Source organism: Natrinema sp. DC36 (genome assembly GCF_020405225.1).
GTDB lineage: Archaea > Halobacteriota > Halobacteria > Halobacteriales > Natrialbaceae > Natrinema.
Map to the genome: position 1 here is coordinate 111526 of NZ_CP084473.1, position 56937 is coordinate 168462.

The window sequence follows — 56937 nt, forward strand, 5'->3', positions numbered from 1 at the left end:
ATCGACCTCGTCGAATACGATAATGACGGTGCCGCCGATCGCGTCGAGTTCCTCCCAAAGCCATTCGTTGACTTGTCGTCGGGGATATCCGGTCGGCTTCAAATGATCCTCTGGATCGCGGAGATCGTTGATTAGTTGAATCGCGACTTGATAGCTCGTACTCAGGTCCTCGCAGTTCGTACGGATAGTTGTGAGATCAACATCGAATTCAGCCGCGTCGTCTTTGAGTTCCCGAAGAAGATAGCGCGTACAGGCGGTTTTCCCGACGCCGGCTTTGCCATAGAGAAAGATATTCGCAGGCTGATCTCCGTTGATGACGGGCTGCAGGGCCGAAATATACTGCTGTAGCTCTTCATCGCGACCGACAATCTCCTCTGGTTGATAATCTTCACGGAGGACATCTCGCTCCTGAAAGATATCTGTGTCAGGCTGGAACAAGCCCATAGTGTTCTTGCCTTAGCGTATTTGGAAATCAACATAAAACCATCGCGTCGAGTGTGTCCAGTGTGTCTAGTGTCGCGTTTTTCATCCCCTCACCCCCACCCCATCGTGTCCAGTGTCTTCCCGAAATAACAAGGGAACTCCGTTGACGAAGAACTCTAAATATAGGAAAAGTTTAAGAGGTCTATCTACAAAATAGTCCGAACGATAGCTAGTACAGCAGTGAGTGAATGAATCTCTTGGGTTGAAGTGACTATAACAGCTTTCCGATCAAACTGGCGCACAAAGACACTGGACACGATGGGGTGGGTGTGTCCACAACTACCGACTTTCGAAAATCGGAATCGTCGGTGTGACGAGTGCTACTTAACCTCTTTGTGTCCGTCCTTCCGACGAACGAGGTTGTTTGAGTTCAAGTTCTTTGAACTTGCCACCGGATTTGCCACGGTTAGTCTCGGTCGACGAAATAATCCCTAGTGTTTCGAGCTCCGCGAGGGACTCCTGGACGGCCCGGGTTGAGACTGGATCATACCGGTTGCACAACACTTTGTAGGGTTCGCGAATCTCTCGTGTCCGCACAGGCGTCTCGTCACGCTCCTTGAGCAACATTAAGGCCCACAACACAAGTCACCTGATCAGTCTGGAGTCGATGTCTCGAGAGGCCGTGCTGGACGTGACGCTTGAAGGACTACCTCGAATCGTCTGGATAGCTGGTACGATGTCGGTATACCCCATCAGACCCCAGGTGTCGAGTGTAAACTATTGAATTCATGCGTTAAATCCGACATATAGCCCACTCAGAAACCCAGTAGATAGAGTTCAATGACTCGAAGACCACTCGTGAGGCCTTTTCCAAAGCGGATGGAGAACCGACATTACTGCATTAACCAACAAAACTATGGGTTGGCGTTCCGTGTTGGTTAACACGAGAACAGCTGATGTCCTACGAGCCACCGACCCCACCGGCGAACCTCCCAACGGAAATAGTCACCACGCTCAACGAGTCCACTCCGGAGCACCTCCAGGACGTTGCTACGTACGCTGAGGAGCTAGCCGAACACAAGGAACGCGAAGCTCGTCTCGAGGAGGAGGCAGACAAGGATGGGGTAGAGGAACGACCAGACGACCTACCGGACGACGTCCCCGCAAAGGCGACGATCACGATCTAGGAAATCAACGACAATCGTTACTACTACTGGCAGTGGAAGGAAGGCGAAAAAGTGACCTCCAAATACAAAGGTCCGGTCAATCCAGACCTTCGAGGCCAGCACCGAGATCGCCACCGAAACCACGTGAGTATTTCCTCAGTACTGGTTGCTGGCTGTGAGTAAGCGTACTGCTGGGGGTTCGATGTCTCGAGAAACGCCGGCCAGAGACCGGCGTTAGAGCCCCCTATCACTCAAGTGATGTGTCCATTGGGGGAAGCTGCCTGAAATTTGGCACCGATACCACGGATCCTTCTACTGGACTCTGGAATCAACTAGTGGTGTTTATCGCCCCAGAAGGGGTGAAGGGGGCTGATCAGTTGTCCTCTTCGGAGTTATCGATGGTAACGAGAGACATCTACACGACTGCGTTTGACGAAGGCGTTCAGACGACTACAACTACCTGCCCAGACTGTGGCGGCAGCGTTCGAACGATTGACCGCGAGACGATCTGTGAAGACTGTGGACGTATCCTTGAGGACACTAAACTAGATCGAGGACCAGACTGGGGTCGACATGACGAGCAGGGATCCAAGAGACGGACCGGTGCCCCGCTGACACCGACACGCCACGATCGAGGCCTTTCCACCGAGATCGGGTACAAGCAAGACGGACATGGAAACGCCCTCTCGAACACGAAGCGCCGACAATTGAACCGGCTGCGTCGCGAACAGTCCCGTGCCCAGTGGCAGTCGAAAGCTGAACGGAACTTCGCCTATGGACTCGGTGAAATCCGGCGAATGGTCGCGAGTCTCGGCCTCCCACAGAGTATCCGGGATCAGGCGTGTTCGCTGTTCCGAACGGCACAGTCCGAACAGTTCTGCCGCGGACGATCCCTCGAAGCGGTGGCTGCAGCCAGTATCTACGCAACTGCTCGGTGTAACGGACTCGGACGGCCACGGGCAGAAGTCGCAGCCTGTGCGCGCTGTGATCAGCAGAAACTCACTAACGCCTACACCGTGATGAACGTCGAACTCGAGTTACCGACACAGCCGATTGCAGCAACAGATCGGATTCCCAGGCTTGCGACAGAACTCGAGGTTCCGGATCACGTACGGCGACGAGCACTCGATCTCGCACAGACGGCACGCGAACGCGGAATGACGATCGGCCGCCGACCGAGTGGCGTCGCAGCGGGCTGTCTCTATCTCGCTGCCCAGCGAGTCGGATTCTGTCTCTCTCAACAGCAGATCGCCGATATCGCAGGAACATCACCAAACACGCTCCGCAGTCGGCGAGACGAACTACTCGAGATTGAAGCGGAAGCTTGATACAGCAAACCAGAGGAACGCTTGCAACCAGTAGTTGCTAGTTCGGTTTCTTTATTCAGATATTTGGGTGAGATGGATTGGGCGACTCGGTAACTACATGTGCTTATTGACTACTGGGGTTCCTGCCAATCAGCGTATCTGTTCGAAGAGTTATGATGGATACAGAGCGCGAATCTCGCCCAGTAACAGGTCACGAGTCTGGGCGCGGGAAGCGTTCGATACAGAGGAACTAGCTGGCATTGACTAGATGGCTTTATGCCGACAGACCGCCTCTCAGATAGCGGTTCACATGAAGACACAGTACTACACCGCGACGAGTATCGACGGGTATCTTGCCGACGAGGACAATTCACTCGACTGGCTGTTCCAGTTCGGAGAGATTGATGAGATTGAGGGCGTCCAGGACAGCTTCCCACAGTTCGTCGAGCACGTTGGCGCGGTGGCCATGGGTTCGACGACGTATGAGTGGGTCGTCGAGCAGGAGGGCCTCTTAGAGGAGCCGGAACAGTGGCCGTACGAGGACCCGGTCTGGGTGTTTAGCAGTCGAGAATTACCGATGGTCGACGGGGCCGACATACACTTCGTGCGGGGAGACGTTGCGCCCGTCCATGCGGAGATGGTGAGGGCCGCAGACGGGAAAAACGTCTGGCTCGTCGGTGGCGGTGACCTCGTCGGCCAGTTCCACGATCAGGGGCTACTTGATGAGATCATTCTCAGCGTTGCGCCTGTCACGCTCGCTTCGGGTGCACCACTCCTGCCTCGCAGGATCACTACCCCGCCCTTGCGACTGACTGACGTACAAAAACAGGGTGACGTTTTTGCGGAGTTGACCTACGAGGTACAACACTCCAGCCAAGGCTAATTCTTGCTTAGTACCGTTGTTACTCATGGAGTTTTCTTATCGTTTTAATAGAATAGTTGTGCTGTTGGCAGAGTTGGCAGTGAACATGCACGCCCGCAAGAGGGGTTCGCAGCTGCCCTAGGTATCACACAAAGGCGGGCTCCTCACCAGCCCATTCCCGGATTTTCGGCGGCCTGCCGTACCCAGGAGGCGACCTGCTCCTCGTCCAGCAGGTCCGTTTCTTCGAGGTCCAGGGCCTGTCTGTCCGGCCCCGTACCGCTGGGGGGCCTCGGATCGAGGTACGATTCGGCTACGAACGCGAGCTTCACGTGTTTCGAGAACGCGCTGAACGAGGCGAACCATCCCTGCTCTTCGGCGCCGTAGAACGGCTGGTGCCACTTCACGGCGCGGCGCACGTCGGGCACTTCCTGCTGGATGATCTCGTCGAACCGCGTCGCAACCTCGCGCTTCCACCCCGGCAGCGCTGTGATGAACGCCTTCACCGCTGCTGAGCCGTCGGTGTCGTCGTCCTTCCTAGCCGCTTGATACCGTTTTTGGTGTTTCCCCCACTCTTCCTCGGTGGGAACCTGGTCCGGCAACTTGACCTCCCCGAACTCCTCGTCCACGATGGTGGTCTCTCCCTCTCGGCCCGACATCGCGGTCACGACCAGGACCGGGTCAGATTCATCTGGTCCCGAATACAGATCGAAGTCCAGGCGCAACGTCCCCTCTCGCCAGTGGCGAGCGAAGCCCACCCAGCCGTCGGGGTGGTCGTCCCGGGGGTCTTCCTCGACTCGGAACAGACCCAGCAGTGCTGGGATGGCGTCGGCACCCCACTGGAGTCCGCGATCCGGGTCCGTGAACTGGACCCCCTCATCGTGGCCTTTCTCGTAGTAAGGCGCTCTGATTACTCGGTTCGCCAGCACAAGGTCGCTGACCTGTTGCGCCGTAATTGAACTGGGCATACTATAATCACTCACCGAAAGGTGGTCCAGCATCACTAAGACCCCTATGGTTCAACATGTTTGTGACAATACCTGTCGCTCGTGCTCGGCTGTCTCCGGAGCTACCTGGCGAAAGTTTAGTCGAATACATGGCTCGTCGGTCACCCTATCACCAACTGGAACACAACGAATCCAGTGACGAAGAAGAGGACGATACCGACGAGAGCGTGTAGCGAGGGGTGCATCGCACTACCCGCCAGCAACGAGTAGTGTGCCCCAGTAGCCAGGAGGATCGAGAGCAGTACGGAGAGGCTGATCTTCCCCCACTCCGTGTTTTCACCAGTCCTGGAGTCTTCGCCCGCGTTTCTGGGAGTGGAGTCGGTCGACATGGTCAGCCCTCCACCTGGCCAGCGAGCTTCTCGAGGGAGTCTTCCCAGGCCTCCGCGACCCCGTACTCCTCGATATCGACGTCCTCGGGGATGCCCTCTAGACGGAGAGTGATCTCGGTCCCGTCAGGAACGCTATCCAGAGTGACCGTCACAGTACTGTGGTCATCACCCTCTCCTGTCTCCTCGGTCCAGACAATCTTCTCGCCGCGTTCTAGTTCCCGATAGGTTCCTTCGAACGTGTGGGAGTACTGGTCCATCCCCTCTGCCTCGCCGACGTTCTCGATTCGGAAGGACCCGCCCTCCTCAGCCTCAACCTCCTGGACGTCGGCGCGGAATCCTTCCGGGGGCGCCCACACAGCCATGTCCGGGGGGTTCAGGAACGCCTCATAGACCCGCTCGGGGGACGCTTCTATTACACGCTTTACAGTTATACACTGTCCTCCGTCCACAGTGTTCTCCGTCGTCGGTGCATCGCCTTCGTTGGGATTGTTTGTCATTGGTCTTCGTTCTCCAGATGGTTGGCCAGCGCATCCAAGCGGTCCTCCCAGAAGACGCGGTATTGGGTTAGCCACCCGAACGCCGCGGAAAGCGGTACAGCATCGAGGTGGCAGCGACGAACGGTACCGTCCTTCTTAACGTCGATCAAGCCAGCGTCCTCCAGCACGCGCAGGTGCTTGGATATGGCAGGCAGGGAAATGTCGTGAGGTTCGGCCAACTCGCTCACACTTTCGGGACCGTCGGTCAACTGTTCGAGAATTGACCGACGGATCGGGTGTGAGAGTGCCTGGAAGACTGCGTCGAGGTCCAGACCGGCTGGCTCCTGTTCAACCATCTAATCAAGTATACGAGCCTCAACTATTTAACCTTCTAGTTAAATAGTCGCTCAGGGCACATTGAAGTTGGATGCAATAACCCACTTTCGACGAATTAATCCATTCACCCGTCACAATGTCTGCATGTAGCGATCTGATGAATCCATCCTCTCTATGCAGCACCGGGTGATCTACCAGAAGGGGGGTTGTTCGGTTATTTGTGGTGGACTCGACGGAGTGCATCGGCGGTCGCGGTTCCGGATATCCGGATGTACTTCTGGGCAGTCGCCAGGTCACTCCATCCCATCAGTGCTTGTAGCGGTACCAGGGCTACTCCCTTGTACGCATGATGGCTGGCTGCTGTTGCCCGCAGACAGTGTGGATAAATTCGTCCAGTGAGATTCGCTTGTTCGGCGGCTTCTTCGACGCGTCGGTTGACCGTTGACCGCGACCGTGGGAAGCCACTATAGCGGTTTGCGAACCGTTCAATACAGAGTTCGATTCGCAGTGAGAGATCAAAGGGGATTGACCGAGCTGACGCGACAGTCTTAGGGTGCCAGCGTGAAGCGATAGCGTCGGTTTCAGTCAGTTGGTCATTGTGAGCGACTTCCTGTCGGGCCTGTCGCCGACAGTAACCACAGTCACACGGCTCGTGCTGTGGAATCCGAATGAGCTTGCGGTTCCAGTCTAACCAAGCGCTATGAAAGTGTGCGATTTCCCCAGCGCGAAGGCCAAGCCGACCGCCGAGCAGACAGATGAACCGCGCCTCGAAGCCACGCGGTGCTGGCAGATCACCACACGCCTCTAATAGCAGTTCGAATTCTCGGTCGTTGAGTACATCTTCATGGGAATGGCGGGTGGTCAGTGCCTGTCGGTGTCGGTCGGCCCATTCGTTCTTCGACGTTCCTTGATGAACCATCCTTTGCAGGAGTGTGGTGACCGAGAATGAGTATTCCCCAGACCAACGACAACTACCAGCCACTCTGCTACATAGAGAGCGCATCTCTTGCTCTCCATTTACAGTTGTACCTGGTGTAGCCCGAAAACGGGTTAGCGTTCTCCAGCTTGTACGTCGAAAGAGGCGGTAATCAGCTCGCCATCGGGCTTCGCCTGGAGGAAGAGACGGTATCCACCGGTGGTAGGGAATCGAACGGCGAATCGAACGATACCGTCTTCTGGGTTTGTCTCTTCGGGGTGAACGTGAAGATATGCGAGGTCACCGTCTCGAAGCGCTACGAGGTGGCCGAGTGCACCGAGATACGGATCGAGATGAGCGACGCCGCCTCCGCCCTGATGCACCTCGAACTCGATATCGACAGTCTCACCCGCAGGGATCTGGTCTGATGAAAGTTCGACACTGTATCCCTGGACTGCGGCCTCTCGTGTGGTTTGCGGACGCTCTACGTACTGAGCCGGCCCCGACGATAGTACATCTACACCGAGTGTCGTCGGCTGACCATCTACCAGGACGTCAACGAATGCCCGGTAAACGCCGGGATCGGGAAGGACCAACTCTACTGACCACGTCCCGTCGTCGGCCAGTGTCGGATGAAGATGCTGGAAACGCGTGAGGTCACGACGGACGAGAATCAAGTGAGCAAGCTGGTCATGCGTATCTTCGAACTCTGTGACCACGCCACCATTCTCATCGTGTATCTGGTACGTCCACTCGTGGGTTTTCCCCGGCTCCAATCGCGTCTCGGATGCCTCAAGCTGGAGTTGATCTGCGGCGACGGTTAGTCCACCTGGGTGAGCATGACTACCCGCGTCAGTGTACCCGTGAGGAGCATCGTGACCGTGGTGAGTGACTGTGGACTCCGGATCGTGATTGTCGTTATCCATACCCAATGTACGCCCGCCATCACCTACTGTCTTGTCCTGCTCGATTATCAACCAATAGAGCCGGAAACGACGAAATCAGGTATCTTGGAGAATATACGCTCTATATTTAGCAGACGGCTTTTGGCATAGTTCGGATAGATCGATAGCCGCTTCGGCAACTGCTTGCCCTGTACGTAACGCGATTTTCGCGCGACCTTCTGAATAAAGAAACTGGACTCATCCTCGAGGAGAACAAACTCGATCGAGGGCCTGATTGGGGACGGAGTGACGGACAGAAATCGAAGAAACGGACTGGTGCACCACTGACGCCAACGCGTCACGACCGCGGTCTGTCCACTGAAATCGGCTATCACCGAGATGGGAACAGAAACACGCTCTCGAGTCAGAAGCGACGGCAGCTGAACCGACTGCGTCGCGAACAGTCTCGCGCACAGTGGCAGTCGAAATCGGAACGGAACCTCGCGTATGGCCTCAGTGAAGTCCGGCGAATCGTCGCTCGTCTCGGTCTCGCGGAGAGTATCCGTGACCAGGCGTGTACGCTCTTCCGACGGGCCCAATCCGAAGGGCTTTGTCAGGGTCGGTCGCTCGAGGCGGTAGCTGCAGCCAGTGTCTATGCAACAATGCGGTGTAACGGGCTTGGACGATCGCGGACAGAAGTCGCTACCAGTGCTCGCTGTGATCAGGAGAGACTCACCAACGCCTACGACGCCATGAACGTCGACCTCGAGTTACCGGCACAGCCAATATCGGCGATCGATCGCATTCCAAAACTAGCGACGGAGCTCGAGGTACCGGACTGGGTCCGTCGACGGGCAGTTGACCTCGCACAGCAGGCGAGTGAAGCTGGACTCACGATCGGCCGTCGGCCGAGTGGCGTCGCAGCGGGGTGTCTGTATCTCGCTGCTGAGCGAGCTGGAGTGTGTCTCTCACAACACCAGATCGCCGATACTGCAGGAACATCGCCGAATACACTTCGAAATCGACGGGACGAGCTACTCGAGCTCGATTCCTGATTCGATCAGAAAGAAACGGATAAGATGGAGGCAGCGAGGTTTGCTCGAACGGTGACTCGTGTAGGTTTTTCATCCCTATGGGGTGAGGGGCGTTCTCAGAATAGAGTATCCCAATGATTACGCGCGTTGCTGATTAACCAACACAGACGAATAGGCCACGTTTCGTTGGTTAACAGAATAATCTCCGTTCGAGAAGCGAGTCTCAGCGAGCCTTACCCCCTATGACCCTCAGACAGGATAGTTCTCCTCTTCGAGATGTCTGCGTCAAATAGAGAGTGAATATCACTTCAGGAAAAATACTACTATCGTAGTTAGATTTATAATTAAAGATATTCACAGGGCAGATGATGTCTGAGAACCACAATCAGGATTTGCCGGTGAATGTGAACCGGCGGGAGTTTGTCGGGATCACATCACTGCTAGCGGCGTCAGCCTTCTCGTTATCCGTGCCAGAGGCGGTCGCTGGACAAGTCACGAATAGTAATGATACGACCAAACAGACAGTTACCTCGCCGGATGATACCGTTGGAGTGACCGTCGACGTCGTAGATGGGTCGCCAACCTACAGCGTCGCCTATGACGGGACGACTGTCATTGACGATGCCGGCCTAGGCTTTGAATTCCAGAACCAGTCCGACTTCGGCGACGACGTCACTGTCACCGGCAGCGAGCGGACGACGGTTGACGAGACGTGGTCACCAGTCTGGGACCAGTACGACGAGATTCGGGAGCACTACGAGGAACTGCGTCTCGGCTTGGCCGAAGAGTCGGACGGTCGCGCACTAACGCTCGAGATCCGCGCGTTCAACGACGGTGTCGGATTCCGCTACGTGTTCCCGGAGGCAGGAGGCTTCGGCGATTTCGTCATTACAGCTGAACGAACCGAGTTCGCCTTCGCGGATGACTACACGTCTTGGTGGATCCCGAACGACTTCAACAGCTACGAATACACGTATACTGAGACGCCGGTAAGCGAAATCGGCAACCAGAGCGACTTCGGCGGTGCGCACACGCCGATCACGATGCAGGCCAATGATGACCTCTACATAAGCGTTCACGAGGCGGACCTCATCGACTATGGTGCGATGGCTGTCGAACCCTCCCAAGACGGAGGGACGACCTTTGAATCTGCGCTGGCGCCCCTTCCCGACGGGACGAAGGTTGCGGCGTCGGCACCCCACCGAACACCCTGGCGGACGATCCAACTGGGCGAGCGGCCGGGCGACCTCATTGAGTCGAATCTCATTGTCAACCTCAACGAGGACTACGATGCCGACGAGTTCCCGCAGGGCGTCGACTGGATCGAACCCCAGAAGTTCATCGGCGTCTGGTGGCTGATGATCACCGGCCGTGCCGACTGGGAGTACATGGGCTCCGAGACCGGCAACCACGGCGCCCAGACCGGGCGTGTCAAGCAGTACATGGACTTCGCTAGCGAGCACGATATCCCCGGCGTGCTCGTCGAAGGGTGGAACCAAGGCTGGTCGAGTTACCCCGACGGCGGTGGTGACGCGTTCGACTTCACCGAGCCCTATCCGGACTTCGACCTCCAGGCGGTGACCGACTACGGGTCGACCCTCGAGCCGCCGACCCAGATGACGATGCACAACGAGACGGCGGGCGGATTCCAGAACTACGAGTCCCAGATCGGCGATGCGTTCGGGCTGTACGACGACCTGGGCATTCACACGATCAAGAACGGCTACGTCAACGATGATGGGAACCTGTCCGGGGAGGGTCATAACCACCACAATCAGGTCATGGTCAACCATCACCACGTCGTCGCACAGACGGCGGCGGCGAACCGGCAGATGCTCGATATACACGAACCGGTCCACCCGACTGGCCGTCGTCGGACCTACCCGAACCTGATGACCAGTGAGGGTGTGTTCGGTCAGGAGTACGATTCCTTCGGCGATGTCCCGCCCGCACACCATGTCACCTTCCCGTTCACCCGGATGCTCGGTGGCCCCGTTGAGTACACGCCGGGAATCTTCGACATGGACTCGGGCTCGGGCGGCATCCAGACGACGCGGGCCAAGCAGCTCGCGATGTACCCGACGTACTTCAGCGGGCTGCAGATGGTCGCCGACTTGCCGAGCTCCTACCTTGCCGAACAGCCGGCGACGATCAGCGTCGGCGATGTCGCACAGGCTGAATGGGCCGAGCTTGATGGATTCGTGACGGCCGCCAGCTGGGCCAACGCGCAGGGCGAGCAGTACGTCGAGGTTGACCCCAACAGCGTCGCCGCCGGTTCGACGATCACGTGGGCCCTCGAGGATGTCAACGCCGGCGAGTACGAACTCCACCTGCGGTACGCTAGCGATGCAGAGGATAACGCCGTTCCGGCCGACGAGCCGCGTACGGCGACCGTTACAGTCGATGGAGAACCCGTAGCGGAGGTCACGTTCCCAACCACCGACTATTGGGATGTCTGGAACGGAGTCTCGACGACCGTCACTCTGGACGGCGACAGCGAAACCGTCGGCGTGGCGCTGACGGCGGACGACACCGGCGGGTTCAACCTCGATTCGGTTGCGCTCACGGAAACGGGTGAACCGATGCCCGAGCCGGAAACCGTGCCGATTCGAGGTCCGACCGTCGACGAGTTCCAGTTCATCGAGGATGTCCCAGCCAGCGGCTGGGATGACACCCGCGTCGTTGAGTCGGCCATCGGCGAGTACATGGTTACGGCACGGAAACAAGATGATGAGTGGTACGTCGGTGCGATGACCGACGAGAACGGCCGCGCGATCGACATCCCGCTCGACTTCCTCGATGACGCCCCTGGTAAACGGAAGGGCCACGAAAAGGGTTCTAGTAAGGGGAGGAGCCACCAAAAGCCGAACAGCAACGGCAAGGGGAAGGGACACAGCAAAGGGAAGTACGTCGCAGAAATCTACTCAGATGGTATCGAGGCTAGCTACGACGATACCCTCGAGCCGGTCCGCGTCGACAGAGCGATAGTCGACGCCGACACGACGCTGCTGGCATCGATGATAGAATCGGGCGGAACTGCTGTCCGACTGTACCCCGCCTCGTGGGAGGACGTCTCTGAGTTGCCGGCTTACGAGCATCCTACACAGGACGTCAGCGTCGACATCGCAGACGACGTGTTCATTCAAGAACCGTTCGTCGAAGCAACGGGGTCGAACCAGAGCGACTATATTGGCGGGCAAACCGTCGAACTGGTCGTCGACGGGGAGACAATCCGGACAGCGAACGTCCGCTTCCCGCCGAACGCGAGCGATGCGACCTACGAGTTCTCCTACAGCATCAACCAGCCTGGCACCTACGATATCGCAGTGCGGACGACCGACGGCGATACGTTAGCCACAGAGACGGTGACGGTCAGACCGCCGGAAACCATCGCTTCTCTCGATGACTCCGAGGGCGACGACCACGGACCCGGGACGTACACGTATCCCACTGCCGACGCATACCAGTCGGGTGCATTCGACCTCCGGTCGGTCTCCGTTGCACAGACGCCAAGTCTCGTGCAGTTCGAGTTCGAGGTGGAGAACCTCTACGACGTATGGGGCGGCCGCTTCTCGCCGCACCTGTTCGCCGTGTGGGTTAGCGACCCCAATGCGAGCGGTGGTACCACCGAAAGCCTCGACGATCTGGGGGCGAACGTTTCCTTCGAGAAATCTTGGCACTACCGCCTCCACGTTGGCGGGTGGTCCATGGCTGCCGTCGACGCCGGCGGCTCAGATCTGACCGGTGACGATGGAAGCACCATCAGTCCCCAGTCCACCGTCGACTTTGACGCCGATACGGTCACGCTGACTATCGATCGTGCCGCCTTCGACGGGACCGACCCCGCCGACTTAGAGGTGGTCGCAGGCGTCGGTTCGGCAGAGTACAGCGCCTTCCGCCCGGTACAGGAGACGGCAAGTGGCCACAGGTTCGGCGGTGCAAAAGCCGGTGCAGTAGATAATGCACCGCGACTCATCGACGTAACGACGCCCACGGACGTTTCCCAGAAGACAGCGCTCGGCTATTCCGCCGAGGAACGGGCAACCTTGCCATTCGTTTCCCTCGACTAGGGGTAGCTGAGTCATTCCCCTTTCACGGGATTTGACTACGGGCGAGCATAGGCTATTGAAGTCGAACGTCGCCGAGTGCTGTGGATGGAACCGTACCTGCAGTAAGGTTTATTCTCGGGCCGAGAAGGGTGGCCCGTCCCGATAGGGCCAGATTCACAGATGAGTCTGGAAGTCATCGACCGGCACAGTGAAGCACTGTTCGAGTTCCTCTGGTGTCCCGAGCCTGTCGGAGACAGTTCGGTCTCAGTCCGTAAAGTAGGATTATTAATGCTCGACCTTATTAGGACAAATCCGAATGCTGTATTTCGATAGGCTCAGATACTCAACCTACGGGCAGCAGCTGAAAGCGGACAGCGACGACGGGTCGCAAGCGTCGCTCGCCGGCGTGAACTCTACCAGACTGGACAACCAGCCCACCTAGAGTGTACATCGAAGACCGTCGCGCAGAAGCCATATAGCGGCTGAGGCACTACGACGTGGTAATGGATGATTCGCCCTCGGCACAGACTCAACGTTGTATCCACACGGCGCCGCGAACGGATGTCTCGCAGGATCAGGGCAAGTTCCGGATACACCTCAACTTCCCCGGTCGGGCCGTCCCCGACCACGACGATCACGGCTATGGGCCGCTGGCAACCGTCGTCGAGTCATTCATGGATCCGGGGACGCTGATCCGAATGCACCAGCACCGCAACGAAGATATCATCTCCTGGGTCCCCAACGGCGTAATGCGCCACGACGACCGCCAGGGCAATAACCTCGTTACTGACGCCGAACACCTGATGGTCATGAACGCCGGCAGCGGCTTCTGGCACGCCGAGGAGACGCTAGCAAACGACCCGCCGCTTCGAATGCTCCAGATCTTCGTCCGACCACACAGCCTCGATCTCGAGCCGGACATCCAACACGAGCCAATTCCCGATCCCGTCACGAACGAATGGCGGCACCTGTTCGGCCCCGAAGGGACCGACGCCCCGCTGTTTGTCCGCAACGATGTCGACTTCTACGATTGCCGCCTCACCGCCGGCGCCACGACTACGCTGCCGTCCCGGTCGGATTGGGATACCTATCTATACGTCTTTGATGGCGTCATCGACGTTGGCGAGGAGTCCCTCGGGTACACCGAGAGCGCACTCGTGACTGGCGATAGCGACGTAACCGTCACCGCAACCGAGGACTCCACCATCGTCGCGTTTACCATCAACCCTGACGCCCCGATCACGCGCCAAGGCACGATTGGCCGCTGAGACACCGGCAAGCGAGCCCCGGTGATGTTTTTTTGTCCACCTGAGAAGGTGAGGGCTTCATCAAGCACTCTCACAGTTAGATGATTTCCGTGAACCAACAGCAGACAACGGGCGATGTATCGATCGACGATATTCTAGTCAATCACCCGTTGGCTTGCCTGCGAGCATCCGCCGACGAAACCACTAGTCGTGTTGAAAGCGGCTCACTGGTGGCGGTATCTATTGAGGGTCTTCTCCTCGATATAAGACTGCTCACTGGCCTTCAGCAGTCGCCTTAATTTCCACCTCGCAGTTCCAACCAAGATCTCCGTGTTTTTCATCCTTTGAGCCAGAGATATGACCTTTGATGCTTCTGATAGAGTCTGATGAATAGTTGTGACATATCGGACAGGGGTATTTCCCGCTGTTAACAGTCGAATCGCTCATGACTTCTTCAAAGTCAGGCCGTGAATCTTGTGAGATCATACACGTTGTGTTGTGATCGAGATTGCTAATAACCCTCTGCCAATTCCATAGAGGCCTCTAGACGGCTATCTCCTAGGTAATCTTCTAGTGCTCAACTCGCAGAGCCACCGTGGTTCGCCTGAAGATTTCACTCGGACTGAGCCATCAGGGTGTCGACGACTTCGGTCTAAGCTTATCTGAGGTGAACTCTGCGATGATCGGTGCGTGATCGCTATACTCGAGTCCTGTCTCATCGTAGAAGCAATCGTTTGGGTTGAGAATTTCTGACGCGATGACGTGGTCAAACCGCTTCCCAGAAAGAGGCCCCTTTTCGCCAGTTGGATGGCTGATATCTAATATGTCAAGTGTACCATAGCCGTGGATTGCTCGAAAGACATCGACCATCCCGACCGTGTCCAGTTCTGTCAGAATGTTGCGTTCGGCGTTTTTCCAACGTTCCGAGAGAGCATCGTTTCGTTCATCTCGCCAGGGAATAACCTCTCCATCGGCCGTTTCGTCCTGAGGCGCATTGAAATCGCCGGCCAAGATTCGAGGCCTATCACCTTGCGCGAGAATCCGGTTATAAATGTTCTCGAGAATTTTTATTTTCTCCTCGCCGTACATGCTCCCAGGTACCGTCCGAATGTTCCAGAGATCGAGAGTAAAATCACCGTGGTCAACTTCCGCGTTGAGAATCTTCTCGGGGAAGTTGGTGTCCCAGTGCTTCAAATCTGAATCTCCAAATGGGGCATCTCGGATACTGGGTGATTGCCGCTGTAGATTCTGGAGGTCGCTTTCCGAATGGACTGCGATGAGATTTCCATTCACCCCATTAAAGTCTTGAAATGGCGGAACATCTATTTCGTCCAGTTGTCGCGACCAATCTAACGTGTCCACAATCTCCGTGTATCCTCCAGTGTCTCTCAGCTCTTCATGCCAGAGTTCCCGACGATCGGTCGTGACTTCGTTCAGCATTACCAAGTCAGGGCAGTCAGCAGTCTCAACGAGATACCCAATCTGACCGGAGATTCGGTCTGTTGATCCTTATGGTGGAAATGCTCCTTGTACGTTCCAAGATAGTACATCCATACTTGATGCTCCTCGAACATGCTAATAAGTATCAACCCCACATAGTAGTTTTATATCTTTCAGAAGATGCTGTCGACGAGTACTCGACAGACAGAATCTGATCGCTCTAAACGGTATCTATGGCAAAATTGAGTAGTAAGTAGTACGCAAACGAACCTCCAACACCAGCGCTACTTGGAAAGTTCTACAGGCCATCGTCGTTCTTTAGCACGGCACGATCGTATATCTGCAGGCGCGGTATTGAGCACATGAATTGTTTTCTAAAATTGACAACTACTCAGCCTCTTTTACATTTATATATGCAGAGCTATCTGTGCACCCAACATGGCTGAAATTCGACTATTTCGTATCAGTGACATTCACCTCGGAAAGCGTCAATACGGCTCAGATATTCGCCGTGACGGCTTTGTAGACACATTCGAGCGAACGATTGAACTCGCGGTCGAACGTGACGTCGATGCCGTAATCCACACCCGTGACCTGTTCGATGATCCTGTGCCACCACTTCCGACGGTCATGCGTTGCGCTGATGCACTCGAGCCGCTCAAGGAGCGCAACATTCCGTTCTACGGGATCGTAGGGAACCACGGAGACGACCAGTGGCTCGATCTCCTCTGTCGTACGAACGCCGTGACCCGACTTAACTGAGAGCCGACAGTCGTCGGTGATGTGGCGCTCTACGGTATCGATGCGGTCCGTCCAAGCGTCTGGGATACGGCAGACTTCGAACTCGAAGCACGACCGGAGGACACAGAATATTCGATTCTCTGTATGCACGAATTGCTCGAGCCCCTGCAGAAGGTATCGTCGCCAACTACCCCGTCGAGGATGTCCTCGAGCGGGTAAACGTTGACCTCGATGGCCTCGCACTCGGCGATCTCCACCAGCCAAAGAGCGCACACGTCGATGGTACAGATATCTGGTACGCGAGTGCGACAGAGCGCTATGCCAAGAATCAAGAAGAGATGGGATTCGTCCAGTTACTTGAAATCGACGACGGTGACCTCACTCGCCGCCAACTCGAACTCGAGACGCGCCCGTGGTCGGTGTTTCATATCGCGTTCGGCGAGGATGATAGTGTAGGCTATGTCCAAGACGTGATCGACCGACGCGACCTTGACGATGCTGTCGCAAAGATTGAACTCACTGGTGAGCGCTTGCGACGACGTTCCGAAGTTTGTCCAGACCGCCCGCCGCGTCCTCAAGCGCGACGACCTCACCCTCAAGCACGCCGGGAGATCGCCGAGACGCTCTCGACTTGAGCGATGCCGTTCGAGGTTGAATCCGAGATTATTGTCGATACCGATTAGAAGATACGAATCACTCCATGTCGTGAGGCCAGTTTTCACCTTGGTCCGGGTGATTTGGAGACCGATATCGGAACCCAGAGAGATCATTCGAATATGTTACCCAATCACCGTTCCTAACATGTTCCATAGCACAGCGGTCGCTCCCGCAGTCAACTACTATCCGGTATTCTTTCCCTTGTTTTGAGGAAAGGTAGACCTCCACTCTGTTTTGTGAACGATCCGGATCCGTTTTGTCACTTCGAGAAATTCGTTCAATATACCCAATAGAGAACGGTTCCACTCGCCTAAGTGTATAGAGACTTCCACCCTCTTCGATACCTGCGAGATCATCATACATTTCCTGAGGGATCTTCGGATGATTGGCTTTCATTGTGCACTAGTCGCATTCGACTTATTATACTTAAACAGCAGTCCTGATTCTGGGTTGTTATTCCAGTGAGAGGGGTCAGAAAACGGAATCAAGAGCAATTTTCGACTGTTTGGTCCCGCGGTGATCGCCACCGCCGTGCCACCGGAGCAGCGGGAGATCTCTCGAGTTGTCGTATTGTTCTCGTCTGCTGTCTTTGCTTCGTGGGAGTACATACACAGCGGCTAGAGACTCGACTCCTCAAGTGGGTAACCACCGTCTGCGATCAACCTCCGCAAGTAGCAAACGCCGGTGGCCGAGTTCCTCAATCTTGACATCGGCCGGGCGCTGGGAGATACCATAGATCTCAAGTCCGTGTTTCCGGCTGCGCTTGCTGATCTTGATCAGCATCTGGCCCGTCTCGTTCAACCTGCCGCCCTCAGGAATGTACTTAGATGCTAAACTCAGTCAGTGTGACAGCGATGAGACGGTCATCTCTGTATTCGAATATCAGTCAGCCCCGGCACTGACCGCTTGAGCACATATAATTGTAGTATGACGGCCAGAACACTAACGAGAAATTACCGAGCAAGATTGGTGTCCCGCTATTTCTAACAGGAATATCTCCCAATACTATAAGTGACTAGCCATACACAATCAAAATGGAAGCTGCGCTCCACGTCGCCGCGGGGGTATGCGTTGAAATGCCCCGGGTGCTGAGACACCCGAAGCGTGGCTTCCAGCCGAGAGGCTCGAAAGCCATGTTTCGCTTACTTCTGGCGGGATATAAACGTCCCGCACGAGAGTCGTATCGCACTCGAGTAGCCGTCGACTCCAACAGTCACCGCTCGAGGTGGCTATGAGAGAGAAGCGACAGTCAGAAGAGGACGGAGAGTGGTCGCTGCCGTCGTGTCCGCATTGTGGGAAAGCGGTGATGCTAGTCTACACACGCGGTCCGATGGACCATATCGCGTCGCCGTGTGGCTGTCGAGTAGCATCACCAGATCTCTGAGGAAGACTCGACCATCGACGCGGTTGAGACTGCCATTCCGCATATTTTGGATCGGCGGGACGAAGGCAAGCAGCATCGAGGACTATCTCTAATTGGACTCAACAATCAATTGGCTGGTTGCATCGTTCTTGCAAAGGAGGGCTTCTAACAGAGGGGGTTCGGACACCCCTCTATCGATGTGTTCCTGCGAGATTGTCTCTTACATGTCGAAGCGGCTCTTCGAGAAGATTGGATCAAACAGTGGAATTGATGTCAGATGGAGGTTGATTCTCAAGAGTAAGCGAAACTAGCTGCCAGGACACACACCATTATCGAAGTGTGTCTTGACAGTTGCTTTGGATGGTATTCTCTCCGAAAGGGGAGGAACAATCTGACTGAAACCTACTCAAGAGTAGGACGGCACAGACACCCCTCTATCGATGTGTTTTCACTGTGGGTGTGGAGCCGATAAAACGACGAATGACTGGAAGACTCGAGGCTTCTGACCAAGAATTGAGGCCGGTAACCGATGAGAATTACATAAAGACAGCCTGAGAGGGATCATTTGCTGTTCGCTGTTTTCGAAGGGGATTCAGGAAGGTCACGATCAAGGTGCAGAACATATCGAACACTTCGATAGGGGTGTGTGTGAGTGTTGTTCTAGAAAGCTAGAAGAAGAGAAAGAGAAATACTGGAATGAATTACACCGATTTCCTAACCAATCGGCTCTCTTCTGCGAGATCTTGCGTTACCATCGCTCTCGCATATTCGATCCCGTCGATTGACCCCCTCCCCTTCGAGGCTTCGAACACATCGATAGAGGGGTGTCTGTCTCAACACCCACCTCTCTCATAACACATCGTCGGCCGCCTTTACTACCTCGAGGGATCGCCGTCTCAACCGGGTTAAATCGTCGGATATCATCCGTCTAATCGGAGAAATACACATCGACAAAGGTGGGGAACACTTTTGGTCCCACCCTGTATGGGTCACCGTATGGATGACTTCGAGGATCCTCGAGATGAGGCGGGGACATCGAAGGACGAAACGATAGAGGAGGACATTTCCTCATTCGAGTCTTCTGCGCCCGAGACATCTTCATCCTCGAGTAACCCGTCGTCGACCACTGATTCACAGTCAATCGAGGATATGTTGCTGGAGTTCGACCAGCAAGAGGGACTCATTCGTGATCGGTCGCTCCTCGATCCGAATCACATCGTCGAAGAGGATCGAATCGTCGGTCGCGATGAACAACTCCAAGAGGTTACGAAGATGCTCCGCGTCGCTCTCGGTGACAACCGTCCGCCGAATCTCTTTCTCTATGGTCCCTCGGGGACCGGTAAATCCCTCATCACCAAAGCCGTCTGCAAGAACATTAGCGCTATCTGCGAATCGCGTGACATCCGGTTCGGGACGATCGAAGTCAACTGCCAGGATCTCGACACCCTCGGCGTTGCAGTCTACGAACTAGCGAGTCGCGCTGCGGACGAAGCTCTCGTCGAGGTCGAGGTTCCGAAACACGGTGTCGCGACGAAAGAAAAGTGGGACGAGCTCTATCGGATCGTTAACGAGAACTTCGATTCTGCAGTATTCGTCCTTGATGAACTCGATATGCTTGTGGGTCGACGAGACAAACAGGAGCCGGCGTTCTCCCGCCTCCTCTATCAACTGTCTCGAGCCGGCGCAAATAACGAACTCACTGCGCACGTCTCAGTCGTCGCGATCTCTAACGATACGAAGATGATGGAGTCCGTGGGGAGTCGGGCCCTGAGCTCCTTCACCCCCGAAGACGTCCACTTCGACGATTACGATGCAAATCAGTTGCAGTCGATTCTTCGTCGTCGCCAAGACGCCTTTTACGACGACGTTCTCGACGAGGACGTCATTCCGCTGGCGGCTGCTTTCGCAGCGCAGACCCACGGCGATGCTCGCAAAGCGATCGATCTCATGCGCGTCGCCGGTGAGCTCGCTGAACGCGAAGGCGACGAAGACGTTCGTGAAGCGCACGTCCGTGAGGCGCAGGACAAAGTCGAGAAAAACCGCGTCCTCGAGGTCGTTCGAGGCATCAGCACACAGAAGAAGCTTTGTCTCTATGCGACGGCAGCTGTCGCTGCCGAAACGGACGATGAATCCGCCCGTAGCACGACCGGCTACAGGGTGTATCAGTTCCTCACTGACGCAATCGAGGCCGACCAATATCACCAGGAGACCTACGTTAACAAGATGAAGGAGATGACGACGTACTCCCTCGTCGACTTCGAACGACGAAGCCACGGTCCGAGCTCTGGGATGTTCCTCGAGTTCCAGTTCGGCGAGCGTCCCGAGACCATCCTCGAAACACTTCGCGAGGACTCGCGCATCGACATGGTCTCCGGGAACGAAGTATCGACCGTCGTCAAAGCACAGGTTCGAAACGAGAACTGAGCTTCCCGTACTCTCGAAAGTCACCCGTTTGGATGATACACCACACACCTCTATCGATGTGTAATCGATCGAGAGCAGGTGTGTAGATTGGAATTTCTGGCGCTGTATTCGTATCGACGTTTGGAGGACTTCTTCACCTATCACTCCATATATAACCTACTGACTCTCTCAGGTGCTGCAATACTACACGGTGATCACCACACCTCTATCGAAGTGTCCACACACCTCTATCGAAGTGTTTTCAGTCGTCTCTAGTGGGATACTCTACAACATCGGAAGGATGGGATTTTTCGCTTGTTCGGAGTTGAACGGTCTCATCAAGCAATCTAGTACTGGGTACGTCGGCTAGCTGACACCGTTCCAGACTCGCCGACATCCACGAGAGCGAAACTCTCGTGCTACTCATCAGAATGCAAAGCGTTCTGAGGACGGCGAAGCCGGCATGGGTCGACAATGATAAAACTACTGTCAATATCAATAACAACTGGTCTTGGGCATATACTGCAATCAACCTAAACTCGCGGTTGGTTCTTGATGTCGAAGTATTCGGACGATGAGGCACCGATCTAGCTGCTGCGTTCCTGTATAAGTTGACGGAAAAATACGATCTCTTCGAGACGGTGTTTCTCGTCGATAGATACGATTATTTGACTGTCCTCTCTCGACTGGGAGTGAGCGTTCAGTTCAATTACGTTGATCGAAGCCTGATCGAACAGTGGTTTCATACCTTCCAGATGCGCGTTGACCGCTTCCGTAATTCGTGGGTAGGCAGTCGGGCGAACGTGAGAGAATAACTTGAACAGTTTGTACACTACTACAACCCACAACGATCGTACCAATCACTTAACAGACAGATAGACAGACAGACGCCAGCGATGGTGCACGGTACGCGAAACGGTACGCGAGTTTGAAAATCGACGAGGGACGAGGATCGTCCCGCAACTCGCTGAGGCTAATTCCAACTTTTCGAATACTCCATTTCGGAACGCCTGAATCCGAGCCGAGAGGGGCATTCCTCTGAGGAGAGGACATCAGCTACCCTTCTCTTTACACCCATATGTATGTATAGTATAGCGATAAATCGCAAATTCGAGCAACAGCGAAGAATCGTCTCAGTTCTCTCGAAACGAGGGATGGGGGTGAAATCGGGACCGGGAAACTAGCTGTGAGAGCAACGACCTCGTTTTCGTGGGAGTGTCTTTCGGCACCGCTGAATGCGCTGTTTTCACCGAACAGCCCTTTGTTAATTCATAATTCTCTCCCGAAATCGCTGAAATAGCGCCAAATGTATTTCGACTGGTTCAAAAACCGAGGCTGCCATCGCTTTGAAGAAGTCCGACACTACGCTCTCGTCGAATCTGTTGTTTGTTTTCTATTCGGTGGTGCGGGGGATTTGACCGTGTTCTGATCCAGTTGTTCGAATTGGTTGGTCACGATCGTTCGTTTGCAGTAGTCTTCCATACCCGAATTTTTATTCGGCAGAGCCGAAAGACTTCTATACTATCCGTGGAATCATTTCCATGATGACGGGCACATCAAACCGGTCGGTCGAACGGGCATTCAAGATCGTCGACGAACTTGCGGAAAACGGATCCGGGGGGGTTTCGGATCTCGCCGGACGGCTCGATATGCCCGTCAGTACCGTCCATAACTATCTCCAGGCGCTCGTTGCGACGGGATACGTCGAAGTCGAAGAGAAAGAGTACTCGACTACAACCCGGTTTCTCGAGGTGGGCAACCAACAGCGCCACCGACTGGAAATATTCAAAGTCGTCAGCGACAAACTCCAGGATATAGCGGCGGAGACGGGCGAGCACGTCACGTTGATGATCGAAGAAAACGATCAGTGCGTGATCGTCGCGGTGCAAGAAGGGCCCGACGCCGTCAATCTGTTCGCGTATCCCGGTGCACGAATGCCACTTCACGCAGCAGCTCCCGGGAAAGCGATCCTCGCGCACATGCCGGATGACCGCGTGCAGGAGATCATTGACCGGCAGGGACTCATCGAGATGACGAACCGAACCATCACGGATCCCGACGTTCTCTTCGAACAACTCGAGCAGATCAGGGACCAGGGGTACGCCATCGACGAGGGCGAACGCATCGCGGGAATGGTCTGTATTTCCGCTCCGGTGCTCGACAAGAGCGATCACATCCGTGGCGCGATCTGCGTCTGTGGCCCGCAGAGCCGAATCGACGAGGGACGACGCGAGGAAATCGCGGATATCGTCAAACGCTCGGCGAACGTGACGCAGGTCAATCTCGACTACGTGTGACCGATGTTCTACGTGTTGAGGCGTTCATCAGGCGTCAGAAACGGCTGCCAACGCCTCGATGGTCGCTTCGGCTATTCCGTCGGCGGCCTGCTCCGGAATCGTCACGAGCGGCCGATCGATGGCCGTTTCGCTCACGATTTCGCGAAGCCGATCGCGAGCTGCTGACGGCGTCCCGGCCACACCAAGGTCGTGGACCATTTCGTCCGTGACCAAGGTTGCCGCGTCTGCCCGGTCGCCCGCCTGCCAGGCCTCGGCAACGCGATCGACCTGCTCCGGGAACTTGGTGGCGATCGCGTTCCGATATCCGTCGGCACTGCCCGCGTAATACGCGACGTGACCGCGTACGGCGTCGTAGGCCTCGTCGCAATCTTCGCTCACGGCTGCCGGCACGTACGGAGCGATCGTAATTTCGTCGGGGTCGCGGTCGCGTTCTCGAGCACTCGTTGCAACGATCTCGAACGCGTCGTCTAACCCAGAAAACGGGATGTTGTGTGGCATCCAGCCATCACAGAGCCGGCCGACGACGCGCCGGTTCGCCGGCCCGAGCGCCGCGTGGTAGACCGGAACGTCCCTGTCCAGTGGCGGAACGCCCGAGACGCTGACTCGTTCCCCATCGTACGTGACTGGGTCGTCGTCGCTCAGGATGCGTTGAATCACTTCGATAGTTTCGTGGGACCGACGGACCGGTCGGTCGAACGGCATTCCGTGGACGTTCTCGACGGCGGTCGGTGTACTCGTCCCGACCCCGAGGGACGCACGACCGTCGGAGACTCGGTCGAGGGTCACGGCGGTCATCGCGAGGACGGCGGGCGTTCGCGAAAAGACGTTGACGATGGCGGTTCCGAGCTCGACTTCATCGGTCTTCGCGGCGATTTCGCTGAGTTTTACGACCGAACTCGAGCCCCATAGCTCCCCCATCCAGACGGAGTCGTATCCCAGTTTTTCCGCGCTGACCGCGAGGTCGGTTGGATCGTGCGTTCCGGTCCGCGGAATGACTACTCCGAGATGCATGCCGCTCGATTGGACGCATACTGTGATAAATTACCGTGATTACTGTCCACGGCCGGCGGGTCCAGTCGCGATCCGGCCGCGGCGTCGATCGGTTCTCACTAGGAGCTGGGCAACGCTACCGGCCGACGAAGTCGGGATCGTCGTCGCCAAAGAACGCGTCGAGTCCGCGCTCGTAGTCTTCCGTTCGCGTTGCACCTGCGATGCCATCTGTCTCCGCCGCGAGCTGTCGCTCGAGCGAGCGATCGTAGCTGTCGGTCAGCAGTCGGGTCGTCGTCCCGAACGCGCGAGTCGGCCCGGCAGCCAGATCGGCGGCGACTGTGGCCAGCCGGTCGTCGAAGTCGTCGGTGGGAACGACCTCGTTGGCCAGTCCCAGCTCCCGGGCTTCGTCGGGGTCGATCGGCTCGTCCCGGAGGGCGATCTCCTTGGCGGTCCGGAGGCCGACCAGTCGCGGCAGGAAGAACGTCGCACCGCCGTCACCGGTCAGCCCGATCCCCGGATACGCAAATTTGAGCGTCGCGTCCTCGCCGAGGACGAGCAGGTCCGGAAACAGCGTGAGGCTGAATCCGATTCCGGCCGCGATACCGTTGACACCGCCGACGACCGGCGTTTCCGCCCGATGGAACTGGACGATCGCTTCGTGGGCCCGTCCGGCCAACTCCCGGATGTGGGCCGCGTCGGAGCCGTCACCGGACAGGGCACTGAGATCGGCCCCGGACCCGAAGAAATCGCCCGCGTGCGTGAGTACGATACAGCGAGTATCCGGATTTTCGCCGAGGGTCGTCGCCACCGACACCAGTTCGTTCGCCATCTCGAGGGTGAGCGCGTTTCGACCGGCCGCGCTATCGAGTGTGACCGTTGCAACGCCGTCGTCGTGGTCAACCGAGAGGTTATCGTACGCAACCATCGGAGACGAGTTTGCAGCGGTCCCGCTTAACGGTTCGTGCTTCGTCGCTCCGGGTGCCGGCGAATCCCCGTTCAGCCTCGAGTGCCAACTAGAGCACGTCGGTCAGATCAAACCGTTCGTCGACGAACAGTCGCGAATCCATCTCGTCGAGGTCGCCAGCCACGAGCGGCTCGAAGCCCATCTCGTCGATGACGTCGGTTTCCACGTCGATACCCGGCGCGACCTCCGTGAGCTCGAGTCCGGCCTCGGTGAGTTCGAAGACCGCACGCTCGGTTACGTAGACGATCGGCTGATCGATGTCGGTGGCGTACTCGCCGCTGAAGGTGATCTGTTCGACCGAGTCGATGAACTTGGGACTCGTCCCCTCGCGTTCGATCGAGAGCGCTCCGTTTCCGGTCTCTATCTCGAGTCCATTGGTCGTCAGCGTGCCACAGAACACGACTTTCTCGGCGTTCTGGGTGATGTTGATGAAGCCGCCACAACCGGGGAGCTGTGACCCGAACCGGCTGACGTTGATGTTGCCCGCGGCGTCCGCCTGTGCCATTCCCAGAAAGCCCATGTCGAGACCGCCGCCGTCGTAGAAGTCGAACTGTTGTGGCGAGGACACGAGCGCGTGATGGTTGCTCGCGGTCCCGAAGCTAATCCCACCGGAGGCGGCGCCGCCGACCGGCCCCGACTCGACGGTCTGCGTGATCTCGTCGTCGATTCCGCCTTCGGCCGCGACGACTGGCACGAGTTCCGGGACGCCCACGCCGAGATTGATGACCGAATTCGGCTCGAGTTCCATCGCAGCGCGACGAGCGATAATCGTCCGGATGTCGAGCGGAATACCGTCACTCCCGTCGTCGGTCGGCCGTTTGATTTCGCCGCTGTAGGCGGGGTTGTAGTCCTCCGCGTACGTCTGCTGGTGGTGGCTCGGCGGTGCCTCAACGACGGTGTCGACCAGGACGCCGGGGACCGTGACGTCGCGAGCGGTGAGCGTTCCCGACTCCGTGATTCGCTCGACCTGTGCGATCACCGTGCCACCGGAGTTGTGTGCGGCCTGAGCCATCGCCAACGTATTCGAATCGAGCGCCTCTCGCTCCGTGGTTATGTTGCCGTCTTCGTCAGCCGTTGTTCCCCGGATAATAGCGACGTCGATCGGGACCGAGCGATAGTAGAGGTACTCCTCGCCGTCGAAGGTCACGAGTTCGACGATGTCGTCTTCGGTGACGTCGTTCGCCTTCGCGCCGTCCTGACGCGGATCCACGAACGTCCCCAGGCCGACGTGGGTGATCGTGCCGGGCTTCCCCGCGGCGGTATCGCGAAGCATGTGATCCATCACGCCGAACGGAAGGTTGTATGCCTCGATCTCGTTCGAGACGATCTTCTCCATCAGATCGGGCGTAAAGCCCCAGTGGCTCGCGATAGTGCGCTCGAGCATACCGTCCCGAACGAGATGCGAGAGCCCACGACCCTGTCGGTCGCCCTCCGCAGCGGGATGATAGAGGGTGAGGTCGCGGGGTGTCCCGGTTTCAGCGTATCGCTCACCGAGTGCCTCGAGGACGTACTCGGGAATACCGACGGCGACGAAGCCGCCGACTCCGATCGTATCGCCGTCGTCGATGCACTCGATAGCAGCCTCTCTGGACTGGCGGACTGTCATACGTATGCCTCGAGAGACGCGCTATTTTTAGTTACCTATCTTCGAATGGCCGTCCGCTGTGTCGACCGAGCGGCCGAATTTGGACTGCCTGTTGGAACGATGGAATCGTACGCTTTACTATCCCGCTCACGAATCACCGCGTATGGAGCCGACAAACGAGCAGCAGCTGATACAGGAGACAGTCCGAGAATTCGTCGAGGAGGAAGTCGTCGATGCGGTCGACGAGTACGACGAGGCGCAGACGTTTCCGGAAGACGTCTGGGACGGGCTCGCGGAGCTCGATCTAACCGGGCTGACGGTCCCGGAAGGGTACGGCGGGTTCGACGCCGACGAAGTGACCTACAGCATCGTCAACGAGGAAGTAGCGCGCGGACATCTGGCGGTGGCAACGGCGCTGTCGGTTCACTGTCTGGCGACATCGTGTATCCGCCAGTTCGGCACCGACGAGCACAGAGAGCAGTGGCTGCCGGATATGGTCGACGGCCGGCCGGTCGGAGCGTTCGCGCTCTCGGAGCCGGACGCCGGGTCGAACCCGGCGGAGATGAGCACCGAGGCTCGTCTCGAGGACGGTGAGTACGTGATCAACGGGAAGAAACAGTGGATCACGAACGGAAAGCGTGCGGGCGTCGTCGTTCTGTTCGCGAAAACCGACCGCGACGATCCGGACAGCGTGACGCAGTTCTTGGTTCCCAAAGACACGCCGGGACTGGAAGTCGGCAAGAAAGAGGACAAACTCGGACTGCGCGCGAGCGATACGACGACGCTGCTCTTCGATGACGCGCGAATTCCAGAGGAGAACCGCTTGACTGAGGTCGGTGAAGGGCTGAAAGCCGCGTTTTCGATCCTGACCGGCGGTCGGATCGCGATCGCCAGCCAGGCTGTCGGAGTTGCCCAGGCAGCCCTCGACGCTGCTGTGAGTTACGCCAACGAACGCGAGCAGTTCGGGGAGCCGATCATCAACCACCAGGCGATCGCACACAAGCTCGCGGATATGCAGACGGATGTCCAGGCCGCACGCCTGCTGACGCGCGACGCCGCCCGGAAGAACGACGACGGTCTCGACGCGCAAGCGGCGAGCATGGCGAAGTACTTCGCGAGCGAAACGGCCGTTGACGTCGCGAACGAAGCGGTCCAGGTTCACGGCGGCTACGGGTACACCAAGGACTTCGATGTCGAACGCTACTACCGGGACGCCAAGATCACCACGATCTACGAAGGGACCTCGGAAATACAGAAAGAGGTTATCTCACGGCACCTGACGGAGTGACTTACTCGTACTCATAGAACCCGTTGCCCGTCTTTTTCCCGAGGTCACCCGCCTCGACCTTTCGCTTGAGGAGGTAGGCGGGTTTGTACCGATCGCCCAGCTCCTCGTGGAGCGTCTCGGAGGCGTGAAGGCAGACGTCGAGTCCGATATGGTCGGCCAGCGTCAGTGGCCCCATCGGGACGTTCGTCCCGAGTTCCATCCCCGTATCGATGTCCTCCTTCGTGGCGACATCTTCGTCGTAGGCCCGGATCCCCTCGTTGATCCAGGGCATCAGGATGCGATTCGTGACGAACCCCGGCTTGTCGTCGGATTCCCACGTCGTCTTCTCGAGGTCTTCGGCGAAGGTATGAGCCAGTTCGGTGGCATCGTTGGCCGTCTTCTCACCGACGACGATCTCGACGCCCTCCATGATCGGGACGGGGTTCATGAAGTGCAACCCGACTACGCGCTCGGGGTGTTCGAGGTCGGACGCGATCGAGGTGATCGAGAGCGTGCTCGTGTTCGTCGCGAGGATGGCGTCGTCACGACAGACCGAATCGAGATCAGCAAAGATGTCGCGTTTGACCCCGAGATCCTCGAGGGCCGCCTCGATGACGATATCACAGTCCGCGAGATCCTCGAGGTCGGTTGTGCCGGTGATTCGGTCACGGGTGTCGCCGGCCTCGTCCTCGGTCAAGCGGTCTCTGGAGACGAGCCGACCGAGGCTGTCGTCGATAGTCTCGAAGCCGCTTTCGACGTACTCTCGTTCGATGTCGCGCATCACGACATCGTAGTCCGCAGTTGCGGCGACTTGTGCGATGCCACTGCCCATCGTGCCCGCGCCGACGACGCCGACACGGTCGATCGTCTCTAGGTGCAAAGCCATCACTCGTTGGTGGTTGGACGGTCGTAGTAAATGTCTCGACTCACGTTGGTGTCGGCGACGCCGATCGGCTGTTGCTGGTCATCGTTCGACACAGCTATACCGGACGAGTCAATACGGACGTGTGGTAGCTAATGTCGCAGGTACGCCTCGCAGGAACAGGCATGACTTCGTTTGGATCGCATCCCGATCGGACGGGCAGGGACATGTTCGCGAGCGCCGGGCTCGAGGCCCTCGAAGACGCCGGCGTTCCGGCTGCGGACGTCGACGAACTCTTCTACGGCAACTTCATCGGCACCCTCTCGGAACGACAGGGACACCAGGGCCCGCTCATGGCGGAGGCCCTCGGAACGACCGTCCCGTCACGCCGAATCGAAAGCGCGTGTGCCTCGAGCGGGCTCGCGGTCCACGACGCCGTTCGGGCGATCGGAAGCGGCGACGCCGACGTCGTCGTCGCCGGCGGCATGGAGCGGATGACGAACATGGGAACCGCCGGTGCGACCGACGGGCTGGCCAGGGCAGCCGACGACCTCTACGAGGTCCAGTCCGGCGTCACCTTCCCGGGTGCGTACGCGTTGATGGCGCGAGCGTACTTCGACGAGTACGGCGGCACGCACGAGGACCTCGCCCACATCGCGGTCAAAAATCACGACAACGCGCTCGTCAACGATCACGCCCACCTCCAACAGGAGATTACGGTCGCGGAGGCGCTCGAAGCGCCCGAGATCGCGGCCCCGTTCGGCCTGTACGACGCCTGTCCGATCAGCGACGGTGCAGCCGCGCTCGTGTTGATGTCCCCAACGTACGCCGCGGAGCACGATCTCGAAGCCGGCGTCGCGATCAGCGGTGCTGGACACGGCGGAGATACGATGGCGCTGCACGATCGGCCGACGCTCTCGCGGACACCCGCTACTCGGGAGGCCGCCAAGGTGGCTTACGACGAGGCCAGTATCGATCCGAACGACGTCGCCATCGCCGAAGTCCACGACTGCTTTACGATCGCGGAGGTCTTCGCCCTCGAGGCGCTCGGGATGTATAGGGACGGCGAGGCGATCGGGGCGGCTCGCCGCGGTGAGACGCGCCGTGACGGGGAGTTGCCGGTCAATCTCTCCGGCGGACTGAAAGCGAAGGGTCACCCCGTTGGCGCGACCGGGGCCGCACAGGTGGCAGCCGTGGCCACGCTGCTCGACGGAAGCCATCCGCGCGCCGAGGCTGTCGCCGATGACGCGACGATCGGCGTCGCCCAGAACGCCGGCGGTACGGTTGCCAGTGCGACCGTTCACGTCCTGGAGGTGATAGACGAATGACTGCTGCCACCGACGGTGGGTACGACGAGTTCCTCGACGCACTCGCGGATGGGGACGGATACTTCTACGCCTGCTCGAACGAGCACGGCCTGCTTCCGCCGCGGCAGGCCTGTCCGCATTGCGGCGACCGTGAGTTAGCACGCCGGGAACTACCACGGACGGGAGAGATCGTTACCCACACGACGGTCTCCGTTCCGACGCCGCAGTTCGACGACAATGCACCCTACGTCACTGCTATCGTCGACTTCGGACAGGTACGGCTCACGGGGATCGTCCGCGGAGTCGACCGTGACGACGTCGCGATCGAACAGCGGGTCACTGCGACCGTCGAACCGAGCGAGACGACGGACGATCGGACGATCACGTTTCGTCCAGCGCAGTAACACCAATTAAATGGCTCACACTACCGATATCACCGTCGACTGGGGAGATACCGACGCTGGCGGGCTCATTTACTACCCCCGATTCTTCCACTTCGTGGTCGTCGGGCTGAACCACTACTTCACTCCGGCCGTCGACGGCGGCCATCCGATGGAGGCCTACCGATCGGACGGGTATCTCCTCCCCGCAGTCGAGGCGTCGGCATCGTTTCACTCGCCGCTTCGAGCCGGCGACGACGCGACCATCGAGACGACCGTCGTCCGGATCGGCGACACCTCGCTCACGGTCGCGTTTTCGGTCACGCACCGCTCGAGCGGCGAAGCGGCCGCCGACGGCGAGGTATCGTTCGTCTTCGTCGATTCTGACTTCGAGCCGGCGTCGTTGCCCGAATCGTTTCACGACTGCGTCCGCAAACGCGGCGACGCGACTGAGTGAGCTGGCCTCGAAAAGTGACGAAACACTATCTCCACGGAACGGGTGTCAAATACTGCGACAGAGAATCGGTGGCTCGCTCGAGTGAGTCCTCGGAATCCGACTACAGGTCGTGTTTTGCCTGTTCTTTCTCCCGGAGTTCGACGCGGCGGATCTTCCCGCTCGAGGTCTTCGGGAGTTCGTCCGTGAACTCGATCCGACGCGGATACTTGTAGGGAGCCGTCTCCTCTTTCATGAACGCCTGAATCTCGTCTTTCAGCTCGTCGCTGCTCTCGTAGTCCTCGGCGAGGATTACGTAGGCCTTGACGACGTTGCCGCGTTCTTCGTGCGGGCTGTCGACCACGGCGGCTTCGGCGACGGCATCGTGGGTAACGAGCGCGTCCTCGACCTCGAACGGACCGATCCGGTAGCCAGAGGAGATGATGATATCGTCGGCCCTCCCCTCGAAAAAGAAGTAGCCGTCCTCGTCCCGGGAGGCGAGGTCACCCGTGCGGTAGTACTCCCCGGAAAGCTTCTGCTCGTCGAGTTCCGGCTTCTCGTAGTAGCCGTCGAAGATCGCCGGCGAATCGACCGGGACGGCGATCTCACCGATCTCGCCGGTTTCGACTTCTTCCTCGTCGTCGACGTCGATGATCGTCGCGCCGACGCCCGGCGTCGGCTTGCCCATACTTCCGGACTTGATATCGATACCGGGGTAGTTCGTCACGAGCGCGACGGTTTCGGTCTGGCCGTAGCCGTCGCGCGGAGTGACGCCCCACGCGTCCCGGATACGCTCGATCGGCTCGCGGTTGAGCGGTTCGCCGGCCGAGAGCGTGTCGTTCAGCTGGACGTCGTACGCCTCGAGGTCGGCGTTCGCGAACATCCGGTACTGGGTCGGGACGGAACAGAGCTTGGTAACGCCCTCTTCCTCGAGGATTTCGAGGAACGTTTCGGGCTCGAACCCGCCATCGTAGATGAGCTGGGTCGCACCGGTCGTCAGACCGACACCGACCGGGCTCCAGAACCACTTCGCCCAGCCGGTCCCGGTCGTCGCCCACAGCAGTTCGTCCTCGAGGTCGGTCTCTTCGTCGACACCCCACCAGTACGGCGCGTTGATGCGATTGAAGCAGTACTGCCAGCGGTGTTTGTGTAAGACCGGCTTCGGCTGACCGGTCGTCCCGCTGGTATAGTTGATCGTCATCGGATCGTCAGCCGTCAGCTCCGGGCCGTCGTAGTCGGTCGATTCATCGGCCATAACGTCCGTAGCTGTCGTCCAATTCTCGCCGTGCAGATCCGCCTCGGTGCCATCGAGAACGATTACGCGCTCAAGGGGCGTTTCGTCGAGGACCGGTTCGACCATATCAGTCAGCGACTCGTGAACGACGATACTCGTTGCGTTACAGTCGTTCGCCCGGAATTCGATATCTTTCGAGCGAAGCATCGACGAGCAGGGGACTAACAGCGAACCGGTCGCCAGCGCACCGAGCTGCACGGCAAAGGCGTCGGGATGGCGGGGGAAGAGGTGCATGATTCGGTCGCCTTTGCCAACGCCGCTCGCCTCGAGCCCGTTCGCGAACCGATTCGTGTCGTCCCGGATGTCGGCGTACGTCCGTTCCTCGCGATCGCCGTCCTCGTTCAGAAACCGAACGGCGACTCGATCGCCGAACTCCTCGGCGTGGTCGGCGACGACCGACGTGATCGTGTATGTGTCCGGGATGGTCCACTCGAAGCTCTCCACTTCTGCGTCGTAATTTACACCCATACTCGGCTAATCATAGCTCGCCGGCTTGAATCTTTTGTTGTTCGTGGCATTGCGTATCATAGAACGTGGAACTGGTCCGTCCTGAGAGCGACCCCTGGGTTGACAGTCAGACTGAGACGACATGCGACACTGTTCCTCCCGGCCGGCCGTAGCGTGCCGTCTCGAGACAGGTGACCGCTCGCTCGAGGGTTGCCGTCACGGCGTCTCCGGAGACGTACCATCAAGTCCAGCGCCGCTCGGTAGACCCTGTTGTGACCGGTCAGATACTGGACTAGGGCAAGACTTTAGAATAGTTGTCTGTATACAGTAGACAATGTTCGACGAGCAAGAACTGGCGGATATTTCCCAGCAACGGGAGTCGTGGGAGGAAGACACGCTCGAGCCGTTTCTGGAGCGTGGCGAGCGGAAAGAGCGGTTCGCGACGGTTTCAAACCACGAAGTCGATCGTCTCTACACGGCGAACGACATCGCCGACCTCGATTTCGACGATGACCTCGGCTTCCCCGGCGAGCCGCCGTACACTCGGGGACCGTATCCGACCATGTATCGCGGACGCACGTGGACGATGCGACAGTTCGCGGGTTTCGGGACCGCCGAGGAGACCAACGAGCGGTTTCACTACCTCATCGACGAGGGGCAAACGGGGCTCTCGACTGCCTTCGACATGCCGTCGCTAATGGGCCTCGACTCGGACCATCCGATGAGCGAGGGCGAGGTGGGCAAGGAAGGCGTCGCCGTCGATACCCTTCGTGACATGGAAATCCTCTTCGACGGGATCGACATTAGCGACGTGTCGACCTCGTTCACGATCAACCCTTCGGCGGCCGTCATCTACGCGATGTACATTGCGCTGGCCGACCAGCAGGACATCCCCCGCGACGAAGTCAAGGGGACCCTTCAGAACGACATGCTCAAAGAGTTCATCGCCCAAAAGGAATGGGTGATCCCCCCCGATCCCTCCCTCAAGATCGTCACGGACACGATCGAGTTCGCCGTCGACGAAACGCCGAACTTTCACCCGGTTTCCATCTCCGGCTATCACATCCGCGAAGCCGGATCGACCGCTGCTCAGGAGGCCGCCTTCACGCTCGCGGACGGGTTCGCATACGTGGAGGATTGCCTCGAGCGTGGACTCGATGTCGACGAGTTTGCGCCGCTCCTCTCGTTTTTCTTCAACTCCCACAACTCCATCTTCGAAGAGGTCGCAAAATTTCGGGCCTCACGTCGCATCTATGCCCGCATGATGGACGAACGGTACGACGCAGAACAACCCGAATCGAAGCGGCTGAAGTTTCACACGCAGACAGCAGGCCAGTCGCTGACCGCCCAGCAGCCCCTGAACAATATCGTCCGCGTTACCATTCAGGCGCTAGCCGGCGTCCTCGGCGGGACCCAGTCGCTGCACACCAACAGCTTCGATGAGGCCCTGGCGCTTCCGAGCGAGAAGGCGGTCCGCGTCGCCCTGCGCACGCAGCAGATCATCGCCGACGAATCCGGCGCAGCCGACATCGTCGATCCGATGGGCGGCAGTTTCGCGATCGAGAAACTCACGAACGAGATGGAAGCCGAAATACTGTCCTACATCGAGGAGATCGAGGAGATCGGCAACGGCTCGATCCGTGACGGAGTCCTCGCCGGCATCGACCAGGGATACTTCCAGCGCGAAATTGGTGAGGCGAGCTACGAGTACCAACAGCGCGTCGAACACGGCGAGGAAGTCGTCGTCGGCGTCAACAAGTTCACCATCGAGGAGGACACCTCGCCGGACACCCTCACAATCGACGAGACGACTCGCGAGCGTCAACTCGACCGACTCGAGCGTGTCAGAGACGAACGAAACGACGAGGAAGTCGACACGACGCTGTTGGCGCTGTCCGACGCCATCGAGAACGAGGAAAACGTCATGCCGTACATCGTTGACGCGGTGAAAGCGTACGCCTCGATGGGCGAAATCATGCAGGTGTTCGAGGACCACCACGGCGCGTATCAAGAGGAACTCTCACCCGTCTGAGTGAGGCGACCCCGCTCATTCGTTGATCCCTTCTGTGTACGACTCGCGTTCTTCTCGTAGTTGGAGAAGGCCCTATTCGGTCGTTCGCGTCGAGACCCGTTCCGATCTACGCCCCGCTCAAAGATAGCGTAATCCGTCTCCTCGTCTACCACCACTGAGAGCAGCGGAAGTAACCGTTTCACCAGATTTAGAGAAGGTATCGCCGAGACGGTCTAACTCCACTTTCCTTCGTGAATGGCTACTGGGTTTCATCGGGCATTCCGATAGTATCATACGGGAATACGTGAAACACGGACCTATGAGTGCTGGCAGCGATCAGCGAAGTATTCGGTGTATGGTTGCGAAAGTCGGGCTCGACGGTCACGACCGCGGGGCTCACGTCATCGCACGCGCCTTTCGTGACGCCGGGTTCGAAGTGATCTACTCCGGACTGCACAAAGCACCCGAAGAGATCGTCCAGGCTACCGTCCAAGAAGACGTCGATGTCCTCGGCGTCTCTATTCTCTCGGGCGCTCACGACACGCTCGTTCCAAAGATCATGGACGGCCTCGAGGAGTATGGGGCGACGGAGGATACGCTCGTCCTCGTTGGCGGCGTGATCCCCGAAGAGGATCGCGCCGAACTCGAGGCAGAAGGCATTTCGGCTATCTTCGGCCCCGGGACATCGATCGAGGAGACGATTGAGTTCGTTCGCGAGAACACATCCGGGCGATGAGTCCCGATAAGGCGCTCCTCGAGGCGCTGTTCGCGGACGAATATCGCGCACTGGCTCGAGTCGTTTCGAAGATCAAAGACTGCTCGCTAAACTACCGGGACCTCGTCTCAGAGCTATCTACCCACACGGGCGGCGCCGTCGCGAGGTTCCATTGGTGAAACGGTTGCCACAATTGTGGGGAGGGCAGTGTCTAGGTAGGTCAGTTTGAGGAATGAGCAGGTCGGAGAGTTAGTTTGGCTATGTCACTCGCAGACCTGCTCAGCGAGTGCTACGCTGCGGAATTTGATGAATCGTGGGAGCGGACGGTTGTTCGCTTCGAGAGACACAAGCAATTTTTCGCTTGCTCGGCGTTGAACGCTCTCATCAAGTAATCTGTCAATAGGTTCTTCGGCTGGCTGACACCGTTCCAGACCGCCGACATCCACGAGAGCGAAGTTCTCGTGTGGCCCATCAGAACGCTTTGCGTTATGAGGGCGGCGAAGCCGGCGCGGCTCGCCATTGATGTGACCGCTGTCAAGATCAATGGCGACTGGTCTTGGGTATATGATGCAATCGGTCTCGACTCGTGGTTGATTCTTGATGTCGAAATTATCGGACAACAAGGCACTGATCTAGGCGCTGCGTTCCTGCATAAGTTGACCGAGAAACACGATCTCTCCGAGACGATATTTCTCGTCGGTGGCTACGGCTATCTGACTTTCCTCTACCGATTAGGATTGAGCGGTCACTCACCAATGTTGATCGAAACCTGATCGCACAGTGGTTTCATACCTTCAAGATGCGCGTTGACCGCTTCCATAATTCGTGGGTGGGCAGTTGGGAGAGCGTTAGAGGATAACTTGAACAGTTTGTACACTACTACAACACACAACGACCGCACCAATCACTTTACTGTCAGACGTCAGCGGAGGTGCTAAACTAGACTGTGCTTGTTGAATTGATGCCTGTCTCATCGTCTGAACGTACGAACATGTAGTCGTCAACTACTGTGGTGATGAGAGCAGCGATCAGAGCAGTATCAGATTTCGTCGATCTGTTCGTCCATCTCTAACTTGACGACCACTCGTGAGGCCTTTTCCAAAGTGGATAGGGAACGCTATCACTGTCTTAACCAACAAAACTATGGGTTGGTCTTCCGTGTTGGTTAACACGAGAACAGCCGATGTCCTACGAATCACCGACTCCACCGACGAACCTTCCGACGGAGATAGTCACCGCGCTTAATGAGTTCACTCCGGACCGTCTCCAGGACGTTGCTATGTACGCTGAGGAGTTAGCCGAACACAAGGAACGCGAAGTTCGTCTTGAGGAGGAGCCAGACCAAGACGAGGGGGAGGAGCGACCAGACGACTTACCGGACGACGTCCCCGCAAAAGCGACGATCACAATCAAGGAAATCAACGACAACCGTTACTACTACTGGCAGTGGAGGGAAGGCGAAAAAGTGACCTCCAAATACAAAGGCCCGGTCAATGCAGACGAGTGAACTCGAACAGGTAGACATTCACATTTCCGTCGTAACTGGGGGTCGGTGGAAGGGTGAGACTGAAATCGAGGAGACCACACCCCGCGTTTCCGTCGTTTCTCCATGATGTCCTCATCATTAGTGGCACTAACAACGTCGCATTTCGCAAGCTAGATCTCCGAACTGCGAATCCTCACGGACCGTCTTCATAACCGTTTCTGGATCCCATAGCTATCCCACGACTAGTGGCTACTCTTCGAAGGTCAGTCCATACCCCCACTCTTCGAGATGCGCTTCGACCTCATCGAGATGATCCAGCCCTGCCTTCATCAGAGCTTCCCGAAGGTCGGTAAGCGAGACATCGTCGTCGAAGCGGTCCTCGAGCTCTCGCTGGGCGTCACGTTCACTGTTCTTGGTTTCACTCTGCAGGAACAGCGGGACGCGTTCACGGCCATCCTGTACGCCATCACGCCGAAATTTGTACGGGATCTGCATCGATCGTCTCTGTCGAGACGATTGTGTTGACTCAGTCTCCACAGTTTCGGACTCGGATGTGGCCGTCTCAGTCGTTGTCGTTTCTTCAGTTGTATCCGTACTTTCGTCGCTCGAGGCGAAAGGATCCTCGCCAGCTCCCTCTTTCATGCCAGTCATGCGGATAGCACCTTGTGGTCAAGGTCACCGGGCTCCGGCGGATTCGGCGCTTCAATCCCCACTTGCTGCTCTAAGTGACGTGCAATCCGGTCGAACTGTGCGAGTGTCTCGATTTCGTAGTCCCGCTGCCGGTCTCGGTGTTCTCGGACGTACTCGAACGCCGAACACTGTTGCATCCAACAGCCTTCCATGAGCGACGCACGTTCCCCGATAATTTCGGGAATTGGGTATTCGATTTCGTCGAGAATCGTCCGCTGGTCTCGTGTGTTTTTGAACCCGACCGGGACCGCAGCAAGAACGCCAACTTCGACGTCCAGTTGGTCCTCGAGACCGGCGACAAGCGATTCGAGACCCTCGACGGCAGCCCGCCCCTTCGCGCTCGGTTCGACGGGGATGACGAGCGACCGCGTGGCGTGGATGGCGTTGTAGAGATGGGGGCCCTCGGTCGCTGGCGGGTCACAGATGAGCACGTCGTACTCGTCTGGTACGCCGGCTTCGCGAAGGACACGGAGTAACTGCGCGTGCATCCCGAACGCTTCCCCCATCGCTTCTGCTTGGTCTTTCTCGCGCTGGAGGTACTCGGCGAGGTCCGAGAGCATGTTGTGTTCCGGGATGATGTCGACGCCTTCGACGGTCCGGACGAGGTCGTCGAACTCGCCACTTGGCCGCCGAATCATATGTCGGACGAGATTATCGACGGACTCGGTGCGGTCCGTGTCGACGCCGAAGAGTCGGGAGAGATCGCCGTCCTGTGGATCGAGTGGGACGACGAGCGGTTTCAGGCCAGCTCGTGCGTGTGCGACTGCCAAGTTTGCGGCTGTCGTCGTTTTGCCCACCCCACCTGCCTCACTGTACGTCGAGTACGCTAACATACTCTCGTCATGAACACCATCCATCTTGAAAGTTCGGTGTGTTCATTCATTCTTGTAGTTCGTTATGTGTTGTGGTGGGGTTCACTGATGAACACCATCAGTGAACATAGTGAATGAACACAGTGGTTGAACACAGGTAATGAATACATGTAATGGAAACACTCACTGAAGTGGCTTAATGAATGCATGGGGGGAACACACCCACTGAAGCGTCTTAATGACTGTATTTGGTAGAAGTCATTAATGAATCCGGAGACGGCGTTGGGGAGATGTCGTTATCTAACTTCAGGATCGGTCACTGGCTCGGCGAAGGCAACCGACTCCCGCACATCCGTGATCTCAACGTCGGCCTTATCACCGGGTTGGGTCCCGGGAACGACCACGACGAACCCTCGTTCCACCTTCGCAATTCCGTCACCTTGGTCGCCCCTTCCCGAACGCGGGAGCGTGGCCTGCCTGGTGGACGCGCAGCATCCGCGGCGCGTTCGGGCACACGAACACCTCGTTTTCGATCGTGTAGCCTCGGAGACAACGCGTTTTCAACCACACGCGCAGCCCGCGGACGAACGCCCCTGAATCGATAGCTCGGTCGGGCCCCCCGCCGGGGCCGTGGTGGGCGTCGAAGGCCTTGATGTACTGGTACCAGTCGAGTTCGTACTCAATGAGTGCGGGGTCGTCGCGCTCTTTTGTTCCGGGTCCGTCTCTAGCTACCTGGATCGACGAGATGGCCCGGTGCCACAGCGACAGCACGGCGATGGCGAGGCCACCGGCGAGGAGGACACCGATAGCCCGACACACGTCACTGAACACCGCGCGGAGGGCGTTGCTCTTGGAGGGTGGGGACATGGTTGCGCATTCCAGGCAGATGGAATAGGCTTTGTGCCAACTGGCACTGTCTAGTTTAGCACCTCTGCTGGCGTTTGTCCGTTGAGTGATTGGTGCGGTCGTTGTGTGTTATAATAATGTACAAACTGTTCAAGCCACTCTCTGACGCTCTCCCGACTGCCCACCTACGAGTTATGGAAGCGGTCGACCCGCATCTTGAGGGTCTGAAACCACTTTTCGATCAGGTTTCTCTCGACGTAGTCGAGCTGACCACTCAAACCTAATCGAGAGAGGGCAGTCAGATAAACGTAGCCAGCGACGAGAAATACTGTCTCGTCGAGATCGTGTTTCTCGGTTAATCGATGCAGGAATGCAGCGGCTGGATCAGTGCCTCGTCGTCCGAACACTGCGACATCGAGAATGAGCCGCGAGTCTAGGTCTATTGCAGCGTAGACCCAAGACCAGTCGTCATTAATTTTGACAGCAGTTTCATCAATGACGACCCGCGACGGCTTTACCGTCGGCGGGTCTGGAACACTGTCTGCCAGCCGATGTACCCAGTGACAGATTGCTTGATGAGAGCGTTTAACGCCGATCAAGCGAAGAATTGCTTGTGTCTCTCGAAGTGAACAGCCGGTCGCGTGAAGCCGGACGCGAACACCCTGACGGGCGTCGCCGTCCGCTCGCGCTCCCAAGCTTCATCAAATTCCACCGCGTAGCACTCGCTGAGCAGGTCTGCAAGCTGCATGATCAAACCAACTCTACGACCTGCTCGCTTCTCAAATCGCGCTAACTAGACGGTGCCTGTTTGATGAAACAACCACACGTCACATAGGTCGGTTGGTAAGTTATAGTCCGGAATCTCGACAAATTGACCGCTATCACTGCCGATAAGGGCTACGACTGGGAGGCAATCCGTACGAAACTGCGATCAAAAGGTATCACACCGCTGATTCCAACGAGAGTGATGGACCTGCGGGGCTACGTGAGAAATCTCCTAATCGATGGTCGCACGTATAATCAGTGCTCGAACGCTGGCTCGGTGTTTTTCGGTCTCCAGCGTAGATACGGCGATATGCTCTGGTCGAGAACCTGGTTCGGTTAATTCCGCAAACTTGCCATAAAATCCGTGGTCCGAAACATCGAACGCGCCATCGAAGACCCCACTCCATGAAATCACGTGTTTAAACAGGCCCAGAGCAAGTATTCGGCAGAGTACATATGTTACCGGTCATCTTCTGTGAAGGGCTTAAGTGGGGCTGGCTGGGTGGAGAGATGTGTATCCGTGAACCCGGATTCAAACTTGAGACCATAGCCGAATGCTCGATCAACGCCGATATGCCCTGCCCAAATCAGTGCGATAAAAAGCGCTAGTCGGCTATCTGCCCAGAATCCGAAGGCACCGAGTGCGAGCGGTAGTGTGTACGTATGTACGATATTGTAGCTCAGGCTTCCGAGTCGTGGGCCTGCAAGATACCCGATCATGGACAAGTCAGGAGACAGCGCCAGAACGACCAGCATCCAAATTGGTCCGTCAAGCGTGAAATAGCTCCCCAACGCGATTCCCAGCGCGGCCAATCCCTCGATACGTAAGAGTGACTGTGGCTCCATATGGGGCCTATCCTATCAGAGACGTGAAAAAGATTTAGTAGACGTTAAAATTTCTACCCGGAAGTTGTTGCTGACTGTAGTGGATCATCTCGACGAGATCTCTGTCGGGGAATTGCAAAACTCCCTCGACAAGTGGACGGAAAGAAGCTGACGCAACGGCTCTTAGCCGCAATCCCGTACAAAAACGGCGTCACGCAGACTGAACTCGCCGAGTGGTACGACGTTCAACGACGGACGATCTATAGCTGGCTCAATCGACTTGACACCGACGAGTCGCTCGAGCAGGCTGTTACTAATACTAAGTTATCTGGGGTAAAGTAAAAAACCATCAGAAAAAATTAACAGAGTTCGAAGGAACTGTCCACGAATTTTTCGGAAGTTGGTATCGGCGCGCCAGCGTGGATGCCGGCGCTCGTCCAGCAGTATCTTGACGAAACAGATACTGTCGAATACGTGATCCCGGGTTGCCGGCGGTTGCTCAAAGAAACGGGAATGTAATATCAAATACCACGCTGTACAGCCGCCGAAGCTGATGCTGACGAGCAAGAGACGTTCCGGACGAACTCAAACAAAGCGGCGGGAAATGGACGCCACAGTAGTCTGCATCGATCAAATCAGGAAACCTGTCCAAGTTGAGTCGCGCGTCGCGTGGTTTCCGCGCGGCACGCGGCCGTCCGTCGAGTTCTCGGGGCAACGCGACTGGACCTTCGCAACCCGGTTCTCTGACTTACTTACTGAACTCACAACAGCGATCGATGCTGCTCTTACTCAACTCTCCATACCAACGGTGGGCAATCAGTTCTACTGTCTCATATAGATCCTTCTCATAGCTCTCGCTGCACAGGTCTGCAAGCAGCAATCCGATTCGATTTCACGACCTGTTCGCTGCTCCAACTGCGCTAACTAGACGGTGTCCCAACACCGAATGTATCGATAATACGAACAGTATTTGAAAGCGAGAGTCCGGCAAGATGGAGCTGAATACTGAGTTCCATCAACAGTTGCAGTGTTGCGTCGCGCTCCACAAGATTCGAGTCGAACCGGCCGATGATATGACTGAGGTGTACGTTTTCGGAATAAATCACGTTGAAAACGTCACGCTTCACTCCGTCAACCTTCGTTGAACATAAGTGAACCGCCGATCTCGGCGTCGGTACCGACGCCGGTATCGACGGAGGCGCGCTCGGCGGCCATTGAGAACTCGGACTCGCCTTCGGCGTATCGATCGCTGGTAAGTCCGCTACAGTCGGCTTTCTCCAAGTCGGTCTGGGGATGGTTCCGGCCTGGGGCGACGCGCAGCGACTCCCCCGGGTCGTCGGTGAGAGCGCCGGCACGGACCTGCTGGTGACGGGCCACCACATCGACCCCGACGAAGCCGTTGAGCTCGGACTCTTCAAGCGAGTCGTGGACGACGACGCCCTCGGACGCGGTGTTCGACGACGCCGAAACGCTTGCAGAGAAGCCCACCACGTTCTGTCGTCCCGTCTCGACGGCGTCGAAACGGGGGCGGAGACAGAACTAGACAGTGACTCGTCCGTATTCCTCTCGAATCCTTTTATTCTCCCCTCCCGAATGTTTACAGTGGTACCTTTGTAATGGAGGAGCGTTATATATTACTTTCCTATGGTTGTAATTCAATCGAGTACTGTCCAGTGAATCGGTCGGCCGGTTCCGGATTACCCGTCCCCATACCCGATACGACCCGGAAACGAGCGGTATGATGTGTTCCCGAAAAGGGAACAATGATCTGTTCTGTATCGGCCTAAAATGAATTCGTGAGAACAGTATGGCGAGTCGCGGGAGGAAGAGGACCACAACGTGATTGGATATCATTCCCACGGACTCTGATGGAGACTCTGTGTTAGCGGTTCCGAACGAATAGTCGTGATCATTCGCGTTCGAATTCCGTCGCTTCGATTGAGGTTCCCTTCTGGGGAACAAATTTATGTGGTTGAAACACGGTACACTCCAGTATGACAAAAACATCAAACGAATCGACGGGGCGCAGGATACGGTCGGTAGAGATCGCATTCAAAATCCTCGATACCGTTCGGAAGAACGATCAGATCAGCGTGACCGAACTGGCAGAAACGCTCGGTCACTCGAAAAGTACGATCCACAGTCACCTCCGGACGCTCGAGAGCCAGGAAATCATCGTCCGCTCGGGGAACGGCTACCGGCTGAGTCTTCAGGTGCTGGACATGGCGAACGATGTCCGTGACCAGGTCGCGAACTACGACGTGATCGTCAACGAGGTCGACGAGCTGGCGAACGAGACCAAGGAAATCTCCCAGTTCGGGCTCGAAGAGCACATGAAAGTATCGTATCTCTACAAGGCGAGGGGGAATCAGGCGGTCGAAACGGCGTCGCGCGCCGGTGGGAAACAGCCGATGTACTCGACGTCCCTCGGCAAGGCGATCCTCGCGTTTCTCCCGGCCGACCGTCGGGAAGCGATCGTCGACAACACGACCTTCACGCGGAAAACGGCGACGACGATCACGGACCCCGGCGGCCTCTACGAGGAACTCGACAGGATCACCGAGCGGGGGTACGCCATCGACGACGAGGAAAACATCGAGGGGCTCCGCTGCGTTGCCGCGCCGGTCAAAAGCGAGAAAACGGTGCTCGGTGCGATCAGCGTCACCGGTCCGGCCAGTCGGATCACGGACGACTACCTCCACGGTGAACTCGCCGAGAGCGTCCAGCGAGCCGCGAACGTCATCGAACTCAACACCAAGTTCTCGTAAGCCGAATCCGCCCGCATCAAATCTGTGCCTGTTACGTCTCAGCCCAGAAGGCGCGCGCCGGAGAACTTGGCTCCGTTGGCGGGTGGTTCGCTCCTGATAGATTCCATAACTCGCACCGAGGATCGCGTCTGCTCGAGCGGGATAACCTACGGCGTCTGATTCACTCGGTTCCCGCGCTGTCCTCGCAGTGGTATCTCTCGGCTTTTCAGCCGTCTCCGGTGATCGAACCCCGGAATCGGACGACCGCCTCGGAAGCGCCGAAAGGGATCGACGCGGGAGAGCACATCATTTATGCCCGCGTGACCGATGCGTTCAGGTAACACACCATGACTGACCACCCGCGATACGAGCCCCAAATCGAAGCCGAGACGCTCTACTTGGAGCGCGATCAGCACCGCCTCGAGGTCGGACCGATGGAAAGCATCGTCGAACTAGCCGGCGGAGAAACGTACACCGTCGAATACACGGATAGACAGAGCGCGGCCGCGTGGCTATCGACGGACGACGACAATACGATCACGTTCGACGTCCGCGAAGTCGTCGGGGAGATGCCCCACACGCAGGACCTCGTTTCGAACCTCGAGAACTGTCCGATCGACGAGACGACCGATGCCGGGATTCCGAAGCGAACAGCGCTGTTCGTCGATCTCGTCACCGAAATCTGGGAGTCGAAGGGGAACCTCGAGGGGTAGGCGGGATGGCCTGAATATCGACCATCGTCTCGATCGACGAGAGATCGAACGCTGCGACGCCGTCGGCTCTGCCACCACCCAAATATTAATCCGTGTGACCCACTCCGCATACTGTATGTTCGAAATCGAGGCGAGCGACTCGCTTCTGCGTCCTCCCGACTGGGCGACGTTACAACGGGAGTTGTTCGGGACGATGGCAGACGCCGTCGACCGATTCGTCGACGAGTACGTCGGCGAGAACGGAGAGCCGTACTGGCCGCCCGGAGAGCACGTCGGCGTCGACGGCTTCGACGATCTGATCGAGGGCTTCTACAACTGGCCGCTGGTGTACGCGATGGGCGGCGATGAACGCTTCCTCGACCACGCCCGAACTACCTACGAGGGCTCACTACGACGGGGTGGCGCCACCGAGACGCCCTTCAGCCATCCGATGGTCGTCGACGAGTTCGAGCAGTGTCGCGACTGGTTCCACATGGGCGAGGGAAACCTCTTCACCTACAATATGGGCCTTGCGGCACCGGACGACGAGACCGTCGTCGATCGGGCCGAGACGTTCGCTCGCCTGTACTTCGACGACGCGGACGCGAACAACTACGACGGCGAGAAGCGGCTCGTCCGGGGACCGATGAACGGGAGCATGGGTCCCGACTTCTGCGATTTCGCCGCGTACGAACACCACCCCTACGGCGCCGACTACCGCTGGGCGAGCCACGGGCTCCCGTGGCGGGACCTCGAGTTCGACGAGGCCACCGATCTGCTCGACCCGGCGAACGAGGAGCGACTGTTCGAGGTACTCGACCAGCGGTGCGCGAAGGGAGATATCCCGCTGAACCTCAACGTGACGAGCCTGATGACTAACGCCTACCTCCACACCGGTGACGACCGATACCGGGAGTGGGTCACCGACTACCTCGAGGCCTGGCGCGAGCGGACGGCCGAGAACGGCGGGATCGTTCCCGATAACGTCGGTCGATCGGGCGAGATCGGCGAGTACACCGACGGCGCGTGGTACGGCGGCTACTACGGCTGGTCGTGGGGCGGCTGGCATTACGTCGGGATCGGGCCGACGGTCGCCGCGGAGAACGCCGTCCTTCTGGACGGTGACCGAGAGTATCTGGAATTCCCGCGCTCGCAACTCGACGTTCTCATCGAGAACGGTATCGAAGTGAGCGAGGACCCCGTCCACGACACGCTGTACGTTCCGCACAAGTACGGCGACCCCGGTGACTACCACTACGACGCTTCGGGTGTCCTCACGGAGGACGACGGTGAGGTCCTGTGGCGCGACGGCTGGTACGAGTTCAAGCCCCACGGGGACGATCCGTACGCGTTCCACCTCTGGTACATGTCCCTCTCCGAGGGCGATCGCGAGCGCGTCGATCGGCTTCGCGACTGGGGGGCCCAGGAGTGGAAGCAGGTGGATTACCGGCCGTCGAACAAACACGACGCCGGTCACGAGTACGCCTGGATGGCATATCTCGACGGTGAGTTCCCCGACTATCCCGAGCGGATCATGGAAGCCAACCACGGCCACGTTCGGGACCGGCTCGCGCTCATGCGCGAGGAAGGCAGCGTTCCCGACGACGTCGACGAGGACTACCTCCGCGATCGGAACCCCGTCTTCCATCGCGGACTGCTCCAGCTCACGATGGGCGCGCCCCAACCCGTCTACTACGGCGGCATCGTGATGGCGCAGGTGCGACACTTCGATCCCGAGCGCGAGCGTCCAGGCCTCCCGCCGGGCGTCTCCGCGCTCGTCGGGGACGTCTCTCGCGAGGGCGTTTCCCTCACGATAGTCAATGGCGGTGGTACGGACCGCGAGCTACTCGTTCAGGCCGGTGCCTACGGCGAACACGAGTTCACGTCGCTCGAGTGGGGCACCGACTCCGGGCAACCGGAATCGAACGCGATCCGCATCTCGCTCCCGGCTGACTCTCGAGTGTCGCTGTCGGCGGCGCTCGATCGCTTCGCGAACGATCCGACCTACGAACTCCCCTGGAACGATTCACACGATGCAAGACACAACTGAAACCGTCGTCGCAACGATCGAACGAGATTTGAAACGGTGTCGGCCCGCCACGGCTATCGGTACGGGGGGCACGTCGCTGGTCGACAGTGAGCCGACGAACGTTCTCTCAGGAGGTGACCGACCGGTATGTCGGGACTCGAGATGACCCTCGTCTTCGGAGCCGTTTTGGGTGGTATGGTCACGCCGGACCTCGTGGCTGCCGCGGGAGTCGTCGTCCTGCTCGTGTTGCTGGTGCTATCGGCGTTCTTCTCCTCGGCGGAGATCGCGATGTTCTCGCTAGCCCAACACCGGATCGAGGCGCTCGTCGAGGACGGCTCGCCCGGTGCCGATACCGTGCAGGCGCTAAAATCCGACCCCCATCGGCTGCTGGTGACGATCCTCGTCGGGAACAATCTGGTGAACATCGCGATGTCGTCGATCGCGACGGGGCTGCTCGCGATGTATATCGGACAGGGACAGGCGGTACTGGCGGCGACGTTCGGCGTGACAGCCATCGTCTTGTTATTCGGTGAGAGCGCCCCGAAGTCTTACGCCATCGAAAACACGGAGTCGTGGGCCCTCTCCGTTGCTCGCCCGCTGCAACTCTCGAAGTACGTGCTCTACCCGCTAGTTGTCACGTTCGACAGGCTCACCCGCATCGTCAACAGCCTGAGCGGCGGTGGGACCGCCGTCGAATCCTCGTACGTGACCCGCGAGGAGATACGGAACCTGATACGGACCGGGGAAAACGAGGGGATCATCGAGGCCGACGAGCGCGAGATGCTCCAGCGAGTGTTCCGGTTCAACGACACCATCGCGAAGGAGGTGATGACGCCGCGGCTGGACGTCACCGCCGTCTCCCGAACGGCGACGGTCACCGAGGCCATCGCGAAGTGCGTCGAAAGCGGCCACACCCGTCTACCGGTGTACGAGGGCGACCTCGACACGATCCTCGGAGTCGTGGAACTTCGCGATCTCGTTCGCGATCACCAGTACGGCGAGACGGTGGACGACACGCTCGAGACCTATCTCGAGGAGACGCTGCACGTCCCTGAGAGCAAGCAGATCGACGAACTGTTCCGCGAAATGCGTCACGAGCGCGTGGAGCAAGTCGTCGTCATCGACGAGTTCGGAACGGCCGAAGGCATCGTCACTACCGAGGACATCGTCGAGGCGGTCGTCGGCGAGATACTCGACACGCAGGAAGACGAGCCCATCGAGGTCGTCGACGACCGGACCATCCGGGTCAACGGCGAGGTAAACATCGAGGACGTCAACGACGTCATCGGCATCGAATTCCCGGAGGGAGAAGAGTTCGAGACGATCGCCGGCTTCGTGTTCAACCGCGCCGGACGACTGGTCGAATCCGGCGAAACGTTCACGTACGACGGCGTCGATCTGACCGTCGAAACCGTCGACACGACGCGCATCAAACGCGTGCGCATCATCGAACCGGAGCCGTCGCCCGCTGATGACTCCGGCGCGACCGCCCCCAGTTGAGCGTCCGATTCGCCGCCCTGATACGGACTGCTGTACGTCGGTTTCGTCGTCGATATCTCGGTCTCGCTCGACGGATCCGTCCGGTGATACTCGAGCGCGTCTTCGTCCATGGGTGTCTCCGAGCCCCGTCGAACCGATAAACGTCTAGCGACTCTCAATCGTCCGTGCTGACCGCTGTCATATCACAGTCCGAAGCGACGAACGACGCGATCAGTCGGCCGCGTGACGCGGGACGTGGCCGCAGTCAACGCATTCCCACGTCTGTCGTTCGAGGACGAGGTCGCCCTCACAATCCGGACATTGATACCGCTGCACGACTACGTTCCCTTGCGCGGTCATCACTCGCCTTTCGAGGGACCCCGTGTTAAGTTTTCTTGCTGTGGGTCCGCTTCCGGGTCTTGATCGGGTCGTCCGAGAAGAGCGCTGGGAGAGCCTTACCGCTGTCGCCGGTACCTGTTCTCGTTCGCCTGCTGCAGCCCGTTCGAACCATATGATACTCGTATGATAGAAAGTGTGATATCGGATACCAATCAATGGATAGATGTCAAATGACGACGAGCGCATCTCTCCCGGCAGGAGTTGATCATCCGCCGACCGGCGGTAATTCCACTCGAAACGTGGTCGTTCTCGGCCTCGCTGCAGCGGCCTTACTCGCGATCGCGGGCGGTGTGATTCCAACCGGTCGATCGTGGGCAGCGAGTCCCGGAACTGGGGCCGTTCTTAGTACGGTCATCGTCGGACACATTCCGGCGGCGATAACGGCGATCGAGCGGGAGGTCGAGCAGTTAGAACGTGAATGCGACGCGTTCGATCGATTCGCGACCGAAGTCAAATCGATCACCGTCTCGGCCGGCGGTACGGAGCGCGTCTCTCCTCTTCTCGCCAGTACGGCGACTGCAAACCGGAGCGAGCTCGGTGAGGTTCGGACCGCCTACCGGAACACCGTCATGGAAGTAGACCACTTCGAACTCGAGTACGGAGAAGGGCTCCGCGAAAACATGCATCTGGAGCTGACTGGAAACGTCGCAGCGGCAGTCGTAGACGGATACCAGTTCTCGGAACCGCTCAAACAGGCGGTGATACAGCAATCGATACTCGCTCGCTCCCGCCGCGAGTCGCTCATCCAGACGATCGACATCGAGCGCGATTCGCTCGAGCGGAACCGCGACCGAATACGAGAGATCGAGGACGGCCTCGAGACCGAACCGGCCCCGTCGACGCTCTCCATCACTGAACTGTTCGGTCGCGATCGCCTCCTCCGACGACGTCTGGCGCGATACGAGCAACTGATTCGCGAACGACAGCGGTGTATTCACTCGAACGACGACTCGCGTGCGGATCCGACACAGCCGTTCTTACAGGCCTACCTGTACGACTCACTCGAGTTCGACTTTCCGGTATTAGCGACCGTTACGGAGCGATACGAACGGCTTCGAGAGCGGCAACGAGCAGTTCACCGAAAAATTCTGTAGTTCGGAACGCGTCCCGGCGAGCGAATTCCGACGGTCGAGTGCCGTGTCGGAGCGTCCGTCGGTAGCGAGGATTCACATGGCGGCGATTTGGACTGCACATACCGCTGTCTCTCGCTTCGAGTCGTCGCTGTGAGGCCCGATCTCAGAAATTCCAGAGCTCCTGCGGGCGATCGTAGGCGACCCGTTCGACGAGGTCGGACGCGGCGTCGTCGGGCATCTGGCCGCGCTCGACCATCCGACCCACCGTGTTGGCGAGCGAGCGGCGGAACATCTCGAAGCGGGAGCCGAAGGAGATGAGTTTCCGCGAGTCGCTCACCATCCCGCCGTAGTTCGCCAACAGGTCGACGTTGCTAACGCGTTCCAACTGAGCTTCCATCCCGGCGGGGCTGTCGTTGAACCACCATGCCGCACCGACGCTCACGTCGGGATACGCCCGGGCGAGAGTCGCGAGCGTCGGATAGTGGGTCGGATCGACGGTGTAGAGAACGGTCTCGAGGTCGCCGTCGAATCGGTTGAGGAAGTATCGCAGGTTCTCCGTGAGTTCGATGGACTGCGTGGACACGTCGCCACCGGAGTCGAGGCCGAGCTTCTCGTATAGCGACCGGCGGTAGTCCCGGACGGCACCCATGTGGAGCTGGGTGATCCATCCCGTCTCGCTGTTCAGTTCGCCGATGCGCTCGAGGACGAACGCCTTGAAGTCGGTCACGGCTTCCGCGGAGATCGTCTCGCCGGCGTACACGCGTCGGTACACGTCGGCGGCGCGGCGCTCGCTGACCGGTCTGGAGATCACCTCGCGGAGCCCGTGGTCGCTGGCGCCACAGCCGTGCTCGTTGAAGTACTCGTGGCTGACTTCGAGGGCTCTGAGAAAGCCGGCAAAGTCGTCGACGCTCGTCCCGGTGGCCGCGCCGAGGTCCGCGACGTACTCCGGCCAGCCGGCGGCCTCGATTTTCATTGCCGCGTCGGGACGCCACGTCGGCCGGACCGTGACGTCGTCCATCTCTACGGCGAGTCGCCGGTGGTGTTCGAGCGTCGAAGTCGGGTCGTCCGTACTGGAGACGACTTCGACGTTCATCTCCCGGAGGAGCGTCCGCGGGCGCATCGAGGGATCCTCGAGTCGGACCTTCGTCTCCGCCCAGATGTCCTCGGCCGTCTCGGCCGAAATCGCTCGCTCGATACCGAAGCGCCGCTTCAGGTCGAGGTGGACCCATTCGTAGGTCGGATTACCGGCGAACTCGGGAAACACCTCGGCGAGCGCCAGCCACTTCTCCCGGTTGCTCGCCGAGCCGGTGATGTTCTCCTCGTCGACACCGCGCTTGCGCATCAGCTCCCAGACGTAGTGGTCGGTCGCACCCTCGACCTCCCAGATGTCGTTCCACCCCTCGTTGGCGGCGACCGCTTCGACGTCGACGTGGCTGTGTGGATCGAGTATCGGCAGGTCGCGTATCTCGTCGTACAGTCGCTTCGCCGGTTCCGACTCGAGGAGGTACTCCTCGTCGAGAAAGGACATACGAGTATTCGGCGGAGGCGGCTATTAAACGTGGGGAAACGTTAGCTGACAGCGGTCGTCCGCCGTCAGTCCATCGTGATGGTCACGCGACCGTCGAAGTTGAGGATGACCTTCTGTGCCACGTTCCCGAACAGTACCTTTCCGGTCGGCGAGCGGCGGCGGCCGACGAGGAAGATGTGGTCGCAGTCGGTCTCAGCCGCGGCGTTCAGGATCTTGTCGGCGAGTTCGCTGTCCTCGACGACCGCGGAGGAAACGCCGTACTCGGGGGCGTCGTCGCCGACGACGTCGTCGACGAACTCGTCGACGAAGTTCGTCACGATATCGTTGGCGCTGGCGGTCGAGTACGTCGCGCCCTCTGCCTGTTCAGCGGCCTCCAGAGTCTCTACGTCGGCTTCGAACTCGTCGGGCGTCACCCACGAGAAGAGTTCGAGGTCGGCACCGGTCCCGCGGACGATCTCCACCGCTTCGGCCAGCAGTTCTCTGTGCGAGTCGGTTTCGTCGACGACGACAAGCGCTCGTTCCATACTAGTAGAGTAACACGCCGATGGAACCATAAAGATACCTCCCAGACGGAACGTCGATCGGAATCGTCGCTCAGCGGTCAGTTCGATACGTCGCGAGCGCCTCCACGTCGATTTCGATACCAAGTCCGGGAGTCTGTGGGACGTCGAGGGAGCCGTTCGAAGGATCGAACGGCGACTCGAGGAGGTCGTCGCGGAGCGGATTGGGACTCCGATCGAACTCGACCATCATCGGGTCGGGGACGTTTCGCGTGTGGGGATAGTCGGAGACGCTGGCCGCGAACTGGACGGCGGCGGCCAACCCGACGGCGCTGTTCCAGATGTGGGGCCGGACGGCGACGTTCTCCGTGGTCGCCATATCGGCGATCGTTCGCGCCTCCGAGAGGCCGCCACAGCGCGCGAGGTTGGGCTGGACGACATCGACGGTGCGATCGTCGATGAGCCGCTTGAACTCGAAGCGGCCGTAGTGGGCCTCGCCGGCCGCCAGCGGCGTGTCGATGCGTTGTTTGATCTCTCGGTAGCCGGAGAGGTTCTCCGGGGGCACTGGTTCCTCGATCCACGTGATGTCGTACTCTGCGATCGCCTTCGCCGTCTCGATGGCCTGTCGAGGGCGGTAGTTCCCGTTCATGTCCACCATCAGGCGAGCGTCGTCGCCGAGGATTTCCCGAGCGGTCCGAACCCGTTCGACGTCCTCTTCGGTGCCGGTTCCGATCTTTATCTTCGCGGCGGTGAACCCCTCCGCGACGGCCGCCTCCATCGGTTCCTCGATGGGGCGGTCCCGTTCGGTGTAGTACATTGTCGAGGCGTAGGGTAGGAGCGACGTTCGCTCGGTGCCGCCGAGCAACCGGTAGACGGGCCGGCCGACGGTCTGTCCGATGATGTCCCAGCAGGCGACATCGATCGCGCTCAGCGCGCTCTGGACGAACACGCTCCCGCCGAAGTGGTACGGGTCGGTATAGGAGCGCTCCGCGAGCGATTCCACGTCGAAGGGGTCCATGCCGACGATGTCTTCGCGGAACAACTCGTCCACCGTCGACTCGACGATGGAGCCGGGCGCGAACGCCTCGCCCCAGCCGACGGTTCCCTCGTCGGTTTCGACGCGGACGAGCGTCGTCTCGCGCTCGTGGCCGAAGCCGCGGGCGTCGCCCAGTCCTTCGCCGTCCGGGAGCGCGTACGCGATGGGAATCACGCTCAGTTCGGTAATCTCCATGGAATGTGAAGCGGTTGGCCACCGGAAATATCTTGCGCTGGGGACGTACGCCACCGCTTTCCGCGGGAACTGCGGCCGAACGCGTCCTCGATCGTACGATACCGTTTTGAATCCGGGTCGTGTGGGAAACGGACGATGGAGCCTGCAATCCTCCGCGATCGTTTCGAGGATGTCGCGTTCACGACCGCCGTTCCGTTCAGCGAGGACACCGACGACGTGCGCCGCGACGCGCTCGCTAAGAACCTCGCCGACCTGTACGACGCCGGCGCACGGCTGTTCGTCCCCTGTGGCAACACCGGTGAATACTACGCGCTCACCGACGAAGAGCGGATCTCGATCGTCGAGACTCACGTCGAGGCGACGGGCGACGACGCAGTCGTCGTCGCCGGCGCGGGAGGGAGCGTCCGCGAAGTGACGGGGTTGGCGGCGGCCTACGAGGACGCCGGCGCGGACGCGGTGATGGTGATGCACCCGACTCACACGTACATCAACGAGTCGGCGCTCGCCGACTACTACCACGAGATCTGCGACGGGACCGACCTCGGCATCGTCATCTACAAGCGCGGCCCCGAGATCAGCCGCGAGGTAGTAATCGAACTCGCCGGTCGCGAGGAGGTCGTGGCCGTGAAGTTCGCCGTCAACGATATCCGGGAGTTCGCTCAGACCGTCGAGGACGCGCCCGAGGACGTGACGTGGGTGAACGGTATCGCCGAGCGATACGCGCTGTCCTTCGCAATCGAGGGTGCGACGGGGTACACCACCGGGATCGGAAACTTCATCCCGGAGGCGACGCTCGCGCTGTTTGACGCCCTCGAGACCGGCGAGTTCGAGCGCGCCCGCGAAATCCGGCGGCTCCTTCGGCCCCTGGAGGACCTTCGGGAGGAGCCCGGGCCAGCGAACACGTTGCCGGCCGGGAACAACGTCCCGGTCATCAAGTACGGACAGGAACTGGCGGGCGCGGTCGGCGGCCCGGTACGCACGCCGCTTCGCTCGCTCTCGGCGGCCGACGAGCGTCGCGTCGAGGAGTGCTACGAGCGCATCGACGGGGCGACGCTCGAGCGGTAGCAGTCACGCGGACTCGATACATTATACAATATATACAGTCGCAATGGTGGCAGACGGAGGATTTATCAACATTGCAGCGGATCGTATCTCTATGTCGCACACTGCTGGCCAGGTGAAGGACCACCTGCGCGGCGTCGCGGTCGGTCTACTGACGCCGTTCGACGACGACGGTGCAATCGAACACCCGAAAATCGCAGAGAACGCCGAGGACCTCTACGGGTCGGGTATCCGTACGTTCCTCGCCACGGCGAACATCAGCGAGTATCACTCGCTCTCCCAACGGGAGCGGATCGACGTAGCCGCGACGAGCGTCGAGGCGCTTCCGGACGATGCCTGCGTGCTCGCGGGGGTCGGCGGTTCCACGAAGGACTCGATCGAACTCATCGAGGCCTACGACGACATCGACGTCGACGCGATGATGATTATGCCGCCGGACCACACGTATATCCACGAACGGGCGCTCCTCGATTACTACCGGGAACTCGACGCGGCCACGGAGACGCCGCTCGTGCCCTACGTCCGCGGGTTCGACCCCTCCGTCGAATACCTGAAGGACCTGACGTATATCGACGGCATCGTCGGCATCAAGTACGCGTTGAAGGACCCGATCAAACTCGGCGAGGGCGTGGCCGCCGGCGCCGACGACGTGGTGTGGGTCGACGGTCTCGCCGAGCCGTTCGCCGTGTCCTACTGGGCGGAGGGGATCGAGGGCTTTTCTGCGGGCGTCTCGAACTTCCGACCCGAAATCGGCCTCGAACTGTTCGACGCGCTCACGGAGGAAAACTGGCAGCGGGCCCGCGAACTTCGAAACATCTGTATGCCCTACCAGAAACTGCGCGATGAGACCGGGCAGGACAACACCATCCCCGGCGCCGTCAGCGTCTCCGTGGTAAAGAAGGGCCTCGAACTGGCGGGTCTCCACGGCGGTAACGTCCGGTCTCCGATCCGACCGCTCGAACCCGAGGAGGAGGAGCGCGCAGAGGAAATCTACGCCACGCTCGACGACAACATCGAGCGCCTCATCAACTGACGCGGCCGCTCGATTTTTCGGCCAGAGACATCGCTCCGCCAGCGTGCGCTCTCCGTTGTCACTGGCACGCATCAAGAGACGAGATCGTTGAACTCCCGCGCAGCGAGACGCGGGCGCGGAATCGTTCGCTGGCGGAGACGGGGATCGATGGCTCTTATGTTCTGTGATGTGGAATCTACTATCACATGCTCAAAGACGAGTTTCGGGACCTAAAGGAGCACATCTCCGGCGGAATTATCACGGCAACGGCCAACCCGTGGACGCCTGACGACTACGAGTTAGTCACAGACGACCTGCGCACTCACGTCGAAGATCTCGTCGCGGTCGACGGTATCAAGGCCGTCGTCGCCAACGCTCACACCGGCGAGACGAAGATGCAAGACGACGACACGTATAAGTAAATCGTCAAAAACCACGTCGAAGCTTCGGGTGATACCCCGGTGTTCGCGGGCGTGTACGGTGAGAGTTCCACCGAAGCCGCCAAATTGGCCCAGATGGCGAAAGTCGCCGGCGCTGACGGTGTGATGTTGCTCCCGTTGGATGTCTACTCCCACCAAATTCCCCAGGAGCCGATCAACCACTTCAAGCACGTCGGTGAGACGGTCGACATTCCGCTCATCAACTTCCAGTTCCCGACGTGGGGGAGCCCCGGGCTGCCCATCAGTGCTCACGTCGAGATCTGCCAGTTGCCCCACGTCATCGGGTTCAAGGAGGCCTCCTTCGATCCGATTCGGTACGACCGCACTATTCGGGCGGTCGACGATCTCCGCGACGACTGTACCATCATGACGGGCAACGACACCTTCCTGATGCACGCGTACCAGCTCGGCGCCGAGACGGGGCTCATCGGCTACGCGAACGTCGTGCCAGACCTCCACGTCGAGAAGATCCGCGCCGTCCACGACGGCGACCTCGAGCGCGCCCGCGAAATCCGGGAGCGGCTGCTTCCGCTCACCAACCACATCTTCGGCGAACCCGAGGGCTGCTACCGCGCCCGCGTGAAGGCCGCACTGAAGATGCAGGGCGTCTTCGAGCACGAGACGGTGCTCCCGCCCCAGGAGCAGATCAGCCCCGAGGAGTGCACGGAACTCCGCGAGATTCTCAGCGACCTCGATCGCCTCTAATCCGTTTTCCGCCGTTTATCGTCGGTCCGTCGGTTGTGCCGATCGCGGCCAGTGCGGACGGGTTCGCGAGCGCCGAGGGACAGAGGACTTATTTCGGATCACGGGGAACGCATCGGATATGACGCTCCAGGTCACGGTGTGGAACGAGAACGTCCACGAGCGCGAGGAACCGGAGATCGGCGAACTGTATCCCGACGGCATTCACGGCGCGATCGCGGAGGCCATCGAGGAAGACGGCCACGACGTGCGGACCGCGACGCTCGGCGAGCCGGAACACGGGCTCACCGAGGCGGTACTGGCGAACACCGACGTGCTCGTCTGGTGGTCTCACTGCGCGAACGACGAAGTCGACGACGAGGTCGCGAGCCGGGTCGTCGACCGAGTCCACGAGGGAATGGGCTTCGTTCCGCTCCACTCCGGGAAGAACTCCAAGCCGTTCACGCGGCTGATGGGGACGACCTGTAACATCAAGTACCGCCACGGCGGCGAAACCGAGCGGGTGTGGGCCGCCGACCCCGGCCACCCCATCGCCGACGGCCTCGAGGAGTCATTCGAGATCCCCGCCACCGAGATGTACGGCGAACCCTACGACGTTCCCGAACCCGACCGGACCGTGTTCATCTCGTGGTTTGAGGGCGGCGAAGTGTTCCGCTCGGGCGTTTGCTACCGGCGCGGCCGCGGACGGATCTTCGCGTTCCGGCCCGGCCACGAGGAGTACCCGATCTTCTATCAGGACGAGGTGCGAACGGTCGTTCGGAACGCCGTCGAGTGGGCCGCGCCCGTCGAGGGCGCCGACGCCGTGTACGGCGAGGTCGAACCGATCGAATCGATCGACGAGTAGCGCCGCTCGTCGTTCGTCGCGAGGTGCATCCGATCGGTTTCGGCGGGCGAGACCGCTGCCGTCGAACGCGAGTCAATCGCGCGCCGGAAAACGGAGACGTTGTGGTTGCCTTACTCGAACGCGGGGATGACCTCTTCGCCGAACAGCCGAATCTGGTCCTCGACGAGGTCCTTGGGCATTCCGGAGTGGTGGAAGCGCAGGGTGAGTTCGTTCAGGGGGAACCGCTCCCGAATGGCCTCGATCTGCTCGATGATCTGTTCGGGCGTCCCGTAGATGAAGCGGTCGTCCGCGAGCTCCTCGAAGTCCTCGACGCTGTCGGCGTTCATCAGCGGGTGGGAGAACTCGCCGCCGTACTCGTCGAGGTAGGTGGTGTGGAGGTACTCCTTGCGCTCCATGACCTCCGCTTCGGTCTCGGCGATGACGGCCTCGCGCATCAGCGGATGGGACAGCTCCTCCCAGTCCTGGTCGGTCTCCGCGACGCGTTCCTGCTGGAGTTCCTTCCGGTCCTCGACGGTGGCGAGGTCGGCGACGACGCCGGGCACCCACGCGTCGGAGAACTTCACGGAGCGGCCGATCTGTTTGTCGC

At 58.9% G+C, this 56937-nt stretch carries 52 protein-coding genes and 8 pseudogenes (2 of these 60 cut by a window edge); 31 read left to right on the top strand and 29 right to left on the bottom strand.

Annotated elements, in window-relative coordinates:
• Together LDH74_RS21625 and LDH74_RS21630 are read right to left on the bottom strand one after the other, a co-directional pair.
• On the bottom strand, positions 1-444 hold the beginning of the coding sequence (locus LDH74_RS21625) for an orc1/cdc6 family replication initiation protein (protein ID WP_226042825.1). Its footprint begins 774 nt before the window's first position; the window shows 444 of its 1218 coding nt (coding positions 1-444); it begins with the start codon at positions 442-444; its stop codon lies off the left edge, out of view.
• 363 nt (positions 445-807) lie between these two features.
• A complete protein-coding gene (locus LDH74_RS21630) occupies positions 808-1050 on the bottom strand; it encodes a hypothetical protein (RefSeq protein ID WP_226042826.1) in 243 nt (80 codons plus the stop codon).
• A 329-nt stretch (positions 1051-1379) separates the two neighbouring features.
• Here LDH74_RS21630 and LDH74_RS21635 point away from each other — a divergent pair.
• The 4 genes and pseudogenes from LDH74_RS21635 (at position 1380) to LDH74_RS21645 (ending at position 3779) form a co-directional block, all read left to right on the top strand.
• Positions 1380-1772 (top strand): annotated as a pseudogene (locus LDH74_RS21635) (hypothetical protein).
• A 215-nt stretch (positions 1773-1987) separates the two neighbouring features.
• Positions 1988-2146 (top strand): annotated as a pseudogene (locus LDH74_RS26690) (transcription initiation factor IIB family protein); the annotation flags it as partial.
• 150 nt (positions 2147-2296) lie between these two features.
• The gene (locus tag LDH74_RS21640; protein ID WP_345778572.1) at positions 2297-2917 is read left to right on the top strand and encodes a transcription initiation factor IIB family protein; all 621 of its coding nucleotides are present in this window, start codon (positions 2297-2299) and stop codon (positions 2915-2917) included.
• Between the two features lie 289 nt (positions 2918-3206).
• Positions 3207-3779, top strand: coding sequence for a dihydrofolate reductase family protein (locus LDH74_RS21645; RefSeq protein ID WP_226042828.1), 573 nt, complete (start codon positions 3207-3209; stop codon positions 3777-3779).
• 143 nt (positions 3780-3922) lie between these two features.
• Here LDH74_RS21645 and LDH74_RS21650 read toward each other — a convergent pair whose 3' ends face one another.
• The 6 genes from LDH74_RS21650 to LDH74_RS21675 all read right to left on the bottom strand — a co-directional run bounded on the left by LDH74_RS21650 (position 3923) and on the right by LDH74_RS21675 (position 7745).
• Positions 3923-4723, bottom strand: coding sequence for a DUF1801 domain-containing protein (locus LDH74_RS21650; protein ID WP_226042829.1), 801 nt, complete (start codon positions 4721-4723; stop codon positions 3923-3925).
• Between the two features lie 140 nt (positions 4724-4863).
• Positions 4864-5091 (bottom strand): hypothetical protein, encoded by a 228-nt coding sequence (locus LDH74_RS21655; RefSeq protein ID WP_226042830.1) that lies wholly within the window; start codon positions 5089-5091, stop codon positions 4864-4866.
• Positions 5092-5093: 2 nt separating this feature from the next.
• Positions 5094-5588 (bottom strand): SRPBCC domain-containing protein, encoded by a 495-nt coding sequence (locus tag LDH74_RS21660; protein ID WP_226042831.1) that lies wholly within the window; start codon positions 5586-5588, stop codon positions 5094-5096.
• Positions 5585-5923, bottom strand: a complete 339-nt coding sequence (locus tag LDH74_RS21665) for a metalloregulator ArsR/SmtB family transcription factor (protein ID WP_226042832.1) — start codon at positions 5921-5923, stop codon at positions 5585-5587. Before LDH74_RS21665 ends, LDH74_RS21660 begins: the two co-directional genes overlap by 4 nt.
• Positions 5924-6117: 194 nt before the next feature.
• Positions 6118-6906, bottom strand: coding sequence for a site-specific integrase (locus LDH74_RS21670; protein WP_345778570.1), 789 nt, complete (start codon positions 6904-6906; stop codon positions 6118-6120).
• 47 nt (positions 6907-6953) lie between these two features.
• Complete coding sequence (locus tag LDH74_RS21675; protein ID WP_226042834.1) at positions 6954-7745, bottom strand: hypothetical protein; 792 nt, start codon at positions 7743-7745, stop codon at positions 6954-6956.
• A 407-nt stretch (positions 7746-8152) separates the two neighbouring features.
• On the opposite strand from LDH74_RS21675, the gene LDH74_RS21680 reads away from it, so the two are divergent.
• The 3 genes from LDH74_RS21680 to LDH74_RS21690 all read left to right on the top strand — a co-directional run bounded on the left by LDH74_RS21680 (position 8153) and on the right by LDH74_RS21690 (position 14054).
• Positions 8153-8758 carry a transcription initiation factor IIB family protein gene (locus LDH74_RS21680; RefSeq protein ID WP_226042867.1) on the top strand — a complete coding sequence of 202 codons (606 nt, stop codon included), beginning with the start codon at positions 8153-8155 and terminating at the stop codon, positions 8756-8758.
• Positions 8759-9102: 344 nt separating this feature from the next.
• The gene (locus LDH74_RS21685; RefSeq protein ID WP_226042835.1) at positions 9103-12807 is read left to right on the top strand and encodes a glycoside hydrolase family 97 catalytic domain-containing protein; all 3705 of its coding nucleotides are present in this window, start codon (positions 9103-9105) and stop codon (positions 12805-12807) included.
• A 482-nt stretch (positions 12808-13289) separates the two neighbouring features.
• On the top strand, positions 13290-14054 hold the full coding sequence (locus LDH74_RS21690) for a pirin family protein (RefSeq protein WP_226042836.1): 765 nt from the start codon (positions 13290-13292) through the stop codon (positions 14052-14054).
• A gap of 252 nt (positions 14055-14306) precedes the next feature.
• Here the strand turns inward: LDH74_RS21690 and LDH74_RS21695 are convergent, their stop codons facing one another.
• A complete protein-coding gene (locus LDH74_RS21695; protein WP_226042837.1) occupies positions 14307-14519 on the bottom strand; it encodes a hypothetical protein in 213 nt (70 codons plus the stop codon).
• 144 nt (positions 14520-14663) lie between these two features.
• Positions 14664-15473 (bottom strand): hypothetical protein, encoded by an 810-nt coding sequence (locus tag LDH74_RS21700; RefSeq protein ID WP_226042838.1) that lies wholly within the window; start codon positions 15471-15473, stop codon positions 14664-14666.
• 438 nt (positions 15474-15911) lie between these two features.
• On the opposite strand from LDH74_RS21700, the gene LDH74_RS21705 reads away from it, so the two are divergent.
• Positions 15912-16235, top strand: coding sequence for a metallophosphoesterase (locus LDH74_RS21705; RefSeq protein ID WP_226042839.1), 324 nt, complete (start codon positions 15912-15914; stop codon positions 16233-16235).
• A 332-nt stretch (positions 16236-16567) separates the two neighbouring features.
• Here LDH74_RS21705 and LDH74_RS21710 read toward each other — a convergent pair whose 3' ends face one another.
• Positions 16568-16984, bottom strand: a complete 417-nt coding sequence (locus LDH74_RS21710) for a hypothetical protein (protein ID WP_226042874.1) — start codon at positions 16982-16984, stop codon at positions 16568-16570.
• A gap of 2246 nt (positions 16985-19230) precedes the next feature.
• Here LDH74_RS21710 and LDH74_RS21715 point away from each other — a divergent pair.
• The 3 genes and pseudogenes from LDH74_RS21715 (at position 19231) to LDH74_RS21725 (ending at position 22934) form a co-directional block, all read left to right on the top strand.
• Complete coding sequence (locus tag LDH74_RS21715) at positions 19231-20658, top strand: orc1/cdc6 family replication initiation protein (protein ID WP_226042840.1); 1428 nt, start codon at positions 19231-19233, stop codon at positions 20656-20658.
• Positions 20659-20943: 285 nt separating this feature from the next.
• A pseudogene (locus tag LDH74_RS21720) lies at positions 20944-21569 on the top strand (DDE-type integrase/transposase/recombinase).
• A gap of 612 nt (positions 21570-22181) precedes the next feature.
• Positions 22182-22934 carry an IclR family transcriptional regulator gene (locus LDH74_RS21725; RefSeq protein WP_226042841.1) on the top strand — a complete coding sequence of 251 codons (753 nt, stop codon included), beginning with the start codon at positions 22182-22184 and terminating at the stop codon, positions 22932-22934.
• Positions 22935-22961: 27 nt separating this feature from the next.
• Here LDH74_RS21725 and LDH74_RS21730 read toward each other — a convergent pair whose 3' ends face one another.
• The 3 genes from LDH74_RS21730 to LDH74_RS21740 form a co-directional block, all read right to left on the bottom strand.
• On the bottom strand, positions 22962-23945 hold the full coding sequence (locus LDH74_RS21730) for an LLM class flavin-dependent oxidoreductase (protein ID WP_226042842.1): 984 nt from the start codon (positions 23943-23945) through the stop codon (positions 22962-22964).
• Positions 23946-24060: 115 nt separating this feature from the next.
• Complete coding sequence (locus LDH74_RS21735) at positions 24061-24849, bottom strand: enoyl-CoA hydratase-related protein (RefSeq protein WP_226042843.1); 789 nt, start codon at positions 24847-24849, stop codon at positions 24061-24063.
• A gap of 88 nt (positions 24850-24937) precedes the next feature.
• A complete protein-coding gene (locus LDH74_RS21740; RefSeq protein WP_226042844.1) occupies positions 24938-26494 on the bottom strand; it encodes an acyl CoA:acetate/3-ketoacid CoA transferase in 1557 nt (518 codons plus the stop codon).
• A gap of 142 nt (positions 26495-26636) precedes the next feature.
• Here LDH74_RS21740 and LDH74_RS21745 point away from each other — a divergent pair, with 142 nt between their 5' ends.
• Positions 26637-27761: an acyl-CoA dehydrogenase family protein gene (locus tag LDH74_RS21745; protein WP_226042845.1), complete on the top strand. Its 1125-nt coding sequence runs from the start codon at positions 26637-26639 to the stop codon at positions 27759-27761.
• A gap of 1 nt (position 27762) precedes the next feature.
• Here the strand turns inward: LDH74_RS21745 and LDH74_RS21750 are convergent, their stop codons facing one another.
• Positions 27763-28626 carry a 3-hydroxyacyl-CoA dehydrogenase NAD-binding domain-containing protein gene (locus LDH74_RS21750; RefSeq protein WP_226042846.1) on the bottom strand — a complete coding sequence of 288 codons (864 nt, stop codon included), beginning with the start codon at positions 28624-28626 and terminating at the stop codon, positions 27763-27765.
• A gap of 131 nt (positions 28627-28757) precedes the next feature.
• Here LDH74_RS21750 and LDH74_RS21755 point away from each other — a divergent pair, with 131 nt between their 5' ends.
• Genes LDH74_RS21755 through LDH74_RS21765 form a run of 3 tightly spaced genes read left to right on the top strand, consistent with a single transcriptional unit; the run spans position 28758 to position 30746 of the window.
• The gene (locus LDH74_RS21755; RefSeq protein ID WP_226042847.1) at positions 28758-29930 is read left to right on the top strand and encodes a beta-ketoacyl synthase N-terminal-like domain-containing protein; all 1173 of its coding nucleotides are present in this window, start codon (positions 28758-28760) and stop codon (positions 29928-29930) included.
• Entirely contained in the window at positions 29927-30313 is a 387-nt protein-coding gene (locus LDH74_RS21760; protein ID WP_226042848.1) for an OB-fold domain-containing protein, read from the top strand. Before LDH74_RS21755 ends, LDH74_RS21760 begins: the two co-directional genes overlap by 4 nt.
• Positions 30314-30323: 10 nt before the next feature.
• Positions 30324-30746: a thioesterase family protein gene (locus LDH74_RS21765; RefSeq protein WP_226042849.1), complete on the top strand. Its 423-nt coding sequence runs from the start codon at positions 30324-30326 to the stop codon at positions 30744-30746.
• A 100-nt stretch (positions 30747-30846) separates the two neighbouring features.
• Here the strand turns inward: LDH74_RS21765 and LDH74_RS21770 are convergent, their stop codons facing one another.
• On the bottom strand, positions 30847-32484 hold the full coding sequence (locus tag LDH74_RS21770; RefSeq protein WP_226042850.1) for an AMP-binding protein: 1638 nt from the start codon (positions 32482-32484) through the stop codon (positions 30847-30849).
• Positions 32485-32797: 313 nt separating this feature from the next.
• Between LDH74_RS21770 and LDH74_RS21775 the strand changes: the two genes are divergently transcribed.
• From LDH74_RS21775 to LDH74_RS21795, 5 genes and pseudogenes are all read left to right on the top strand, one after another.
• Entirely contained in the window at positions 32798-34495 is a 1698-nt protein-coding gene (locus tag LDH74_RS21775) for a methylmalonyl-CoA mutase family protein (RefSeq protein ID WP_226042851.1), read from the top strand.
• Between the two features lie 298 nt (positions 34496-34793).
• Complete coding sequence (locus tag LDH74_RS21780) at positions 34794-35210, top strand: cobalamin B12-binding domain-containing protein (protein ID WP_226042852.1); 417 nt, start codon at positions 34794-34796, stop codon at positions 35208-35210.
• Positions 35207-35368: a hypothetical protein gene (locus tag LDH74_RS21785; RefSeq protein ID WP_345778571.1), complete on the top strand. Its 162-nt coding sequence runs from the start codon at positions 35207-35209 to the stop codon at positions 35366-35368. Before LDH74_RS21780 ends, LDH74_RS21785 begins: the two co-directional genes overlap by 4 nt.
• Positions 35369-35449: 81 nt before the next feature.
• Positions 35450-36132 (top strand): annotated as a pseudogene (locus LDH74_RS21790) (DDE-type integrase/transposase/recombinase).
• 240 nt (positions 36133-36372) lie between these two features.
• On the top strand, positions 36373-36696 hold the full coding sequence (locus tag LDH74_RS21795; RefSeq protein ID WP_226042853.1) for a hypothetical protein: 324 nt from the start codon (positions 36373-36375) through the stop codon (positions 36694-36696).
• A gap of 228 nt (positions 36697-36924) precedes the next feature.
• On the opposite strand, the gene LDH74_RS21800 is transcribed toward LDH74_RS21795, so the two are convergent.
• The 6 genes and pseudogenes from LDH74_RS21800 to LDH74_RS21825 form a co-directional block, all read right to left on the bottom strand.
• Positions 36925-37326 (bottom strand): hypothetical protein, encoded by a 402-nt coding sequence (locus LDH74_RS21800; RefSeq protein WP_226042854.1) that lies wholly within the window; start codon positions 37324-37326, stop codon positions 36925-36927.
• Complete coding sequence (locus tag LDH74_RS21805) at positions 37323-38198, bottom strand: ParA family protein (RefSeq protein WP_226042855.1); 876 nt, start codon at positions 38196-38198, stop codon at positions 37323-37325. The genes LDH74_RS21800 and LDH74_RS21805 overlap by 4 nt, the downstream gene beginning before the upstream one ends.
• A 275-nt stretch (positions 38199-38473) precedes the next feature.
• Positions 38474-38626: pseudogene (locus LDH74_RS21810) on the bottom strand (TRAM domain-containing protein); the annotation flags it as partial.
• Positions 38613-39044, bottom strand: a complete 432-nt coding sequence (locus LDH74_RS21815) for a hypothetical protein (RefSeq protein WP_226042856.1) — start codon at positions 39042-39044, stop codon at positions 38613-38615. The gene LDH74_RS21815 and the pseudogene LDH74_RS21810, both read right to left, overlap by 14 nt.
• 50 nt (positions 39045-39094) lie before the next feature.
• Positions 39095-39771 (bottom strand): annotated as a pseudogene (locus LDH74_RS21820) (IS6 family transposase).
• A 476-nt stretch (positions 39772-40247) separates the two neighbouring features.
• Complete coding sequence (locus tag LDH74_RS21825) at positions 40248-40634, bottom strand: DUF4260 domain-containing protein (RefSeq protein ID WP_226042857.1); 387 nt, start codon at positions 40632-40634, stop codon at positions 40248-40250.
• 79 nt (positions 40635-40713) lie between these two features.
• On the opposite strand from LDH74_RS21825, the pseudogene LDH74_RS21830 reads away from it, so the two are divergent.
• Positions 40714-41451, top strand: a pseudogene (locus tag LDH74_RS21830) (winged helix-turn-helix domain-containing protein).
• Positions 41452-41551: 100 nt separating this feature from the next.
• On the opposite strand, the pseudogene LDH74_RS21835 reads toward LDH74_RS21830, so the two are convergent.
• Positions 41552-41686 (bottom strand): annotated as a pseudogene (locus LDH74_RS21835) (IS6 family transposase); the annotation flags it as partial.
• Between the two features lie 58 nt (positions 41687-41744).
• Positions 41745-42101 carry a hypothetical protein gene (locus LDH74_RS26540; RefSeq protein WP_255681015.1) on the bottom strand — a complete coding sequence of 119 codons (357 nt, stop codon included), beginning with the start codon at positions 42099-42101 and terminating at the stop codon, positions 41745-41747.
• Between the two features lie 506 nt (positions 42102-42607).
• Here LDH74_RS26540 and LDH74_RS21845 point away from each other — a divergent pair.
• The 4 genes from LDH74_RS21845 to LDH74_RS21860 all read left to right on the top strand — a co-directional run bounded on the left by LDH74_RS21845 (position 42608) and on the right by LDH74_RS21860 (position 47581).
• Positions 42608-43381: an IclR family transcriptional regulator gene (locus LDH74_RS21845; protein ID WP_226042858.1), complete on the top strand. Its 774-nt coding sequence runs from the start codon at positions 42608-42610 to the stop codon at positions 43379-43381.
• Between the two features lie 326 nt (positions 43382-43707).
• Positions 43708-44073 (top strand): hypothetical protein, encoded by a 366-nt coding sequence (locus LDH74_RS21850; RefSeq protein WP_226042859.1) that lies wholly within the window; start codon positions 43708-43710, stop codon positions 44071-44073.
• Between the two features lie 115 nt (positions 44074-44188).
• On the top strand, positions 44189-46102 hold the full coding sequence (locus LDH74_RS21855) for a hypothetical protein (RefSeq protein WP_226042860.1): 1914 nt from the start codon (positions 44189-44191) through the stop codon (positions 46100-46102).
• Positions 46103-46228: 126 nt separating this feature from the next.
• On the top strand, positions 46229-47581 hold the full coding sequence (locus LDH74_RS21860) for a hemolysin family protein (RefSeq protein WP_226042861.1): 1353 nt from the start codon (positions 46229-46231) through the stop codon (positions 47579-47581).
• A 210-nt stretch (positions 47582-47791) separates the two neighbouring features.
• Here LDH74_RS21860 and LDH74_RS26545 read toward each other — a convergent pair whose 3' ends face one another.
• On the bottom strand, positions 47792-47920 hold the full coding sequence (locus LDH74_RS26545) for a hypothetical protein (protein ID WP_255681016.1): 129 nt from the start codon (positions 47918-47920) through the stop codon (positions 47792-47794).
• 209 nt (positions 47921-48129) lie between these two features.
• Here LDH74_RS26545 and LDH74_RS21865 point away from each other — a divergent pair, with 209 nt between their 5' ends.
• Positions 48130-49053: a hypothetical protein gene (locus LDH74_RS21865; protein WP_226042862.1), complete on the top strand. Its 924-nt coding sequence runs from the start codon at positions 48130-48132 to the stop codon at positions 49051-49053.
• Positions 49054-49195: 142 nt separating this feature from the next.
• On the opposite strand, the gene uxaC is transcribed toward LDH74_RS21865, so the two are convergent.
• The 3 genes from uxaC to LDH74_RS21880 all read right to left on the bottom strand — a co-directional run bounded on the left by uxaC (position 49196) and on the right by LDH74_RS21880 (position 52291).
• Positions 49196-50560 carry a glucuronate isomerase gene (uxaC, locus tag LDH74_RS21870; protein WP_226042594.1) on the bottom strand — a complete coding sequence of 455 codons (1365 nt, stop codon included), beginning with the start codon at positions 50558-50560 and terminating at the stop codon, positions 49196-49198.
• A gap of 65 nt (positions 50561-50625) precedes the next feature.
• A complete protein-coding gene (locus LDH74_RS21875; protein WP_226042595.1) occupies positions 50626-51084 on the bottom strand; it encodes a universal stress protein in 459 nt (152 codons plus the stop codon).
• A 70-nt stretch (positions 51085-51154) separates the two neighbouring features.
• Entirely contained in the window at positions 51155-52291 is a 1137-nt protein-coding gene (locus LDH74_RS21880; RefSeq protein ID WP_226042596.1) for a mandelate racemase/muconate lactonizing enzyme family protein, read from the bottom strand.
• Positions 52292-52426: 135 nt separating this feature from the next.
• Between LDH74_RS21880 and LDH74_RS21885 the strand changes: the two genes are divergently transcribed.
• From LDH74_RS21885 to LDH74_RS21905, 5 genes are all read left to right on the top strand, one after another.
• Entirely contained in the window at positions 52427-53356 is a 930-nt protein-coding gene (locus LDH74_RS21885; RefSeq protein WP_226042597.1) for a dihydrodipicolinate synthase family protein, read from the top strand.
• A 91-nt stretch (positions 53357-53447) separates the two neighbouring features.
• Positions 53448-54386, top strand: coding sequence for a dihydrodipicolinate synthase family protein (locus LDH74_RS21890; RefSeq protein WP_226042598.1), 939 nt, complete (start codon positions 53448-53450; stop codon positions 54384-54386).
• A 185-nt stretch (positions 54387-54571) separates the two neighbouring features.
• Complete coding sequence (locus LDH74_RS21895; RefSeq protein WP_226042599.1) at positions 54572-54787, top strand: hypothetical protein; 216 nt, start codon at positions 54572-54574, stop codon at positions 54785-54787.
• Positions 54788-55510 (top strand): dihydrodipicolinate synthase family protein, encoded by a 723-nt coding sequence (locus LDH74_RS21900; protein ID WP_226042869.1) that lies wholly within the window; start codon positions 54788-54790, stop codon positions 55508-55510.
• Between the two features lie 118 nt (positions 55511-55628).
• Entirely contained in the window at positions 55629-56351 is a 723-nt protein-coding gene (locus tag LDH74_RS21905) for a ThuA domain-containing protein (protein WP_226042600.1), read from the top strand.
• A gap of 110 nt (positions 56352-56461) precedes the next feature.
• Here LDH74_RS21905 and LDH74_RS21910 read toward each other — a convergent pair whose 3' ends face one another.
• On the bottom strand, positions 56462-56937 hold the final stretch of the coding sequence (locus LDH74_RS21910) for an LLM class flavin-dependent oxidoreductase (RefSeq protein WP_226042601.1). Its footprint extends 511 nt past the window's final position; the window shows 476 of its 987 coding nt (coding positions 512-987); its start codon lies off the right edge, out of view — the gene reads right to left on this strand; it ends in the stop codon at positions 56462-56464.

Excerpts from the sequence above, each read along its gene's own strand:
- LDH74_RS21630 (WP_226042826.1), bottom strand. The coding sequence starts at position 1,050 with ATGTTGCTCAAGGAGCGTGACGAGACGCCTGTGCGGACACGAGAGATT.
- LDH74_RS21645 (WP_226042828.1), top strand. The coding sequence starts at position 3,207 with ATGAAGACACAGTACTACACCGCGACGAGTATCGACGGGTATCTTGCC.
- LDH74_RS21650 (WP_226042829.1), bottom strand. The coding sequence starts at position 4,723 with ATGCCCAGTTCAATTACGGCGCAACAGGTCAGCGACCTTGTGCTGGCG.
- LDH74_RS21655 (WP_226042830.1), bottom strand. The coding sequence starts at position 5,091 with ATGTCGACCGACTCCACTCCCAGAAACGCGGGCGAAGACTCCAGGACT.
- LDH74_RS21660 (WP_226042831.1), bottom strand. The coding sequence starts at position 5,588 with ATGACAAACAATCCCAACGAAGGCGATGCACCGACGACGGAGAACACT.
- LDH74_RS21665 (WP_226042832.1), bottom strand. The coding sequence starts at position 5,923 with ATGGTTGAACAGGAGCCAGCCGGTCTGGACCTCGACGCAGTCTTCCAG.
- LDH74_RS21670 (WP_345778570.1), bottom strand. The coding sequence starts at position 6,906 with ATGCGCTCTCTATGTAGCAGAGTGGCTGGTAGTTGTCGTTGGTCTGGG.
- LDH74_RS21675 (WP_226042834.1), bottom strand. The coding sequence starts at position 7,745 with ATGGATAACGACAATCACGATCCGGAGTCCACAGTCACTCACCACGGT.
- LDH74_RS21685 (WP_226042835.1), top strand. The coding sequence starts at position 9,103 with ATGATGTCTGAGAACCACAATCAGGATTTGCCGGTGAATGTGAACCGG.
- LDH74_RS21690 (WP_226042836.1), top strand. The coding sequence starts at position 13,290 with ATGGATGATTCGCCCTCGGCACAGACTCAACGTTGTATCCACACGGCG.
- LDH74_RS21695 (WP_226042837.1), bottom strand. The coding sequence starts at position 14,519 with ATGATCTCACAAGATTCACGGCCTGACTTTGAAGAAGTCATGAGCGAT.
- LDH74_RS21700 (WP_226042838.1), bottom strand. The coding sequence starts at position 15,473 with ATGCTGAACGAAGTCACGACCGATCGTCGGGAACTCTGGCATGAAGAG.
- LDH74_RS21705 (WP_226042839.1), top strand. The coding sequence starts at position 15,912 with ATGGCTGAAATTCGACTATTTCGTATCAGTGACATTCACCTCGGAAAG.
- LDH74_RS21710 (WP_226042874.1), bottom strand. The coding sequence starts at position 16,984 with ATGATCTCTCTGGGTTCCGATATCGGTCTCCAAATCACCCGGACCAAG.
- LDH74_RS21715 (WP_226042840.1), top strand. The coding sequence starts at position 19,231 with ATGGATGACTTCGAGGATCCTCGAGATGAGGCGGGGACATCGAAGGAC.
- LDH74_RS21725 (WP_226042841.1), top strand. The coding sequence starts at position 22,182 with ATGACGGGCACATCAAACCGGTCGGTCGAACGGGCATTCAAGATCGTC.
- LDH74_RS21730 (WP_226042842.1), bottom strand. The coding sequence starts at position 23,945 with ATGCATCTCGGAGTAGTCATTCCGCGGACCGGAACGCACGATCCAACC.
- LDH74_RS21735 (WP_226042843.1), bottom strand. The coding sequence starts at position 24,849 with ATGGTTGCGTACGATAACCTCTCGGTTGACCACGACGACGGCGTTGCA.
- LDH74_RS21740 (WP_226042844.1), bottom strand. The coding sequence starts at position 26,494 with ATGACAGTCCGCCAGTCCAGAGAGGCTGCTATCGAGTGCATCGACGAC.
- LDH74_RS21745 (WP_226042845.1), top strand. The coding sequence starts at position 26,637 with ATGGAGCCGACAAACGAGCAGCAGCTGATACAGGAGACAGTCCGAGAA.
- LDH74_RS21750 (WP_226042846.1), bottom strand. The coding sequence starts at position 28,626 with ATGGCTTTGCACCTAGAGACGATCGACCGTGTCGGCGTCGTCGGCGCG.
- LDH74_RS21755 (WP_226042847.1), top strand. The coding sequence starts at position 28,758 with ATGTCGCAGGTACGCCTCGCAGGAACAGGCATGACTTCGTTTGGATCG.
- LDH74_RS21760 (WP_226042848.1), top strand. The coding sequence starts at position 29,927 with ATGACTGCTGCCACCGACGGTGGGTACGACGAGTTCCTCGACGCACTC.
- LDH74_RS21765 (WP_226042849.1), top strand. The coding sequence starts at position 30,324 with ATGGCTCACACTACCGATATCACCGTCGACTGGGGAGATACCGACGCT.
- LDH74_RS21770 (WP_226042850.1), bottom strand. The coding sequence starts at position 32,484 with ATGGGTGTAAATTACGACGCAGAAGTGGAGAGCTTCGAGTGGACCATC.
- LDH74_RS21775 (WP_226042851.1), top strand. The coding sequence starts at position 32,798 with ATGTTCGACGAGCAAGAACTGGCGGATATTTCCCAGCAACGGGAGTCG.
- LDH74_RS21780 (WP_226042852.1), top strand. The coding sequence starts at position 34,794 with ATGAGTGCTGGCAGCGATCAGCGAAGTATTCGGTGTATGGTTGCGAAA.
- LDH74_RS21785 (WP_345778571.1), top strand. The coding sequence starts at position 35,207 with ATGAGTCCCGATAAGGCGCTCCTCGAGGCGCTGTTCGCGGACGAATAT.
- LDH74_RS21795 (WP_226042853.1), top strand. The coding sequence starts at position 36,373 with ATGTCCTACGAATCACCGACTCCACCGACGAACCTTCCGACGGAGATA.
- LDH74_RS21800 (WP_226042854.1), bottom strand. The coding sequence starts at position 37,326 with ATGACTGGCATGAAAGAGGGAGCTGGCGAGGATCCTTTCGCCTCGAGC.
- LDH74_RS21805 (WP_226042855.1), bottom strand. The coding sequence starts at position 38,198 with ATGTTAGCGTACTCGACGTACAGTGAGGCAGGTGGGGTGGGCAAAACG.
- LDH74_RS21815 (WP_226042856.1), bottom strand. The coding sequence starts at position 39,044 with ATGTCCCCACCCTCCAAGAGCAACGCCCTCCGCGCGGTGTTCAGTGAC.
- LDH74_RS21825 (WP_226042857.1), bottom strand. The coding sequence starts at position 40,634 with ATGGAGCCACAGTCACTCTTACGTATCGAGGGATTGGCCGCGCTGGGA.
- LDH74_RS21845 (WP_226042858.1), top strand. The coding sequence starts at position 42,608 with ATGACAAAAACATCAAACGAATCGACGGGGCGCAGGATACGGTCGGTA.
- LDH74_RS21850 (WP_226042859.1), top strand. The coding sequence starts at position 43,708 with ATGACTGACCACCCGCGATACGAGCCCCAAATCGAAGCCGAGACGCTC.
- LDH74_RS21855 (WP_226042860.1), top strand. The coding sequence starts at position 44,189 with ATGTTCGAAATCGAGGCGAGCGACTCGCTTCTGCGTCCTCCCGACTGG.
- LDH74_RS21860 (WP_226042861.1), top strand. The coding sequence starts at position 46,229 with ATGTCGGGACTCGAGATGACCCTCGTCTTCGGAGCCGTTTTGGGTGGT.
- LDH74_RS26545 (WP_255681016.1), bottom strand. The coding sequence starts at position 47,920 with ATGACCGCGCAAGGGAACGTAGTCGTGCAGCGGTATCAATGTCCGGAT.
- LDH74_RS21865 (WP_226042862.1), top strand. The coding sequence starts at position 48,130 with ATGACGACGAGCGCATCTCTCCCGGCAGGAGTTGATCATCCGCCGACC.
- uxaC (WP_226042594.1), bottom strand. The coding sequence starts at position 50,560 with ATGTCCTTTCTCGACGAGGAGTACCTCCTCGAGTCGGAACCGGCGAAG.
- LDH74_RS21875 (WP_226042595.1), bottom strand. The coding sequence starts at position 51,084 with ATGGAACGAGCGCTTGTCGTCGTCGACGAAACCGACTCGCACAGAGAA.
- LDH74_RS21880 (WP_226042596.1), bottom strand. The coding sequence starts at position 52,291 with ATGGAGATTACCGAACTGAGCGTGATTCCCATCGCGTACGCGCTCCCG.
- LDH74_RS21885 (WP_226042597.1), top strand. The coding sequence starts at position 52,427 with ATGGAGCCTGCAATCCTCCGCGATCGTTTCGAGGATGTCGCGTTCACG.
- LDH74_RS21890 (WP_226042598.1), top strand. The coding sequence starts at position 53,448 with ATGTCGCACACTGCTGGCCAGGTGAAGGACCACCTGCGCGGCGTCGCG.
- LDH74_RS21895 (WP_226042599.1), top strand. The coding sequence starts at position 54,572 with ATGCTCAAAGACGAGTTTCGGGACCTAAAGGAGCACATCTCCGGCGGA.
- LDH74_RS21905 (WP_226042600.1), top strand. The coding sequence starts at position 55,629 with ATGACGCTCCAGGTCACGGTGTGGAACGAGAACGTCCACGAGCGCGAG.